Raw genomic sequence first — 54,494 nt, 5'->3', positions numbered from 1 at the left:
GTATACGACACTACAGAAAAGTTCAATTGGAAATAGGGGCAAGATAATGAGTGTAAATTCGAATGAGTTAGTTAAAGCAGCTGTTGATTTCATTAATGAAACTGGTGAACCATTTGTCAATCTTGATACGGAATTGTCCAATGGCGCACTCAGAATTGTTCTTTCAACTTTTTCTGGTAAAGATGAGTTGGAAAATGAACCACATATCGAACCATTAAAGCAGCAAGTAAATGCACTGCTTGCAGGTCTTGTTACATTACAGATGATGCGAACTGAAGATGAAGTATTGGTCGAGATGATTGATGATATTTTGCATGATGTAAAAGTTATTCGGGAAAAGGATAAAGCTGAGCAAGTAAGTGAGGTTGATTAATGACTATTCCAGAAAAGTTGTTAAAAGTTCAAACGGAACTAAAGGCCCCAAAGGGTCAATTTAATACGTTTGGTAAATATAAGTATCGCAGTGCAGAAGATATCCTTGAAGCTGTTAAGCCATTGCTACAAACGAACGAACTGACTATCACGTTATCAGATGAACCAGTTTTAATTGGCAATCGTATCTACATCAAAGCAACCGCAACCGCTGGCATAGGCGAAGAAGGTGCCGTCAGTGTTTCGGCATTCGCTCGTGAGCCAGAAAGCAAAAAGGGTATGGATGAGAGCCAAATAACAGGAACAGCCAGCTCTTACGCTCGAAAGTATGCGTTAAATGGACTGCTCCTGATTGATGATAACAAGGATGCTGATAGCGATGAGTATGCTAAGCAAACTAAGCAGAACAATCAAAACACCAAGCAACCAATGAATCGTAAACCAGCAACTAATGACCCAAACGCAATGATTGCAAAGGTTGGCCAGATGATTGATAAGGCACAAAAGAATTACGGAGCCTCTACTGAACAAGCAGAAAAATGGTCAGCAATGGAGCCTAAAAAGGCCTTTGACGACATTATGCATTATGTCAATGCTGTTGAAGGATCGCAGGCTTAATTATGGAACTCTGGGGGCGTATAACAGCCGTTTCAGGGCATAAAGTAACTTTATCCGTCGAGAACTTAGAAGAGCTAGCAAAGCTTTCATTATTAACGACAGAGGCACAACCAGAGGCAGTAATTCAGGTATCAGATAAACGGCGTATCAGTGCAGTTCAACGCAAGAAAGCTTACGCAATCATGAACGATATAGCATCCTATAGAGGCTTTATCAGTCAGGAAGACAAATACGGCTTAAAGACCTACTTGAAGAAGCAATTCAACCTAGAGACGGGTCATGAATACTTTAGTTTCAAAACTGTTGATATGACTACAGCAAGAAGGTTCATTTCATTTTTATTAGACTTTGTGTTGAAGTTTAATATTCCTTTGAAGAAGCCGATCATGGAATATTCGGATGACTTAGAAGCTTCAGAATATTCAGCACTTAAATATCGCAAGTGCATTATTTGCGGGAAGAAAGCTGATGTACACCATATCGACGCAGTAGGTATGGGGAATGATCGGACACTTGTTGATCATCGAGGCAGATTGCTAATAGCTCTGTGCCGTGAACATCATCAAAAGGCACACAACATGGGGTGGCCAACTTTCAAAGATGAATACCACGTTGAAGGCGTGACTTTGGACGAAGATACCTTAATTCAATTACACATTATGACTAGAAAACGAATGGAGGAAATAGACAATGCTAAATCGAGTAGTGCTAACGGGACGACTGACTAAGGATGTTGAAGTCCGCTACACGCAATCAGGAATAGCCACAGCAAGTGCACATATTGCAGTCGCTAGGAACTACAAGAATTCAAGTGGTGAGACTGAGTCGGACTTTATTAACTTGGTACTGTGGCGCAAGCCAGCAGAGAACTTTGCGAACTTTTTTGATAAAGGTTCACTTGTTGGAGTGGAGGGACGGTTTCAAAGTCGAAGCTATGACGATCAACAAGGCAACAAACGTTATGTCACAGAAGTTGTAGTAGATAACTTTACCTTCTTAGAGAGTCGGGCAGATCGTGAAGCACGCCAAGGGCAACAATTCGATCAGAATAACAACTTCAATCAACAGTCTAACAATGCACCAATGTTTGGCGGAACAGAAGTAGACATCAATAGTGATGATCTCCCTTTCTAGAGAGGTGACTGATGGCGCAACGAAGAATGTTTGATAGAAGTATTACAACAAGTGATAAGTTCCTTGATATGTCTAAGACAGCGCAACTTCTGTATTTTCATTTGGGTATGGAAGCAGACGATGAAGGCTTTATAGGTAACGTGAAGATGTTACTTCGAGCTTATGGTGCAAATGATGATGATGTCCGGTTGCTTATTACTAAGAATTTTGTAATTGAGTTCGAGAGTGGCGTGTTTGTTATTACACATTGGAATGAGAATAATTCGATACGCGCTGATCGAAAAAAATTAACAAAGTTTACTGATGAAAAAGCAAGTTTGGTACTTAATTCTGATGGGCAGTACGTTCAAGGAACCCAGTTAAATCAAGGGGTGCAACCGATTGACGACCAACTGACAACCGAGCGTCAACCAGCTGACAACCAAATGTCCGCACAGGTTAGGTTAGGTAAGGATAGGTTAGGTAAGGATAGTAAATATATAGATCAAACAAGTTTGACCGACAGATTTGAAATTCTTTGGAAAATGTATCCAAGAAAATCTGGAAAGAAACAATCGTTTGAAATATACAAGCGAGCTATTAAGAAAGGTGTAACTGATGATGAGATTAAACGGGGTATTGAGAACTATCTTAAGCAAATCAAAATCAAGGGCACACCTACTCAGTACATCAAGCAAGGTGTTACCTGGTTCAGAAATGAAGGCTGGAATGATGAATATGATTACACGCCTGAAAGACCAGTCAATGGTAAACAACCACGAGTGATTGAACATCGTCCTGTTGAATGGAATAACGTTCCAGAAGACGATGACATAATTCCTGACTTTGAGATTTGAGGTAATTATGGAAATTTCTAAAAATGCTCAGACAAATGAATCGGCTGATTTATTCATCGGGTTTGCCAATGAAGTTGTGATTGGCGGTGCAAATAGAAGTGATTATCAACAATTCCTAACGTGGTTAAAGAACACACCTGACGGAGTTAATAGATCGATCAACGTATTCTGGTTTATCGCTTATCTGACTGGTAAAACACCAGATGAATCACAGAAACAATATTTTAAAAGCACGCCTGAACCAGTTTGGGACAGACGAGCAAAAAATTAGAAAGGGGTAGCATCGTCTGCCCTATGTAGCAGCTAACTGTGAATTAGTTGTTAGGTTCATGCAGTCCAGATAACTAAACACAAAGGAGTTATGTTGGCTGTTACTTAGGGCAGACGATGTACAAAATTATGTATGAAGTACATTTTTATCGGAGATCAAACGGGCGCAAGTATGAAGCGATCCGAAGATTTGGCAAGTTGATGGCTGCCAAAAAATATCGGAATAAAGTTATTTTGAATACACCATATCCGGCGTGGATTGAGGATTTCGAATGACAGAACGAATGATTTTCACGTTTGAATTAATGCACACAAAGGAACAACCACAGTTGTTAAATTCAAATGACAATATGAATTGGCATAAGGCAGCAAAGATTAAAAAGATCCTTCGCAACCTAGGTGCAAGAGAAGCATGGGTGTATTTAGCTAATCACGAGCCGACTGAGCCGTTTTCTCCTAGCAAGAGAGTAAATGTGCTGGTGAGGGTATACAGTCCCACAAAACGCAGATTAGACCCCTTAAACTTATGGCCGACTGTTAAGCCATTAGAAGACGGCATGACGGATGCAGGTCTCTGGATAGATGATAATCACAACGTGATAGAACATCATGATTTCAGTTATGGCGGATTGAGTGGCACAAAGGCCTTCAAGATTGAAATTGAAGTCGTGGAAGTTTAACTGTTTCAGTCATTTATGTAACAGATAGTTAGATTTAAACGTGAAATTCGATTTAATTATTTACTAAAACTATAAAACAGCCAAGGGTGAAAAGACTGTGAAGCCCTTTAGTAAATGACAAAGCATAAATACATCGTCTTTATAGACAACAAAACGGGCGAATATTTTAAACAGAATTACAGCCCCAAGAATAACGACCGTCTGTATTGGTCGCGTACCAAGAAACTTAGTGAAGCTTATCGAGTGCGGTCATTCAGCTACGGAGATTACATGTTCAGAAAGCATGTGATAGACCGGCTAGAAGGATTTGATTACAGAGTGGAGGTACACGATAAAAGTGATTTTTATAGTAGCAAGCCTAATAACGATTTGGCTGATTGAAATAGGTTGGGTGACAGTTGGCTATTGGCGGTTCAGTAGGCAGTGGAATAAGGATAGGAGTAAATCATGAAAGTAGTTATTAATGATTGTTTCGGTGGTTTTGGACTTAGTAAGTTAGCACTCAAATATCTGGGCCTTGAGAATGAAATTTTACCTTTTAACAGCGACAAAGAGAGGACTGATCCTAAACTTGTTGAATGCGTTGAGAACCTAGGAGCAAAAGCGAATATTAGCTATGCGGAATTAATAATCGTTGAAATTCCAGACGGAAGTCATTTTGTAATTAGCGAATATGATGGTCTTGAAACGCTTTATTATTCTGAAAATGAGATACATGAAATTCATGGTAGAGATTAATAGTTATATCCAGTACGCAGGATATTTTTGAAAAGACTTAAGAGGTGGTTGAGTAATCATGAAATTAGTAACTATGCGAGTCGACTTTAACATTGACGGATTGAAGAGTTATGTTGAATTTGAAATCAAGACAAACCTTAGCAAGGGCGACTTGCTAACTAGAGAGTGGTGGGAAGATTGGGATGTGAACCAGAAGTTCACAAATAACCCTCATGATTTACGGTACGACGAAGGGCAAGATGCATTCTTAATTACTTATGACGGAGACAATATTGAGATTGACCCTGATGAGTTTGGCGGCGAAGTAGATGCAATTTCAATTGTAAAAGAGGAGATGGTCTAATGACATTTGACGAGTTTATAGCTGCAATAGATACAGAGAACTTGGTAAAAGGCTCTGCTGCTAGATCATATTTGAATGACCTAATAAAGCAGTTACGTGAGACTTATGCGCCGGTTGTTGAAATGAAAGAGCCACTTGCAGAACACATTTTCCAGCTGATTGATAATCCTAACGTGTTTGTAGCCCTATCCACTAAAGAACGTCCGGTGCTTAGTAACGAAACCGGTTTAGTATCTGCATACTTGCACCCCGAAACAATTAAGGTGATTGAATAATGAAGGTTAAGGCGAAATACAATGCGCTTGTGAAACGTGGAAGCGTTGGAAATGTGGTTGAACTGTTTTTTGTTCAAGATATCAATCTAAAGTTGGCGCTCGTTGATTTTGGAAATATGACAATTTGGATGATGAGACGTGATATTGAGGAGGTTGAGTAATGGCAAAAATGTGGGCAGTTAAAGACTTGAGTACGGGCCTTTATATTTCAGAAGTGAACTTAGATGGTGGCACCTTTGAATTGCATAAGGATTTGGCAAAGCATTTTAGTATGACTGAAGCAAGATTGATTATTGATTGGTTATATAACCATCTGAAAATTGAAGACGATGAGGGCGAGTTCGCAGTTGTTGAGCTGACTGAAAAGGTGGTAGAAGATGACTAGGTTGTATACGATCATGGAGATCAAATCAGGTAAATTTCTAGTGTCGCACTTTGGAGATGGTTTAGACCCAGATTTGGAATTTTTGCCAAAAGACTTTTTTAAAGAGGATAGATTGCATAAAGCCAAAGAAACCATTGATAGGTTGAATGAAAATTTTTGGGAAATGGGTAAAGTATTCAGAGTTGTTGAATTAGTACCAATAGGGGTAGAAGATGACCACGACTAAACAGAAACGAGATATGCTGATTGATTTAGTTTGCAAAAATGCAAGAATAGTTAATTTCGACAAGCAAGTGTTTACACCATACGAGTTAATTGAAGAACTGAAATCAGGGTTAGGAGTTAAGTAATGGAATTTAAAACAGAATCAAATCTAAAGACTTTCATTTTAGGAGCTTTAATTACCTTTGGCGACCCACTAATAATCATGCTTATGTGGAATTGGTTTATAACAAAGTTTGGATTGATTTCAGTTAGTTACTTCTTGGCATTTGGATTTGCTTTGTTCTTTAACTACATGATCTCAAAGCCTAAAGATGCTGATTATGAAGTTACCAACGTAAATGAACATCAGATTAAAGTTTTGGCATCAATGATCATTACATTAGTGATGGGTTTCGTTATCCACTTGTTTGTAGGTTAGGAGTTAAGTAATGGCACAACGAGAGATTAAGTTCAGAGCGTGGTTTGTAAATTATCATGACACAGGATTCATAGATGAGTTTGACGTAAATTAGGATGGCGTTGTATTCATAAATATTTTTGGTAAAGAAGAGATGTACCCGCTTGATTCAGAACATGTGACTTTGGAGCAATACACAGGTCTCAAAGATAAGGATTATGTTGAGATTTATGAAGGTGATATTGTTTCAGCTTCGATTTATGGGGAGCTTGAAAAAGGCGTTGTAGAGTATTCGCCATTCGGTGAATGGGTCATTGGCAACATTAGGCTTAATGAAGTAATTAGCCGTGTAACTGTTATTGGCAATATCCACGAGAACCTTGATTTATTGGAGGCTGAGTAATGAATTTGATGCAGCTTATTGAAACTTTCAACTTCAGAGATTTTTTCGAAGAAGCTAGTAATAGTAAAGATAGATTTGATTCGAAAATAATTCGGGTGTTTAATGATCAGTCGTCAAATCCATTAAAGGATTGGTTTGAAATCGGTCAATATGATTATGGAGAAAATAGTCCGCTACTGAATGTTCTAAACAAGGAATATTTAGAAGCCGAAATTTCGTCCATATCAATTAATAGTGAACTGGATTGTTTAGAAGTATGGATTGAGCCAAAAACACTGATGGATCGAATGTTGGAGGCAGAGTAATGGATAGGTACTTAGAAGCTTTCATTATAACCGTCATCATATTAGCTTTATTATTTGGATTGTTTGTATCACTAAATTGGGCAGTTGAAAATCATCCAATGTTACTAATAGGGTTAGTTGTTCTTGTAGTCGGAATAGGTATATTTAAAAGTGCTTTGGAAAATGTGTAAACAAAAAAGCGCCAACCGAAGTCAGCGCCATGCATAGATGAATTATTAAGCAACAAAATAGCTTTTTACAATTTGGGTAAGAGAGATTATTAATAATGTTGAGAGAACCTTTAAATCGAGTTCCATCGGAGTTAAAAGGTCGACAACCAATATTAATATTAATTCAAATCCTAAAATAACATATTTCATGTCACTACCAGTCCCATGTTGTTAAGTTGAAATAGAAAGCTGCGTTGTCTAAATACATTAACTTTATTTTATCATGGAGGGCGTAGGTTGTGGCTGACAAAGTAGATAAACTGTTGCGAGGGTACTTTAGGGGTGATTTAGATAAGCAGATTGAACTGCGTAAGAAGATGTTAGCTGCTCGCCATGATATCGATGAGAATATTGGTGGAGGTCGAGCACAGAATAAACAATCGAATGCCGTTGAATCAATGATGATCGCTCATGAACTTGACCCTGTAATAATTGCACTGGATCATAAGAAGTTTGTAATTAACACTTGGCTTGAAGGCTTGGATGAAGAACGGATTGATATGTTGCGATTGCATTATGGTGAACGTGAATCATGGACGTACATTGCTAATGAGTTACACGTTAGCGAAGTGACACTTCATAAGTGGAAGAATGAGTTTAAAGATTCCGTGAATGCTTTTGCAGACTTGAAAAGGGTTAATTATTGATTAAGTTTATGCTTAGTTTCAGGACTAAAAAATGGGTTAAATTTGTAGTATCCAATAATTAAAAATGGCGATATAATTACTTCATAATACTTCGGAGGTATATTGCTATGTTTATTAATTTTACGAATGAAGCGCTTGATAAGATTAATCCGATTTTGAAAAAGAGTAATAACCGCAGAGTAATTTTAATGTACGAAGATGGAGTATCTCCTTATTCAGTAACGGCTGAAGGAGCAATGCAAAATTCATTAGTCATTGTTGTTGTTCGAGATGATCAACCACTTTTACCATGGTTTGATGTCGAGATTGATTCTAATATTGGAAAGATACCCGTAAAAGGACATGAAATAGATTATCTTGCCGAGAATATGATTGTCGAACCGGGAAAATTTGGTAGTTTAATCATTTCTAGTGAACAAGGAGTTATTGATGATACTGTAATCATTCGTGATGGGACATCAATGACGGATTAAAAAGTAGGGCTGATAGAAATATCGGCTCTTTTATTTTTTTATGCATCAAATTCTAATTTTTTTGTCTGATGATGTTATTTATTGTAAAATTAAAAACGTTAATTAGATCCACATTAGGAGAAGAAAATATGTCGCAAATTCCATTGATGCAGGGGAAAAATCAACTTCCATTATATGATGATAATCAGCAAATTTCATTTTTAAAAGCGGTAATGCTGATTGTTATTCCGGTGGTTGTATTCTGGGCAGTTCTTTCATTCAGTTCATTGTACGATGCACAAATAAAAAAAAGCATAGATAATAAAGTTATTTTATGGTGGATAGGAGAGTTTACAACCGCTATCATTCCATTTCTATTAATAGTTGGCGGCATTTATTTAACTATTGGTGAAAAAATAGCTACTGTATTATCTAAAACAATCAAAGGTCACTGGAAAAGTGTAATTTACACGATACTTATCATGTTTGTCTATTCAAGCATATCAATATCTGTACTCAAGTCCGTTGGTTATAGCATTGTAGCTGATAAGGCAAATTCAGATGTAACTACAATAGCTGGGTTTACTACAACACTAATTTTTTCCATTATTGAATTATTTAATGAAGAATTAATGGGGATATTCGTTTTACTTGGCGCAGCGATAATTTCACAGAAGTATATTGGTTTATCAAGAAATTTTAGTCTATTTATAGGTGTAATAATTTCCGCTACCTTGTTTGGTGCTCTACATTATGATGCGTATAGTGGTCATTTACTTGAAATGTTTGTGACAATAAGTGGACTACGTATTATTCTTGACATTCTGTATTTACGAACTAAGAGCATCAGAGCGACGTTTGCTGCACATTTTTTGTATGATAATATTGGATTTGGCTTAACATTACTAACAGCGTTAGCAAATAAGCATTAGTTCAAAAAAGGTAGCAATCATTTGATTGTTGCCTTTTTATGTCTATAAATGTATACTGATTTAGTCGAGTTGCAAACGCTTTCATGTCATTATCTCGGCATCCATCGTTTCATTAAGTATGCAAATATGTAGCAACTAAACGTTTTACAATCGTAGAAACGATGGAAGGTTCCTTTAGCTCAATAGGTAGAGCCATAAAATAAAGCGGATGTTGGTTCGAGTCCAACAAGGAACGTTGCCGCTATGATCTATTTATTTTGTTCCCACAGTACACTAATAACTAGGTTCCCCTCATGGTGGCAATACCATTAATTCAATTTCTTATCCTACATGCCAATTTTCTCAATGAAAGACAAATTATGGATTAATGGTATACATAATTTTGTGGATATACCGAACGACCGGTAGTTGCTAATTTGTAGATAATGCCATATCATACCTGAGTTGCTAATCGTAATTGAAAGTTCGAAATACCCCAATATTAAGTTCTTTGATTAGCAACCTTCTATTCCTTTAGCTTATGGTAAAGCGATGTATTATTACCGCATTTATTACATGAAATTGGTTCAAATCCAATAAGGAATATTGCTGCCAAATATCATTCAATTTATCACCACTCCTGATAAGTTTTCTTTTTGCGGCAGCATCCACGTCTCTATAGCTCAGTTGGTAGAGCATCGGACTTTTAATCCGCTGGTCCTCGGTTCGAGCTCGAGTGGAGACATTGTTGCTAATCCTAATTTTCATAATTATATTAATGAATAATATTTACCCACATAGCTATTTACATTCATGGGGTTAGCAACAAGGATTATCCATTAAGGCATCTAATTTAATATTAGGTGCCTTTTTTGTTAAGCCTCATTAAGTGTCAAAGTAATTGGTTTAAGGTATGCTTAATGTGTGTCACTAGTATGGGTAGGTATAAAAGGAGACTAAATTATGAAAGCTTTAGATATAACTGCATTGGTAGTATTGATAATTGGTGGATTAAACTGGCTTCTTGTTGGGCTATTTAAATTTGATTTGGTACAATTCATCTTTATGGCATTTGGTTCGGTTGGCGAAATGTTAGCTAGAATTGTTTACGTTCTTGTTGGGCTGAGCGCATTATATGCAATCAAGTTTATTAAGGACATTGCTTAATTTTTAATTGTAGGTATTATTTCAAAAGATAGTGATACACATATATGAACGTCTGATTAACATCAGGCGTTTTTTCATAACCTTTAGTGTAACTTAAATACGTGATATACTTACTTAAAATTAGTTAAAGGAGTGTGATTAGTTATGACTGTTTTTGAAAAGAAAAATGATGATCGTGGTTTGCCGTTCATCGATTATGGAGATATGTCAATTAGATCTGCTATTTCAATGATAACAGTGGCTATTGTTGTGTTTATAAGCTATATTTATATTTCTGCGCATCCGCAACCATTAACTGATATTTTTGGAAAATCTGAGCTCTCTTTGGTATTTATCTTGATTATCAGCACATTGATTCCATTAGCAATTATGTTGTATTCATTTTATTATTTTTCAAATAAAAATCTTAGACAGTATTTTCAAGGAAATCCATTTAAAGAATGGAAAGCTTTTGTAGCATTTTTTCTGATGAACGCGGCATATGGTATTCTTTCCAGCCAATTTGTATCTTTATTTGCAAGAACTGTAGAAAATAAGGGTATTAGTAACGGAATGAATTTACATATGTATCTTATAAGCGTTATAGAAGACGTTTTCAGTTTGGCAACAGAAGAACTCTACGCTATACCCTTATTTTTTGCTTTCGCAGTTATATTGAGCAAGTATTTCAAGTGGTCAAGGAATGTTATTATATACGTGGCATTATTGATTTCAGCAGTTTTGTTTGGATTGGCGCATTTTGAAACATATAGTTGGAATCTAACACAAATGATTTTTGTAGTTGGTTTATCTCGTTTCTTTATTACAGGCGCCTATATAAGAACCAAAAATATGTGGGTTGCCTACGCAATTCATTTCATGACTGATTTCATCATTACATCTATAGCGTTCTTAGTTTAGGTAGAAAATTAAAATATTAAAATTGTACGTCTGATTAAATTCAGGCGTTTTTATTTTGCAATGAAAGGTGGTGGGAGTTGTGTAGTTATGAAAAGAGATAAAGATTATGGCTTAGTATCTGGTAGCGATGAGTTGCGGATATTAAGACGGCTAGAAGATGAACTTAGTAACGATCAATGGAAGCCTAAGAAGATGAATAGTTACTAAGTCACTGGCATTTGTTAGTGGCTATTTTTGTATAGGGAGGTGGTAGTTATGGAAAAGATGACTTTAAAAGTTGACGTTGATACTGAGATGTTGGAGTTGGTAATGAAGGCGTTCAGACTAGGGATAGATGCAGGGCGCGGTGATGGCAATTATCATCTTGGACTAAGTACTTCAATTGATGGATTCATCAAAGAGAATATTGAATCATTAGTGAAAGTTAAGGATTATCACCCTGTTGATCGGACAGACTTGCCAAAGGATTTGCATGTCACAGCAGCAGGATCTGATTGTGAAGGTGATTCAACTATTGATGAGCTAACCGATGCGACGGGAAATCATTATTTGCGACAAAATGATGATATGAAAATCGAAAATCCAGATAGTAACTAACGGACGTTAATATCTATTTTTGAATAGGGAGGTGGTGAGATGTAGTTATGAAAATGACGGAGAAACAGCAACGATTTGCTGACGCTTATATTGAGCTAGGAAATGCTACTCAAGCAGCAATCGAAGCTGGCTATAGTGAAAAAACGGCAAGGGTGATTGGTCAAGAAAACCTGCTAAAACCTGCCATTAAAAATTACATCGAAGCCGCTATGAACAAGATTAAATCTGACCGTGTTATGAGCGCCACAGAGGCTGTTGAGTTGCTAACTAGTATTGCTAGGGGCGAATTAATTGAAACGGTTGTGGCGGGGGAATATACGGTTGATAAGCCACCCGATGCAAAAACACGAATGGCGGCTGCTAAGGAAATATTGAAGCGTTATCCTGCTAGTGATCGAATGCTGAATGCGCAAATTAGAAAGTTAGAAGCTGATGCCGATATGGCAGAAGCGAAGGCTAAAGTATTTGACGGTGAAGTTGAAAATATCACTCTGAATATTACCCAATTTAAGGAGGAAGAAGATGGCTGAGATAAATTGGAATCTTCCTGAAATGGTTAGTGGAGCCTATGCACCTCTATTTACTGACAAACGAAAGTACATTGTCTATAAAGGCTCTCGTGGTAGTGGTAAAAGTGAAGCGGTGGCTCGCAAAGTAATCTTCGATATCGTCACATTACCTTATGTCAATTGGTTAGTCGTAAGACGCTTTGCTAATACGAACAGACAATCAACATTTACCTTATTGCAGAAGGTTGCAACTAAAATGGGCGTTGGAAATCTCTTCAAGTTTAACAGTTCATTGCCTGAAATTACTTATAAACCTACGGGCCAAAAGATATTGTTTCGTGGTGCTGATAAACCTTTATCAATCACATCAATATCAGTTGAGGTCGGTAACCTTTCGAGATTATGGGTAGAAGAAGCCTATCAATTAGAATTGGAAGAATCGTTCCAGACTATTGATGAATCAATGCGTGGAATAATTGATGATCCAAATGGATTCTATCAGATTGTGATTACGTTCAATCCTTGGAGTGAGCGGCATTGGTTAAAAGGCCGGTTCTTTGATGACCCAGCGAGCAATACTTTATCTCTCACGACTACGTATAAAGATAATCCATTTCTTGATGATGAGTATGTTGATAGCTTAATGGAAATGGTTGAACGTAACCCAAGGCGTGCTCGTGTTGCCGTATTTGGTGATTGGGGTATTGCTGAGGGGCTTGTCTTTGATAACTTTGTTATTGAAGACTTTGAACTAGATAAGATACTCAAAGAAGCGACCTATGTTGTTCGTGGTCTTGATTTTGGTTATTCACACGATCCAACCGCATTTAGCGAAGCAGCAGTAAATATGAAGACAAAAGATATTTATGTATTCACTGAAATGTATCAGGTAGGCATGAAGACGCAACAAATATTCAACTGGCTTGTTGAGCATCGTTATCAAAATAGTGTTATTTCGGCTGAATGGGCTTCAGGGGGCGACAGATTGATTGATGAACTCAGAGAGAAGGGTATCAATAAGATCAAGAGAGCAAGGAAATATGAAGTCTTATATGGAATTAGTTTTATGCAAGACTTTAAAATCCATATTCGATCAAATTTGACACATGCAATTGACGAGTTTAATTCTTATGCTTTTGGGAAAGATACCAACGGCGACTGGTTACCAAAACCAATTGATAAGGATAATCACTTTATTGATTCATTGAGGTATGCACTAGAGCCGATTATGGTATCACAACGTAGTAGCAAGGATAAGATGGAAGCCTTTAAGAAGCTAGGATTAGGGAGGTGATAGCAATTGAATAATACAATTAATAACGTAGCCTTCTTATCTGGAAGTCGCTACAGTCCAAATGCTAATGATGTGTTTATGATGTCTCCAGATACGTTTGGAAATATTGGAGATAATCCAACGTTATTGATGAGTTATGTGCAAGATTACATCAGCGCTTTTAGAAGTCGACAATTGGGACGACTTAATGAACTAAAACGTTATTATAAGGGCGATAATAATATTAAATATCGAAAGAGCGATCGAGACAAGCATAGGGCAGATAATCGAATATCTAGCGATTGGGGCAAGTATGTAGCTACTTTTATGCAAGGATTTATTCTTGGTAACCCAGTGCAATATCAAAATGAAGATGACGCACTTATTGAGAAGATTGAAACATTTGGTTCACAAAATAATGAGGACTATCATAATGGCTTGATTGAAACTGATTTAAGTATTTATGGTAGAGCCTATGAGCTTGTGTACATTGGGCCTGATGGTAAAGAGCATCTAGCAAAATTGCAACCTGAACAGACATTTGTTGTTTATGACGGGACGATTGAAAGTAATTCGTTATTTGGAGTCCGATTCTACCAAGTAGCATATAGTCAAACTAACGTTAAAGGGTTCGTTGAAATATACACTCCCGATAACGTTTTTTATTTTGAGGGTGATGAATCAATCACAAGTATGTCATTCATTCGTGAAGAACCTTTGTTCTTGGGTGCCGTTCCAATCAATGAGTATTCTAATAATGAAGAACGCATGGGTGATTATGAGGCTGTGCTTGATATTATTGATGCCTATGATCTATCTCAATCAGAGTTGGCCAATTTCCAACAAGATATGAATGATGCATATCTAACTATCATCGGTAACCCTATAACGGGAACAAACAAAAGTGAATATCAGACAGATAGTGATGGCAACATTATTCTTGATACTAATGGTGATCCAATACCTACTGATAATTCAGAGGGCGACGTGCTAGAACAAATGCTCAAAGCTAGAATGCTGATCTTAGATAACAATAATGATCCTAATGGACCCAATCCAAACGCGTTCTATTTGAAGAAAGAGTATGATTCTGCTGGTGCTGAGGCATATAAGAAGCGATTAGTTGCTGATATCCTTAGGTTTACATTTACTCCTGATACTAATGATGAAAACTTTGCTGGTACTCAATCCGGTGAAGCGATGAAGTATAAGTTAATGGGTAATGATAACCTAGCAAAGACTAAGCAACGCTTGCTGATTAAGGGATTTATGCGGCGGTTACGATTGCTCGGCAATAGTTGGGGTATTAAGAACAGCGTCTCAACAGCGACTAAGATTGATAGCCTATATGACAAGCTCAACCAAACAACAATCAAGTTCACACCAAATATTCCACAGAATGATGAAGAACGAATTAGCCAATTGAAGCAACTGTTCGGCGTCATCAGTGATGAAACATTATTCACCTTGCTATCTTCCTTTACCGGAGTAGATGCTGATGATGAAATGAAACGTCTACAAGAACAAAAGGAAGCTAACATGATGGCAGTGGCCGATGCTACATATGCTAATAGCGGTATTGATCAAGAAACTCCAGAACAACCTTCTGATGATGAGGAGTAATCTATGGCTAATAGTTATTGGACTAAGCGAGTTGATGATATATTCGCTGTGCTTGATGCACAAGAAGCAGAATTAGTTCCTAAGTTATTGAATTATTATCAAGGGGCTTTGAACGAAATCAACAAGAAACTTTTTGATTTCTATGACAAGTATGCAAAAGATAATCACATTAGCTATGATGATGCTATTCAACGCGTTAGAACGACTGAATTAAATGACTACGTGGAACGTGCCAATGAATATCGTAAGACGCTTGAAAAGGATTCAGAAGCATTGAAACGATTAAATGCACAGTATGTCTCATCGCAAATGAATCGATTAGAATTATTGAAACTCGAAATTCAATTTGAAATGATTCAAGCTACTAATAATCAATACGGCGACTTTACCGAGTATTTGAAACAAGAAAGTAAATATGTTTATGATGCTCTATTAGCTGGTCAAGCGATTGGAAGTATTAACGCTGATGAAATTAAGACAATTCTTAGTATGCAGTGGAGTGGTGCGAATTACTCAACCAGATTATGGCGAATTGCGGACGCAATGGTTAATGCGTTGGTTGATGAATTAACGAGAGCAGCCGTCAATGGTACAAATCCACGCGTAACGGCTCGCAAACTAAGGAATACATTGAAGTCAGGTAAATATGCTACTGAACGATTGGTACGCACAGAATCAACGTACGTAGCTAATTCGAGCATTGCCAAACGATATAGAGATATGGGTGTTGAGCGTTACGAATTCGAAGCAACAATTGATAATCGCACATCAAGTATTTGCAAGGAATTGAACGGTAATGAGTATAAGTTAAGTAACTTCCAACCTGGAACGAATGCACCAGCTATGCATCCTAATTGTCGTAGTCGTATTGTTCCAGCAGATAGTGAATTAACAAAATACAACAAATATTTAGATGATGACACAGTTGATGATTTACCCAAATGGAATAAAAAGAAATAACGTCTGGCTATTTAGTTAGACGTTTTTATTATGTCTTTCTCGCTAGACGTTAAAGAAGCGAAATAACAATCAATTGGAGGATGTTATGGCAACCGAACAAGAACCTGGATCAGGTCAAGATGAGAAAGTCACATTGACGCAAGAAGAGTTGGATCAGAAGATTGCAGACGCTCACGCAGAATGGCAATCAAACGCCGAGGCAGACCTTAATAAGGCCAAAGCAGAATGGGAAACTCAAACGGCTGAGCAAGTTAAGGCAGCGCAGACAAAGGCTGAACAATTGGCGAAGCTAACTCAAAAAGAGCGGGAAGACGCTGAAGCTCAACAGCGTAATGACGAACTCGCTAAGCGTGAGCAAGAATTAAACATGCGTGAGTATCGAATTGAAGCTTCTGCTCAATTGGAAGAGCAGGGGCTATCAACCGATTTTGTGGATATGGTGCTGTCAGATGATGTTGACGTCACAAAAGGTAATATTGCAGCTTTGAAGTCGGCTTTTGATAAAGCGGTTGAAGCAACTGTTACTGAAAAAATGAAGGGCGATAGTATTCGCAAAGGATCGGCAGCTGGAGAAAAGGGTGACTTGGCTTCGGCACTTGGACTAACAGAGGAGAAATAAAACATGGCAGATACAATTAACTACATTACAAAAGACAATGGACTATTTGATCAGAAGATTAATCAAGGCTTGGTGACTTCAATCTTGGGAGTACCGAATGTCGACTTGGTTAATGGCGGAAAGTCTTTCACTATGACAACTCTATCGACATCAGGATTGAAGCCTCATTCACGCAACAAGGGATTTAATGCAGGATCAGCAACGAATGCGAAGGAGGTTTACACTATGGGCCAAGATCGAGATATTGAATTCTATGTTGATACTCAAGATGTGGATGAAACAAATCAAGATTTGGCTGTTGGAAATATCTCAAAGGTATTTATTGAAGAACATGTGCAACCTGAAATCGATGCCTACCGTTTCAGTAAGCTTGCGGTAAAAGCAGGTAAATCAGTTACAGAGACATTGACAGTTGATGACGTCTATTCACGATTGAAGGCTGCAATCTTACCAGTCCGTAAGTATGGAGCTCAAAATATTGTTGGTTTCGTATCAAGTGAAGTAATGGATATGCTTGAGCGTTCAAAGGAATTCACTCGGTCAATTACTAATCAAAATGTTGGACAAACAGCACTAGAATCACGAATCACTTCTCTGGATGGAGTTCAATTAGTTGAAGTTTGGGACGATTCACGTTTCAAGACGGCTTATGACTTTGATGATGGTTATGTTCCAACCGCAGACGCTAATGATATTAACTTTATCTTGGTTGCTAAGCAATCTGTTATCCCTATCGTTAAGGAAAATGCGATCTTCTTGTTTGCACCTGGAACACATACAGAAGGCGACGGTTACTTGTATCAAAACCGCTTGTACCATGATTTATTTGTACTTGAGCAACAAAAGGATGGTGTATCCGTTTCTATTAAGGGGACGGCGAGTAGTAACTAGTCCTCAAATTAAGGCAGTTACAACTACAGGGACCACAGCCACAATTGAAATGGAGGAAGTATAATGCAATTTGATTTGTATAAAGGTGAAACCTTAGTTCAAGGAGCTATCGATTCACCTATTAAGATTACGTCTCTGACGCCTAATACAAAATATTCAGATTATTCAGTCGCTTATGCTGGTAAAACAGAAAAGACGGCTGTTCCTGAATTTACTACCAGTGATGTTGTGCCAACGAAACCTAGCTTAGCAGTCACTGCTGCTGATGGAGCTGTTAGTTACACTATCACGGATGGTACTAATAATGGATCAGCAATTACAGGATACAAGATTTATGTTGATGGAACAGCTCGTGATGTTACAGCAAAGACGGGAACAATTGACAGCCTAACTAATGGTACTGAATACACATTCTCTGCCACTGCTGTCAATAGTGCAGGAGAGAGTGCTAAGTCTGATGAAGTTAAGGCAACACCTACCGCATAAGGAGGTCTTAAATGGACGATTTGGCAAAGGTTAAGTTGTTGCTAGGAATTGGCGATACGCTCCAAGATAAGTTATTGAACTTCCTGATTGATGATAGTAAGGAACGACTTGTTAGTTACATTAATCAAGATGGGGCCTATAATATTTCATTTCCAAATGATCTAGGTTGGATTTTGCGAGAACTAACGGTTCGACGCTTTAACCGCATTGGAGATGAGGGTAAGCAATCATCGAGTGAAAGTGATGTAAGTATTACTTGGCGTGAAGATGATATAGCTGATTATGCACTCTATTTGGATAAGTATCGTCAAAAGAATGGTGGACGTGGAATTGCGAGGTTTATCTAATGAGATATAACCAACGAGCAAAAATTGTTACTCGAACTTATGATGTTGTTGATCCTGATAATGATTACGAGGAGTCGATTTCTGATTGGCTACCCGCAAGAATTACGGGGGTATCGATAGCTATGAGTATGCAAATATTTGGTAAGGCAAACTCAACAGCGTCAGCAGTTCACTTTAAGGGTAATATCTACGGTATTGAGGGCGTTATTGTTGATGGTATCAAGCGTAAGCCGCAAGCTATTTTTAGAGCTCGTAAGAATACGATTGTTATAGTTTCGGAGGCTTAGTCATGAGTAAGAATGGAATGACTGTTACTTTTAAAGGAGCCGATGAGTTAATTGCTAGGTATAAGAAGCAGCCGGCAGCAATAAAGCGTGAGGCTACCGGCATTATCAATAACACAGCATTACGAGTAGAAAAACGGGCTGTTGAAAAGGCACCGTTTGATACTGGATATTTGAGTCAACATATACAAGCTTCGAATAATGGTGAGCTGAGTGCAAAAGTTGTATCAAGCGCTAACTATTCAATTTATCTTGAAAAAGGCACAAGACGAATGGCACCACGTCCATTTATGCAACCGGCAGTTACTGCAGAAGAGACTTTTTTATACCAGAAACTTAGTAATTTACTAAAGAAAGGATTGCTATGACAGCGCCCATGGTTGAATTATTGCGTAGTTTAAAGAAAACACTGGAAGCTGAAACAAGCATTCCGGTGTTTTTTACTTGGCAGGATGAACAAACCCTTGAACCCTTTATTGTTCTGGCAGACGGAAATACTGATGATAGTTTAAGTCCAAAGGCGGGTAGAGCAGTAACAAATTTAGCGTTGCAGGCTCACTTATTCTATCCAGGTGGTAGTCGTATCAAGGTTGAAGATGAACGTTATAAAGTAACAGGTATTTTGTACAAAGCTAGCAACCGTATTGTGAACGTCGCTAGTGAAGTAATGAAAGATAATTCAGTAGGTCGAGAGGTTTATCACGTTGTCATGACACTCTCGGCTTTAATTTAGGAGGAAATTATATGTCAGAATATGTAGATAATGGCGTTGAACAAACCAAGGGGAATCCTTTGCTTGGAAAACACGTTTTGTGGTTCATTCAGTCAACGCTAGATCCAATTGGAAGCAAGGCTATTATGCCTGCTGGCCAAACTGGTGGTGATATGACCATTGGTGGAGACACAATTGATGAACAAACTAAGTCCGGACGAATTGTTATGCCCTCAACAAATGAAGATTCTGTTGATTTGGAAAACTATTATGTACCAGGCGATCGAACTGTCGATGTTATTAAGGATTCTAAACACAACGGTCATCAAGTTAAAACTTGGGGTGTGTATATAGACGAGCGAATGGCAAAGATTGAGAAAGATGATGAGGGAATCGAGCATCAAGTCTTTCCAGCTGTATTCGGTTATGGTGTCGTCGATGAATTAGAGATTGATGATTCCGATGATATGGTTTCAGTAAGTTACACTTTAAATATTCTAGATAAGTTCAAGGACGGAACGTTCCCTTTGACGGATGAACAACTGGCCGTGCTTAAGGAATTGTATGACTTTGAACGTCCAGGAGAAAAGACTGGTGATTTTGGGTCAGTTGAAGATGATGAATCAGGAACTAGTTCACCTAGAGTCGAGTCAGTTAATACGACAGGGACAACTGCAACAGTTGAAGCTGAATAAATTTTAAGGCCGTAGAAATACGGCTTTTTATTATGGCCTGGAAATGGTCGCCAAAATAATTTTAAAAAGAGGTAATTAATTATGATCGAGTTGACAGTTAAGGGTAAGCAAGCAGAATTGAAATTTAACTTTAAGGCATTGGCAGATGCGAATGCTCGATATTCAGACATGAATAACGGAGTTCCTATGGGAAATGGTGCTGCAAATCTATTCTTAGGATTAGCGCAGGATGAAATCGAATCGGTTGCCAAAGTTATTGATGTGGCTGTTCCTGGAAAGTTCACTATGGATGATTTAGGAGCCGCTGTTGAAGAATTAACTGAGGGTGGTGAAAAGATCGATGAAGTAATTGCTGAGTTCAAGGCGGAGATGTTAAAGAGCGGTTTTTTCATGAAGGCAATCAACAATCAGATCAAGCGAACAGAGGAAGCTCTAGTGAAACTCAAGGGAATGGAAAACGAGGAAGGCGCCATTATGAGCTTGGAGAAAGTTTTGAACGTGATGAAAGAGAACATTTAATTGAATTAGGTGCTCGATTTGGTATTACAGATATCGAATATATTTTTAGTCTCTATAAGTGGGAATTTGAGGCGATTATACGCGGATTGAAGTTAAAAGAGATTGATGACGCTGAAAGATATGCGGCTCGATTGTTCAATGAGCGTTACGTTATGAATGCTAAGAAACCTAAGTTCAATAAGATCTTTAATAGAAAAAAGCTAGAGTCAAAAGTTTCAGAAATGTTTACTGAGCAAAAGAAACCTAATCAAAACAGGCGACTTCAACTCATGAAGAATGTTCAAAAGGCTTTTTCTAATCATTGAGGAAAGGAGGAAAATATATGGTTGCAAATGGTGGAGAAGTCACAGCGATAATTGGCGCTGATACCAGTGGTTATGAAGCAGGGATGAATAAAGTATCTAGTTCTTCAAATTCTGCTTTTGGTACCGTTGGTAGTCTTACATCAAGCATAGGAAAAGGCATGGTAGTTGCCGGAGCTGCTACAACAGCAATGGGAGTCACGGCATTAAAGAGCTTTGGGTCTTTTGAACAGTCATTAAATAGTGCAGCAGTTATTGCTGGTGGAACTTCTAAGGACATTCAAGGACTTTCAGATGTTGCAACAGAGATGGGGGCAACATTGCCTTTAAATGCCAACGAAGCCGCAGAAGCAATGGTAGGCATGGCAAGAGATGGTGCATCCATTGCGACAATCAAGGAAGAATTTCCGGCGATAGCACAAGCTGCAACAGCTGCAGGGTCAGATTTGCAACAAACGGCCTCTGTTGTACAACAAGCTATGAACTTATGGGGAGACAGCATCGGATCGTCAGCACAAGCTGCAGCAGTTTTGACAACGACGGCAAACGTTTCTAATGCATCGGTTGAAGAGATGCAACAAGTCTTAGCTGATGTAGGATCATCGGCTACATCTGTTGGATATAGCATGCAAGATGTTTCAACTGCAGTTGGATTGCTTACTAATAAGGGAATACCAGCGGCACAAGCTGCACAAAATCTTAATTTTGCTATTACTAAGATGATTAAACCTTCTGCATCTGCACAAGCGATGATGGATAAACTTGGTGTTAGTTACTATGACGCGCAAGGAAAGATGAAACCTATTAATCAAGTTGCAGGTGAACTTTCAAGCAGTATGTCTGGTTTGTCAGATGAACAAAAACAAAACGCGTTATCAGTTATGTTTGGACAAGCAGGATATAAGGTCATGAACGATCTTATGCAGTCTGTTAGTGATACTACTGGCAGTACAACGACTAGCTGGGAAGGTATGTCAAAGGCTATTAACGATGCATCTTCATCAGCAGATGCCGCAAATAAGGTTCTTAGTGATCAAGCATCCGAAATGCAAAAGAATATGGGTGCTAAAATCGAGCAAGTTGGTGGAAATTGGGACTCTTTGACTAAGAAAGCTTTGGCATCGAAGGGCGGCGTGTCTGGCGCAATCCTAGATATGACTAATGACACTTTGAGCTGGGCCGCTAAATCCAAAAGTCCGTTTGCTGAACTAACACGTGGATTTATTGGATTATCTCCGGTTATAGGACCTGCCACTATGGCTGTAGGTGGATTCCTTACGAGTGCTGGAAAGATAGTAGGTGTATTAAAAGGTGTTGGTGGATTGGCAGCAAGTGCTGGAAAAGGTATTTTTGGATTAGCTGCTAAAATGTTGGGATTAGGCGGCGGAAATACAGCAGTTGCAGCTTCATCAGTTCCCGCAGCAGCAGGAGAGAAAGCTGTTGGCGCAGCGGCTAAAACATCTGCTAAGGATATGATGATGATGGGACTAGCAGTTCTGGAAATAGGTGCAGGCATCGGCCTTGCTACTGCAGGAATGGCACTGTTGGTATTGTCGATTACTCAGCTGGCTAAACAAGGGCCGATGGGTGTCGCTACTCTGGTAGCAGTTACTGGAGCGATTACTTTGCTAGTAGGAGTATTTGCGATTGCTGGTCCGGCTTTGACTGCAGGGGCCGTTGGAATGGTTGCATTTGGAATTGCAGCAGCGGCTGTTGGTGTAGCGGTACTCTTAGTTGGTGCTGGGATCGCACTTGCTAGCGCAGGCTTAGCATTATTGGCAACACAACTTCCGGTTATCTCAAAATACGGATTATCTGCTTCACTGGGAATCGCGGCATTAGGATTGTCTCTTGCTGGATTTGCTGCAGGAGCTTTGCTAGCAGGTGCTGGGCTTGTAGTATTAGGTGCTGGATTGTTAGCTACTTCTGTAGGATTATTGGCACTAGGAGTTGCAGTTGGAATATTGAGTATTGGTGTTCTTGCACTTGGTGCAGGGATATTATTAGCAACTGTTGGGCTGACTTTGTTAGCAACACAGTTGCCAATAATTTCGCAATACGGCTTATCGGCAGCTGTTGGAATTGCAGGTCTTGCCGCTTCGCTAGTTGTATTTGGAGCTGGTTCACTTGTTGCAGCGGTTGGATTAACTGCATTAAGTGTTGGTTTGATTGCTTTAACTGTCGGATTAGCTGCAGGAGCTGTCGGTATGTTAGCGCTAGGAGTTGCAACTGGGGTGTTCTCGGCGGCCTTATTGGTTGCAGGAGCTTCTATTATGATTGCTGCAGCCGGAATAACCTTATTGGCTGCCACGTTACCATTAGTTGCTGCTGGAGCATTGGCTGCTGGTACATCAATGACACTATTAATCGCTAGTCTTACAGCATCTTCGGCCGTAGCTATTCTCGCAACAGCTGGGTTTGTTGCGTTAGGAGTTGGACTAGTGGCGATGACTGCTGGTGTAGTTGCTGGTGGAATAGCTTTTGCGGCTTTCGGAGTGACTTTGGGAGTTGTAGCAGCTGGAACAGTCATATTATTAGCTGGACTAGTCGGAGTTAAAGCAAGTCTATCATCAATCAATGGTAGCGCTACTAGTGCGGCCAATAGTCTAAAACAGATGGTAACAAGTATCAATGTCGTTAATACAGGTTTAACAGGACTAGTATCAAGCGCTCGATCGACAGTTTCATCATTTCTTTCAGTATTTAGTGGAGCTGTTGGTCAAGCACGATCAAACGGTACTAATTTAGGAAATGCAGTGTCTAACGGTGTATCTTCCAGCTTGAATAACAGTACCGGCCAAGCCCGCTCAGCTATGAACTCGATGATGAATGCTATCAAGGATGCTGGTAATGATGGCGTTAGTGCAATGCGCAACGTTGGTAATATGATTGGCCAAGGGTTGGCTGTTGGTATGCGGTCGGCTTTAGGTGAAGTGACCTCTGCAGCAAATGCTCTTGTGGCACAAGCTGAAAAGGCTGCGCAAGCAAAGGCTAAGATTCATTCGCCTTCACGTTTAATGCGTGATGAAGTTGGTTACTATATCGGAGCCGGTATGGCTGTTGGTATGGATGGCACAGCTGGAATGATCGCTAAGAGTTCAGCTGGACTTATCGAAGCAGCTCAACAATCCGTTAGTGATGTTAGAGCAAATGGAAACATTACAGCGGACGCCTCGATTGGTGGGGTAAATGGATTTAATTTGGCTAATGAAGTTGATCCAGATGTACAGAATGCCCCTAATTCAATGATTAACTTAACCGTTGAACAGAATTGGGACGGTAACAGCGTACGTTATGCGATTAAGGCCCAAGATAGCAGAGATGAAGCACGTATCAATCTTATCAATAATGGAAGGAGTTAATAATGGATTTACTTGTAGAAACAGACATGCAAACTTATGTTCTTTCTAATTTAGGAGTGTTTGTGAAAGATGTTAAAACAAGCTCGCCATCTATTGATATATCGAGTACGTCAATTAATTTTAAGAATGGAAAACTTTTCTCTGGAGCTACATATGGAGAAAAGACAATTACTGTCACTGGAAGTTACTACGTTGAAGACGAGTATGCAGATCAAGAAATGCAAGATAAATTGAATTTCTTGTTCGCTAGAGTTGAGCCGTTTTATATTAGTCAAATGTTTAGGAGTGGTGATCAATATGATTATGAGAGACCTGGTGAAAGCACAGGATCAACTCTTGATAATCAGCAAGACCCATTAACGTATCATTATCGGTATAAGGTTTTGATTTCCGACAATATTGATTATGATTTTCAAGGTAAATCCGGAGCTGGATTACTCACTAATATTTCATTGGAGTTTAAGACGGTTGATATTCCTTACGGTATGACATTACCAGAGGATGAGGTTTTAACGGGTGCAAGGGCAATTCCTTACAGTGGGACAGCAGATGTTTCGCAATTGGAGTGGCCTTTTTATTTTGTTCTTATGTCTACTCAATTACAGGGAAATTCATTTACTTTCAAAGTTGGAGATGATGTATTTACTTACACTAGCGATGTTGCGATTAAACAAGGCGATGTTTTTGAGCTAAAAGGAACTTCGTTCTTGCTTAACGGATTAAACGTTAATGATCGAACTAATATTCAATACTTCAAGCTCAGAGCGCAGCAAGAATCGGTTATCGAGACTGATTTCATTGGTGAAGTTGAGTTAAAAAACAAGATTGCTTTTTATGTTTAGGGAGGACTTATGATTAAATTTACAAATGAACGTGGTGAACAATTATTAGCCTTGGCTGAACTGACATATAAAGCAACCGTTAATGGCGAAAAGTCCCTTTCTGGAACGATATACACTAATGATGAGGTTCTGAATAAGATTGATCGTGGCTGGTATCTGGAATTTGATAATGAAAATTATATTATTACTTATGCCAAACCAATTGATCAAGGTGAGAATGTAACCGTGGAATTTGAAGCCGTACATGAGTTCTTTTATAAGATGGGTAAATCTGCCGTTTATTCGCAACTATCCGATGGTTCGCATACGGCAGATGAGTATTTGCATTTTATCTTTGACGGTAGCGAATATTATTTCCAATTGGGATCACCAGTAGCAGCGTTTGAAAAACAAAGCTTTGGACTGAAAAATCGCATGGCATTGTTCAATGATTTTATTGATTCAACGGGACTTGAATTTTATCTATCAGGGCATACTGTGACAATTATTGACAAGGTTGGTAGTGATTTATCAACGATTGTTCGAAAAGGCTTCAATCTACAGGAATTGACCTTAGAACGAAACATTAGCGATTTTGTGACTTATGCAAAGGGTTTCGGTGCCTACTTGGATGATAACAATCATGACGCTGGTCGTGTAACAGCAGAGTACACAAGTCCATTAGCTGATATTTACGGAAAATTAGAAGCCGACCCTGTTAGCGATGAACGATATACAATTGTTGGAAATTTACAGGCTAGATTAAAAGAAGTAGTAGATGGTTCTTATACAATTTCAGTTGGTATGACACTTGAAGATTTACAGAAAGCTGGTTATGAATATTCATTGCCAACGCCTGGTGATTACATTATGGGTGTTGATGAAGAACTTGGCTTTTCTCAGAAGGTCCGGATTGTTAGTACGGAAACTGACTTTGATGTAACTGGAGATAAACAAGGAACCAAAGTAACTCTAAATTCAATTAGCTCAGTCGATTCGAAAATCCAAAGCGATGCAAGCACTTCTCATACAATGAATAATATTATCAATGGTAATGGTTCGATACCAAATTCTTGGTTGGAAGATGCAACCCAGATCGCAACAGAAGCATTGCAAGATACCCAAACAGAATTAAAGTTTACATCTAACGGCATATTAGCGATTGATAAAACAAACGCTAACAATGTCGTTATTTTAAATTCTGCTGGTATTGGTGTTTCAACAGATGGTGGAAAAACGTTTGCCAATGCAATGACTGGTAAGGGGATCAACGCCACAACTATTACCACTGGAATCTTACGAGCAATTGACATCATTGGTGTAACCATTACAGGAAGTAGAATTACCAGTACAAATAGTAATAATCAAGCCTCGGTGAAACTTGAAAATGGACAAATTGAATTTAGAAATGCAAATGGTACAAATGTCGGTCTTATTTTTCCGAGTTATGATGGAAACCATAATGCAAATGGATTAGCTCTTGAGCAAATTCCAGGACAAATATTTTCAATTAACACAAAGAATTCAAGCAATGATACATCAACTGCCGTAATTCAAATTCCGGCGGATTCTAGTACCGACAATGTAAAAGCAAATTTTTATGGAAGCAAAGTCTTTGAAAATGATAATTACTTCAATAACATTCGTGGCAAGGGAGAAAAGTTGTGGATTACAGCTGGAACCGCAATTGTTTTGAACGGAGGAAACGGATCAAGTAATACCTTTAATGTTTACAATGACCATGTTGATGTTTTAGGAAATTTTACGGTCTATAACGGTAGTAAAAACGCAGCACATCCAACACGCGATGGATTTAGAGCAACACCCGCTTATGAAACGGCTGAATCTTATCTTGGCGATATTGGGGAATCCGTAACTGACGATAAGGGCGAGATCGAAATTAATATTGAGACCTTGTTTGGAGACACGATTAATACTGAGTATGCCTATCAGGTATTTTTGTCGCCATATACCGATGCTAAAATCTGGGTTTCAGAACGTAAAAAGACCAGTTTCATAGTTAAGTCTGATCAACCAAATGCTAGCTTCGCATGGGAATTAAAAGGTAAGCGCCGAGGCTACGAGAAAGAACGATTAATGCTGACCGATTTAACATATAAAGAGGCTGAAAAATTATATAAGGAGGCAGAAATAAATGACGAAAATAAAGATGACTCTTGATATCTCTAAAACACCAGTAATTACGCCAGCACTGCGACAACGTCAGAACGATGTAACTGCGTACACGGCGGACGTACAAATTACTAGTAACAGTGAAGCGTTCGATTTAACTGGGTATAAAGTTAGTTTTGAAGGCGTGACTTCAAAAGGAAACAAGGTTATTGATGATATCGGTATAACTGTGACCGACGCAACTAAAGGACAGTTTACCTATGCTTTTCCTAAAGAGGGTCTGCGTGACGTAGGTCAATATCAAAAGGCATATTTTTCTTTGAGCAATGGGACTAAGCGAGAGACAAGTAATGATTTTGGAGTGTTTGTATTAGCTTCTGCTGATTTAACGGAAGACGAAACTGGTGACTATCTTTCAGAGTATGAAAAGATGCTCGAACAATTGCGAGCGTTGTATGCTTCACTCAATATCGATCAAATTAGGGAAGATATGGAAAACTTGCAATCTGAAATGGATGCACTTTCAACAGACGTTAAGCAACAGTTGGCGACCGCTAAAGCTGACATAGAGCAACAATTGGCGAACGCAAAGTCAGAAATGCAATCTATGATCGATGAAATTACAAAGACATTGGCAGATAAGGATGTTGCTATTCGTGGTGAAGATAATGACTTCACTAAAAATAATAAGTTTGAACTGCCAATTGAAGGTAGTTTTAAAACACGAGAAGCAACATTTACTAGTTTTGATGACGTCGCAAAGGATATGACTAAGTTTCCAGGAAATTGGTATGTGGCTGATAAAAATCTAACTAATGCACCATTTTCTAGTTGGTATACGGTCCATATCATTACAGGCACATCATTCACAACCGGAACGATTGTAGCTAACTATTTAGGCGGTGGAACGAAGATAACAGCTGTAAGTGATGGAAAGATTGTTGGTTGGAAACAATTAGCAACTTTAGATGATGTGAAAGTTCTTAATTGGCAACCAAATATGCCAGTAAAGAAGGGGCAACTTATTACATTTAAGTCATTAGGTGCAGCTACAACAGGACTGTTAACCAATCCTGTATTTATGTCATTGGTGGATCAAAATACTGGTACATCATTCCCAGCAGCCGATTCGATTGAGGGTGTAAGTGGTAAATGGAAGCTTATCAATCCAGATTCTTATACAATCTCGTATGTAATAGATAGTTATGCCTTGAAATTCAATTTCAAACGTCGAGGTAATAACGTTTCATTGGTCACTGGATTTTCAACACATGATATATCATCAGGATATGACTTTATGGCTGCTGAAAAATTGTCAAACTTGTCTGATGTATGGCGTCCGCAAGATAATTTCGCCTGGATCAATAACGCCACTTCGATGTTATTAATTTGGGACAGTGGACGAATTACTCTACAAGGAAACAATAGCGCTGGATCAGGCAGTTTATGGACCGGGATGTATATGGCTAAGAACGGTTATCAATGGGTAGTGGGGGCGCCAGCCATACAGTAAGGTGAATATACGAAATGGATAAATTTTTAGATTTAATTGCTGACGGCACGTTGCTTACTTTGCTGACAACTGTACTGACATCGACTGCTGGTATTTTGGGGACTATCTATGCAATTAAGAAATTAAATACTACACATAACGATAATCTTAGTAGTCAAATGGCTGAGATCGCACTTAATTCAAAACGAATAGAGTTGAACCAAGTAATTGACCATGATTATGGTGTTGAGGTTGTTAGTCTCGTTTATTCGCAGTATAAGATGCTAGGCGGGAATAGCTACATGACGGAGAAGGTAAAAAAATATTTTGAAGATAAAACAGAGGAGTGGGAAGAGCATGCATAAATTAAAAACACTGGTCGTTGCGATTGCATCGGCCTTTTTTGTATTCGGCGGTATGACGGTAGTTAGTCAAGCAGCTCACGCCGATACACCACGATACGACATGATTGACGTGTCTAATCATAATGGAACGATGTCAGCTGATGAGTTCCGCTACATGCGTGATAATTATGGCGTTAAGGCAGTTACAACTAAGATTTCAGAAGGAACGACTTTCTCGGATTGGACGGCTGCTGGAAATATTAAAGCTGCCATTGATGCAGGGATTTATGTCAACGGATATCATTTTTTAAGTAGTACAACTATCGATGGAGCTGTAGCGGAAGCCGATTATGCTGTGCAACAAGCACAAGCTGATGGATTACCAGTGGGAGCGGTTCTTGCGGTTGACGTTGAGAATTCTTATCAAATGAATATGGGACGTGCAATGCAACCGGTTGTTCAAGCATTTATTAATGAGGTTCAACGTGCTGGAGGCTATCGCTCAACAACTTACACTATGGGTTCACATCTTGAAGTGTCAGTTGATGGAGATCCATCATGGATTGCGAGCTATCCCTATACGCCAACCAGTGAACAAAGTTGGTATTCAACTGAACATGCTTGGCAATGGACGTCAAAAGCAACGTTTGCAAGTTCATTAGGTGTATTCGATGTTTCGCAATTGTATGATGATTTCTTTACTGCTGGCCAAGACGCAAGTAATAACGTTACGCCACCAGCAGAAAATGATAATACAACTGATGCCGTCTCATTAAATGGTGTCTATGTAATTGATTCATGGAAGATATACGGTTCAGGTTGGTACGCTCGTAATAATGATATGAGTATTCCGGTTGCTGATTACAACAATGATATTCCAGTGCAAAGCGTTACTCTAACAGATCGCTATGGCAATGCTTTGGCTAATCAAGTAGCACAAGGAAACAATGGCGCTATGGAATACTTTACTTTGAACGATAATTACAAGGTATTTAACCGTGTAGGAAGTTCAATCCAAATTGAGATGAATGGCGAATCAGTCTGGTTGAAGGTGGCCTATACTAAATAGTTAAATTAGTCGAATTCGACCAGTTTAAACTTCAATTAAGGGAGTAGATTTATTATTTTACACAAGTAGTAACCCAGCTACTTAATTTTTTAACTCTACTCCTAAGAGAAATGATTTAGGACCCACTAGATCACATATACTTGAAAGCCCCCGCTAGGTAGATTAACTTCTACTTAGCGGGGGCTTTTTTGTTGTGTTTATATAATAGTCGTGTTATAATTATTATATTGATTAAGAAAGGAGTAGATATGAGTAAGCGCAAAAAGAAAAAGCCTCTAAGTGCAGAAGCTAAGATAACTATCACATTCGGAATTATCCAAGTCCTTGAATGGTTAGCGGATAAGCATTGGCACTAGAAAGCTTTTAAACCAGATTAAGGCGACTGAGAGCGCCTTGTTTGGTGTACTCATATCATAACATATAGATGAATAGAATTATTGATTGGGCTGTTGCAACACTATTTATTTTAGGATTGATTCTTACATTATTAGGAATTAATAATACTTGGTTCATGATTGTAGTTGATGTAATTGGGATAGCATGGGTAACTTTCAGATACAGAGAAAGCAGTCGGAGAGGAATTTTACTGACGTTAGGTATTCTATTGGCGCTACAGTTAATTCTCCAAGTTATTGAAGTAGTGGGGTGATTTAGTTATGGATAAAGAAGAGCCTAAGCGAGTTGGGCGACCTAGAAAGTACACGGACGGAACAACTACTGCACAGAATGAAGCTAACAAGCGTTACCGCGAGAAGAATAAGCAACGTACGAGACGCACCAACTATAAAAGCCACGGCAAAACATTCATTACTGAATATGCTAATGTAGATGAATTAACAGAAATTATCGAACTAGCTGAGAAGCGTTTGGATGATTTGAATGAGAAATAAAAAATCCTCGCTGGGTAGATTAATCTCTACTAGCGAGGATTTTTATATATTATATAAGGCACAATTAGGGCACATAAACTAATCAAGACACTGATTTAACAGCATTTCCTCACTCGATTGCAGAGTGAGAAGCTTTTTTATTTATTTTCGCAGGAAACCTGTGAACCATAGAATCAATGTGGTTAGGGCCATCAAAATTAATGTGATAATGATGGTTAAAATCCAACCTGCATCACCGTTGGAATTATACAACGGAATGGGAACGTTTTGTCCGAAGAAACCAGATACAATGGTGGGGACGGTCAAAACGATTGACCAAACCGTTAGAACTTTCATCGTCCAGTTCAAATTAGAATTCGCAACATTCTCATAAGCGTTCGAAACTGAATCGGTTACTTGGCGTGATAGATCCGCAGTGTCGATTGCTTGAGTTAGTTCAATATTAAGATCATCGATTTTTTCAATTTGCCAGGGAGTTAAGTATTTGGCCTCATGTTCCCGCAATGATTTGATCAAATCGAGATCAGTTGTGATTGAATTCGATAGGTAGATCAGGCTGGTCTGCAAGTCCATCAGATTATCAATGATTTTCTTGGTTTGCTTAACTTGACGAATCTCTCGTTGAATTGGATTACGCTGGCGGTTGACCTCTAAAATCGTTGTCATAAATTTTTCAGTGAGCTTTTTGGTAACGTTTAAAATAACATCCAAAGGGTGCAAATCTACTGAGGCATTATTGATTTCTGATTGTTCAGTGATCAGCGGATTAATATATGCCGTTTCGCGGCGGGTAAATGTGTAAAGGCGCTTGCCGTCGTTACTGAATAGAAAGCTGACCGGCTCTGTTGTGGCTCGATTAGAGGTTGGTGTGACAATATCAAAAATCATTAGCGATAAATCGGCGGCCGTAGCATATTCCATGCGCGCGCTTTCGTATGGATCAACCGCATAATTGAGAATTTCATGAGGGATTTCCTGTGACTTGTGCAGCCATTGACGATCAGATTCATCCATTTCATGAACTTGCGACCAAGTGAAATTTGGGAAAATATTATTTGTAGTTATCATAATAGCCTTAGTATAAATAAAGCGAGCTGAACATGCAAAGAAATACATGTGGAACAGCTCGCATGTTTGTTGAAATGTGCTATATTTATAAATAAGTTTTACTAAAAAATATCATTTTTAGTAAAAACAGGTAAAATCATCCGACGATCTTAATGAAAATAATTCCTAAGATGAAAATGATGATGCCAATGATCTTTTGGCGGGTAATTTGATTTTGAACAACTCGTAAGAATCCAAAATGTTCAATGATTGCGGAACTAATCATCGTAGCGATTAATGTCATTGAGACCGTCAGTCCAGGTCCAAGAATGGGGGTCAAGAATGTAATACTGAGTACAAAGGTTGCACCGATTGTTCCGGCAAGCCAACCGATGGGTGAAGTTAGACCGACGATCAGATTTGGAACCGTAAACTGCCGTGTGATAAGTACAACGATCAGCAGCAGCACGGTACCAAAGAGGAAGGCGATAAAAGTTGAACCAATTGTATTATTGAGTTCGACGCCTAGGTTGGCATTGAAGATTCCCTGAAGCGTTGACAAAATTCCGGCTATAAAAGCCCATACAGAGTAAAGTAAATCATTTCGCTGATTAGTTGTTGTTCGTTTTTTCGGGCTGTACGCTGAAAAAATTACACCGGCAATCAACAAAAGTACCCCGATAAACTTGATTAGGTTCATTGTAGATGTTGGCATTTTAAAAAGGCCGAATGAATCGATTAGGATTCCTGAAAGAATTTGACCTAACGTTGGATAAATCACAGCTTTGATTGGTCCGAGTTTTGGGAACAAAATGATGATGCTTGTAATGTAAATTGCGCCCATGAAGCCACCAATCAACCAAGGGAAACCATGACTGAAAGTGGTAGTAATTAAGTTGGGAATATTAACTTGCAAAATAAGCAACAGTACGATGAATTCAAATGAGCCGATGATGTAGGTGATCAGGCTGGACAAAATTGGTGAATGAATCTTTTTACCAAGATTGACTGATAGGGGGCTTTGGATCGCTAGAATTATTCCAGCAAAAAGAGATAGTAGATACAACATATTCTGTGGGGGTCTCCTATGTTACGTATTTGCTTAGTCTGATAAGACTGTTAGGACTTCTGTTGCAGTAGGAATAGCGGGGATTGCTCCGGGGCGGGACACGACGATTGAACTGGCAACACTGGCGCGTTTTAATGTAGTTTCAATATTTGAATAGTCTTTTTCTAAAACGGTTGCAATAGTCCCGATGAAAGTATCGCCAGCGGCAGTCGTATCGACTGCGTTGACTTTACGAGAGGCTATCAGCCCGTGGGTACCGTTGATGGAATAAAATGAGCCATCAGCGCCGAGCGTGATGATAATGTTATTGATACCAAGCTTTTGTTCAAACAGGGGGATACGTTTGACTAATTCGGCGTATTCAACTGTTGCAGGCAATTTGATTAAAGCGGCCGCTTCGGTTTCATTTGGAATTAGTAAGTCAGTATTTGTTAAAATTTGCGGATTGATTTTATCCGTAACGGGGGCAGGGTTTAGAATTGTCATGGCGCCATACTTGTGGGCAAGCTCAAAACCTTTGGCGATTGCTTCAGACGTGACTTCAAGCTGAGCCACGACCACGTCAGCATCGACAAATTGAGCTTCTGCGGAGGCAACGTCATCGGCGGTTAAGGCCATGTTGGCCCCGCCATGAACTAGGATGGTGTTATTACCATCTGCTTCCAGCATGATGTAGGCGGTACCGGTTGAACTGTCCTCCTTACTAGTTAGAGACGCGACATTAATACCTTCTTCCTGTAAGAGTGCTTTGTAACTTGAACCTTCTGCATCAGCACCGACGGCACCTATAAAGCCGACAGATGCACCTTGTCGGGCGGCCGCAACGGCTTGATTGGCGCCTTTGCCACCGAAGTTAGTGGCTTTGCTGATTAGACTGAGAGTTTCGCCCTGTTTGGGTAACCGGGGCATGTTCTGAATAACGTCAATATTTAACGAACCAATGACTAAAATCTTCCTCATAGTGAATCACCTCACGAAAAAAACATGATAAAATATATGCTATAAAACGCTTTCAATGCTATCGTTACTATGATATAGTAGCAAAGTAAAACGTTTTAGTAAAGAAAGGTTTATTTTAGGAGTAATATTATGTTCATTGCAATTAATATTCTTGGTATTTTTGTTTTCTTGGGTATTGCTTATCTCTTCTCAAATGATAAGCGAAATATCAATTGGCGCTCAGTAGGGGTCGTTGTTGCTTTGCAACTAGTCCTTGCTTGGTTCTTCACTCGTTTCTCAGCTGGTCAAGCTGTGGTTAAGGGTGCAGCGGATGGTTTCACTTGGTTAGTATCAGTTGCTAATCAAGGAATCGCCTTTGCACTTCCTGACTGGTTGACAGCTAACCAAGGCGGACCTAATTTCGTTACGTCAGCTTTGTTGCCAATCTTGTTGATTGTTCCATTGTTTGATATTTTGACTTATATCGGAGTATTACCATGGATCATCAAGTGGATTGGTCGCGGGTTGTCATACATTACTGGACAACCAAAGTATGAGTCGTTCTTTGCTATTGAAATGATGTTCTTGGGAAACACTGAAGTTTTGGCTGTTTCTAAGCATCAATTAGATACGATGTCAGATCGTCGTAACTACACATTAGCAATGATGTCGATGAGCTGTGTTACCGCAGCAATCATTGGTGCGTATGTGCAAATGGTTCCAGGTGATTATGTTTTGATGGCTGTGCCACTTAACGTACTAGGAGCTGTTGTTATTACTTCTATCTTGAACCCAGTTAAGGTTGATAAAGACGCAGACGTTATTGCATCAATCGGTGGTGAGTCTGGTGAAAAAGAGCCATTCTTCTCATTCTTGGGTGATTCAATCCTTGGTGGTGGAAAGTTGATCTTGATCATCGCCGCAACCGTTATTTCATTCGTTGCTTTGGCCGCATTGGTTAACCAATTGTTCTCATTAACTGGTCTACACTGGTTGACTTTGCAAAACATCTTCGGTGTAATCATGTTCCCATTTGCTTGGTTGCTTGGTTTCAATGTTCACGATGCATTCCAAATCGCACAATTCATGGGAACAAAGCTTGTTACCAACGAATTCGTTGTTATGGGTGAGATTTCAAAGAACATCATGGCCGGTAAGGGCTTGTTTGCTAACCATCACGCTGCCGCCGTTTTGACAGTCTTCTTGACATCATTCGCAAACTTCTCAACTGTTGGTATGATTATCGGAACCTTCAAGGGACTTGTGACTAAGGAAAAGAGTGACTTTATCTCAAAGCGTGTACCATTCATGCTATTGTCAGGTATTTTAGTATCACTATTGTCAGCCGCAACAGCTGGATTGTTCATCTGGTAAGATTTAGTAGCTAATTGAAGGAGTCTAGAATGAAGTCAGTTATTTTGGATATGGATCCAGGGATTGATGACGCTGCCGCAATAGCTGTGGCCGTTAATAACCCTGACTTAGATGTAAAATTGATTACGACAGTCGCTGGTAATGTTTCAGTTGATAAGACGACCAGTAACACGTTGAAGTTGTTGGAATTCTTTGATAAAGATATTCCGGTTGCAGCGGGTGCAAAAGCCCCTCTAAAGAAACAATTTGAAGATGCATCGTATGTACATGGTGCTTCGGGAATGCCAGGATATGACTTCCCAGCAGTAACGACGAAGCCAATTGAACGTGATGCGGTGGATGCTATTCATGATGTTTTGCAAGCCGCAGATGAGCCGATTACACTCATTGCAACTGGTTCATATACCAATATTGCGTTATTTATTCAAAAGTACCCAACAGACTTTGCTAAAATCGAACAGTTAATTATGATGGGTGGAACGGTTTCTGCTGGAAATACAAGTTCTGTTTCTGAATTTAATGTGTTCACTGATCCTGATGCAGCCAAAATCGTTTTTGAAAGCTCGCTACCTAAGGTCATGATTGGACTCGATGTTACAATGAAGGCGTTGATTACGCCGGCAACGTTGGAAACAATCGCTAAGATGGGACGTTCCGGTGAAATGCTTAAAGCAATTATCGGCGAATATTCTGATCAAGGTGCTGGTGGTAAGCCAATGCACGATGTAAATACGATTTTGTACGCACTGGATCCAACGGCGATTACTACAGAAGCTGGTAATGTAGATGTCGTTGTTGACGGACCTGCAATGGGAGCAACGGTTTGGGATTTTCAAAACCGTTGGCACGATGCAGATACAACAAATGTAGAAATCGGACTCGATATTGATGCCGCAATGTTTAATGACTGGTTTATTAAACAAGTGGGCAACATGCCGGTATAAAAGGAGACAAGATGGCCGTAAAAAAGATGATTTTAGATTTGGATACAGGAGTAGATGACGCCTTGGCCTTGGCCTATGCGCTAGCTACACCAGATTCAGATTTGATTGGAATTGTTTCTTCATATGGTAATACTTTGGTTAATACAGCTGCAGAAAACAGCTTGAGCTTGTTGGAAGTTTTGGGAGCGACTGATGTGCCGGTTTTTGTAGGTGAATCGCACTCCTCGACGACCGAAGACTTTAGTACGATGGAAATTTCGATGGAAATTCATGGTCGTAATGGAGTTGGTGAAGTTGAATTGCCAAAGGCCACCCGTGCTATCGAGAAGCAACATGCCGCTGATTTTATTATCGAAGCAGCTCATCGGTATGGTGAAGATTTGATTATTGTGCCAACTGGTCCGTTGACCAATTTGGCACTTGCAATGCAAAAAGATCCAACGATTGCTGATTTGATTGGTAATATTACCTTGATGGGTGGGGCATTGATTGTACCCGGAAATGTTACGCCATATACAGAGGCAAATATCAACCAAGACCCAGAGGCAGCTGATTATGTCTTCAAACATGCTAAGCACTTAGTGATGGTTGGATTGGATGTAACGCTACAAACACTTCTAACGAAGAAGGAAACACAAGTTTGGCGTGATCTTGGTACAAAGAAGGGGCAAATCTTTGCTGATATCTTTGACTATTATATTGATGCGTATGATCGACTAGATATTAACCACGCAGGAGCGGCATTGCATGATCCGTTGGCGGTTGGTGTTGCGGTGGATCCAAAATTGGTGACCTTACTCGGGGTCAACATGCAGGTGACACATGAAGATGGTCGGACGATTGGTGATCCTGATCGGCTACGTGATCCGCATAAGACTAACTTTGCAGCAGTTGAAGTAGATGTTCCAGGATATCTTGAGCGTTTCATGAATTATATGAATATCGTTTTAGGATAACTTAGAATAGTTTAATAAGGATAGAAGCTGATTGAAATTAATCAGCTTCTTTTTTATAAATTATTGGTAAAACGTTTTATCGTGAAATGAAATCTATGATAGAATTTAAGTAATATCAGCGGGTTTGATCTTAGCTGATTTAATTAAGTGGTAGATTATAAAATTCAACAAATGGAGAGCTAAAAATGGACGTTACAGAGCAGAAGCGACAAGTTGGTAAATACGCGGCAGGGTTAGTCGAAGATCATATGACGGTGGGACTTGGAACTGGCTCAACAGTTAAGTTTTTCGTTGATGCCTTGGCAGAGCGCGTTAATAACGAGGGACTAAATATTATTGGTGTAACAACATCTGTTCGGACAGCTGAGCAAGCTCAAAGTCTAGGAATCAAAATCGTTGATTTGGATGATGTTGATGAAATTGATTTAACGGTTGATGGAGCTGATCGCGTGAATAAGAACCTTGATGGAATCAAGGGTGGCGGTGCAGCTTTGTTATTTGAAAAGATTGTGGCAATCAACTCAAAGAAGAATGTTTGGATCGTTGATGAAACGAAGTTAGCCGACCCACTTGGGGGCTTCCCATTGCCAGTTGAAGTAGTTACATATGGCGTTGGTCATTTGAATACGTTATTTGCTAACGAAGGTTTGAAGCCAGTTTTGCGGACTGATGCTGCTGGTGAAACGGTTGTAACTGATAACGGAAATTATATTATTGATCTACATTTGGACACGATTGAAAAGCCAGTTGAGTTGGCTGATTGGTTGTCAAAGCAGGTTGGTGTGATCGAGCATGGTTTGTTTATTAATATTGCAAACCGAGTGATTGTTGCCGGAGAAGAAATCAAGATTTTGGATCGCGCAAACTAAGCAGAATTTAGTAACCAAATTTGACGGAAGCTAGGATTGCCGGTATACTAGTATGGTTATCGATAACACAATGGAGGAAAATGAATATGGCTATTAAGTCACCATACAATTCATGGTCAAAGAAGCGTCCAGTATCATACGACGCAGCTCGTGCAGCACGTACGGCAGAAGTTGTTAACATTCAACAATGGGCCAAGGGTAAGGCAGAATTGGAAGCTAAGTAAGCTTCTTTAAATGCTTTTTAGAAAGAGCGTCAATATGTAGGCTAAAACCTTATGTATTGGCGTTTTTTTATATAATCTCAATTAAGCTTGATTTCTTCTGGAACGGTTTTAAGCCTATTACATTAGCCGGTAATTTATAAATTATAGATGTAGAAATAGGTTTATTATCAATGAGGTCGTTCAGTGAATTAATATAGATTTAGGCGCTTGCTGAACCATTTTCAGTTGGAAAAAAAGTAGACAAGAGATTTAAAGATTTTTCAATTCAAAAAATTGTAAGGCACACCAGAAATGGTGTTTTTTTGTATTGAAAACTAGCCATATAATGTTCACCTAAATTCAATAATAAATGGTATGTGCATAAATTACCAATGCCTTTTTCGGGGAAAATATTTCAAAATCCGAAAAGATATAAGATTTATCAAAATCATTATATATACATAAATTCGATTATGAATATCCTTAATCAAACATAAAATGACAGAATTAAATATTTATTGGATGTAATGTTATCCGATTATAAAAGACCTTTTATAGATCCTTGAATTATGCGTATTTTGTGAATAAATTGTGTTTTATTTTATTCTGTGATAAGTTTACCTTATTAATTTATGTTTTCTTTAAGGTGTTCTTTTATGACTTTTAAATATGTTTCACAAATAGATGAGAGAGACTGTGGGGTAGCAGCTCTATCGATGATATTGAATAAATATGGCCAGACGAATTCCTTAGCTAGTTTGCGCGCTCTCGCAAAGACAGATTTAGAAGGTACTACGGCATTAGGAATTGTCAGAGCAGCTGAAAAATTGAATTTTGAAACGAAGGCTATTCGAGCTGATACTTCTTTAATGGAGGTTAAAGATTTACCTCTACCATTTATTGTCCATGTAAATAAGGATGGCAAATATCCTCATTACTATGTAATATATGGCGTTCATCGTAATTATCTTAAAATTGCAGATCCAGATCCTTTAATTGGAAAGATCAGAATGAATTATGAACGATTTTCAAAAGAGTGGAGTGGTGTCGCCATTTTTATGGCGCCGATGCCAAATTTTAAACCTGTGAAGGATAAGGAATCTAGTTTTTTTTCTTATGTTCCGTTAATTCTTAGACAGAGAAAGATAATTGCAAATATAATTTTGGCAGCGTTATTGATAACAACTGTCGGTATAGGAAGTTCTTTTTATTTACAGGGTGTTTTGGATACGTACATTCCGAACGGTATGAAAAGCACATTGGACATTGTATCTGTTGGGTTGATAGTTGCGTATATTATTCAGCAAGTTTTAAATTACGCCAAAAGCTATTTACTGCTAGTCTTGGGGCAGAGATTATCGATTGATGTTATTTTGTCGTATATAAAACATTTATTTGTCTTGCCGATGAATTTTTTTGAAACTAGGCGAGTGGGTGAGATAACATCTAGATTTTCTGATGCTAACACCATTATTGATGCAATATCGAATATCATACTATCCATATTCTTGGACTTTGGAATACTACTCATGGTGGGTGTAACATTATTAATTCAAAATAGTAAATTATTTTTATTGTCGTTAGCTGAAATACCTATATATTTGGTAGTATTGTGGATTTTCTCCAACCCCTTTACACAGTTGAGTAAGGAGCAGATGCAAGCAGGATCTATATTGAATTCTACTATTATTGAGTCATTAAATGGGGTTGAGACAATTAAATCGTTAGCTGGAGAACGAGTTACATACTCAAAGGTTGATAGAGAATTTGTTGATGTATTGAAAAAATCTTTTAAATTTCAAAAGGCTGTACAGCTACAAGACTCCATAAAAAATTTCTTCCGTTTAATGTTTAATGTGTTAATTCTTTGGTATGGATCGAGTTTGGTAATAAAAAATATAATAAGTGTTGGTCAATTAATGGCGTTTAATGCACTTCTTGCATATTTCACTGATCCTTTGCAGAATATACTGAATTTACAGAGCAAATTACAGGCAGCGAGAGTAGCAAATCACAGACTGAATGAAGTATATTTAGTTCCTTCCGAATTTGGCATCAATAGTGAGGACTCTATGAGCGTACCAATAAATAATGATATAGAAGTAAAAAACCTCAACTTTAGCTATAACTATGGAATATTAAAGTTGAAGAATGTCAATCTACATGTAAAATTTGGTGAAAAAATTGCATTGGTTGGAGCAAGTGGATCTGGCAAGTCGACATTAGCAAAGTTGTTGGTGAATTTCTTCGATGTAGCTGATAAGGATTCGAAAATTCTCTTGGGGAATATTGATATTCATAAAATGGATAAAACGTTATTGAGGAAGAAAATAACCTATTTACCTCAAGAACCTTATACATTTACAGGGAATATACTTGATAATTTGAGTTTGGGAGCTGCAAATGACATAACAAATAAAGACATACTTTGGGCAACGGAAATTGCAGATATTAGAAAAGATATTGAGGAATTGCCAAATGGTTTCGAAACGGAGATATCAGAAAATACTGGATTCTCTGGTGGGCAACGTCAAAGGTTATCCATTGCAAGAGCATTGCTAACAGGTAGTGATATTTTAATACTGGATGAATCAACCAGTAATTTGGACGTATTGACTGAAAAAAAGGTTATTGATAATTTATTGTCAATAAAAGATAAGACAATTATTTTTGTGGCACATAGATTAAATATTGCTCGAAAATCTGCGAGGGTATTGGTGATGCGGGATGGAGAAATTGTAGAAGAAGGGACACATGAAAAATTGTTATTAAGCGATGGATACTATACGCAATTATTTAATGGATAATTTTGAAGAGGACGTAAGCATGTTTAATGAAAAATATCTGGAAAGTGCAGAGTTTTATAGACGGAGATATTCCACGTATTCGACGATACTTATAACGCCGTTATTTCTATCTGTTGTAATTCTTATATTTTTCTCGATGTTTGGAAAACGAGAAATTACGATAGAAAGTCCGGGGCAGATTACACCTAAGAAGACATTATCCTTAATTCAGTCTACTAGTAATAACAAAATTGATAAAATCAATATTCATGAAAATCAATTTGTAAAAAAGGGTGAAAAATTAATTGAATATAAAAACTCTGATGGTGAGATAACAAATAAACTTTTAGATTTACAAATAATAAACACAAACAATAAAATAACTGCTTTAGATACTTTCAAAAACAGTATTTTGTCAGGGAAAAACTTATTTTCAAAACCTGATAATTTTGGATATATGAACTTATATAATAATTTTTTAAATCAAATAAATGATATGAACGCTGGTTTACAGCAGACTAATTCGGATAGGATAAACGATGGTAATCAGGCAAAAAATCAAGTTAATACACTGGGTGATTCAAAAAAAGGATTAGACGCCCAGATTGAAAAGATTCAAGATGTAATTAAAGCAATACAGAGTGATAGGAAGGTTGACAATTCAAACAACTATAAGTATTTGTTCGATAATTATAATTCTCAAATTAGTGATTTGAGCCCGGACGATAAAAATAAACTTAAACAAGATACGTTAACTGAACTAAATACCCAGATAAATTCTCTAAAGGATAATAAGACTTCAATTGACCAACAAATAGCTGGTATAAAAGTAGAGAATACAGTATCCCCGAACCAAGTTAATGCACAGATTGGTCAATTGAAAGAGAAAACTATAGCCGATATTCAGAATCAACGTCAATCTAGTGAACTCTTAATTGATCAATTTGAAGCAAAACAAAAGGTTCAAAAAATTGATGATGGGGATCTTGTTTTAAAAGCTTCTAATACTGGGATTGTACATTTAGATACAGATTTACCTATGTAAGAAAGAATTCCAAACGGAACAACAATTGGAATGATTTATCCAAGTCTAGAACCGAAAACGCCATTGACGGTAACTTTTTACTTACCATCAAATAAATTGCCTGGAGTTAAAGTGGGTCAAAAAATTCGATATGCAGTTAATCAAGATTTGCCAAAGCCAATGGTTATTAACGGTGAAATCATCAAAATCGATGCTGTGTCAACAGAAATGAAAACGGGGAACTATTTTAAAATAGTTGCAAGTATTCCACGGCAAAATAAAAACACTATAAAAAATATTAGATATGGTAGTCAGGGGAAAGTTATAGTTATAACAGGTAAGAAAACTTGGTTCAATTACTTTAAAGATAAGTTACTTGATAAATGAGACGGTGGTTAAGTTAATCAGTAGAAGTAGAGGTGTATTATGTTTGAAATGTTATCTGATTTTTCAAATCTGAGTAGTAGTGAAATTGCTAATATAATTGGTGGTAATGGGAATAAGTTGGCAGTGAATATCAAGATGTTGAGAATACACAAAGGTATGACACAAGAAGAGTTAGCGGATGAACTGCATATCTCAAGAGTGTCTGTTACATTATATGAGGAGGGGAAGAGAATACCCTCATTAGACATAATCATGGCGCTATCAATTTTTTTTGATAGAACCATAGATGATATTGTTAAAATCGAATGTTACAGTTGGTAACAAATTCGTCTGTAAATTGAGTTTATAATTACTTATTGTAGGATAAATAATTTATAAAGAGGTTTGTGTAATGAGGAATTTGGATAATTTTGAATCTATGGTTGCTGATGATTTGAACACTGTAACAGGTGGGCAAGCAATTTTTAATGGTGCCAATGGATACTTGACACGTGACAAAAATGGACGCTACAAGTATGTAGTAACTAAAGGTGCAGCTGATGCTGTATTTGGAGTAATTAGTAATGGCTGGGGAGGAGCTGGCGCTGGTTTTGGTCGCCAACATTAATATGATATGGGTAAGTTAACTAAAAATGAGACGGTGTTTTTGAATTTACTATATGATTTTATTTTAGATCCATCAATAACGGAACGTGAACGCAAAATTGGCGTATATGCTAAACAGGATATCGAATCGGGGCGGTATCCCGTAGGTGTGATTAATCAAGTGATGGCAACGTTTCAACAAGAATCATTAAAAGTGAATCTTACAGCTAGTGCATCGGAATTCTATGATAAGTTAGGACCGATTTTAAATAAAATTGCCCCGCTTGGAACTAACAGAGGATCAATGTTGGTAAACCGCAGTTATTTAGACTAGACTATGCCGGTTGAAGTTAACTCAATCGCACCGGTAATTAGTTGCTTTTACAGCGATATTTAAAGCACGTTATACTTTGTATTTTTAGTTGGGCTTTTAAAGAAATTATTGTTTCTTACATTATGTACGAGACGATAAATGATTTTGAATTAGAAGGACTACTTATGATAGATGGTCCTTCTTTTTTCTGAAATTATTGGTTGGATCAGTGTTGGATTCAAATATAATTGAAGTACTTGAATCGTAATTTGCTGTTATATTAGCGGCTGAAAACATTACTATTCTAAAAAGGCAATTAAGAATGAACCAAGCAGTAATTTGTTGATTCTCATTATAATTTTCTCTACTACTTACAGCGATAGAAAAAAGTTTGATTTACATCATTGAACTGAACCCGAGCTTTTTTGCTTCGTTTAAAGACGAATGTTTAAATAAAGGCTAATATATGAAGTTTCAAAAGAAACGGATAACTTGGAAGCTAAGTAAGCTTCCTTCGTCGCTATCCGCGAATTTTTCATTAAAAAACCGATCTTGAGCGCTTAGCTTATGGATCGGTTTTTTGTTTGTAATCCGTTTGGGAATACGATAAGTCGAACGATATATTTGTCTTAATATTCTCTAGAAATAGTAGAATAATATTTTGTTTGCTGAAAGAAACCTGATATTATATATATTGACAGGCTTATATTGAGTATAGATAAGCCATTCAAGCGTAATTTCATAGAGTTCAGGGTGAACACTATTTTTATGAAAATTATTTTTAAAATATACATTGAATTAGTATATCTAGGATATTTATTTTGTTCGCCTAGCTTTTTAAAGATTTAAATTAATTAATAACAGAATCAATCGGTCATGATGGTTGCTTGCAAATGTGTAGACGAATTGACAAAGATAGGTTGGTTTAAGGCTATCTTGATTTGATAATTAGTAATGTAATTAATGGGGGGATTAATAAGATGAACTTTGCAGGAATTCTGGCGGGTGGGACTGGAACACGGATGGGTGCCGACAAGCCTAAACAATTTTTGACAGTTAGCGGAACACCGATCTTGATACATACTGTAGCAAAATTTTTAGAGAATAATACTTTTGATAAAATTTTTATCGTAATTACTGGTAATTGGGAAGCTGAGCTGAATGAATTACTGGCTAAATGGTTCTCGGCACAGCAGATTGAACGCTTAGCTGTTATAAAGGGTGGCGCGGATCGGAATGAATCGCTTTTAAATGCAGTTGCGGCTGCTGAAGAGATGTTTGGTTCAGCGTCAGATCATATTATGGTTACACATGACGTTGTAAGACCCTTTCTAACGAATGCGATTATCGCTCAAAATATTGAGCTTGCTAGTGAATATGGTGTCGCGGGAACTGCTTTGTCGGCAATTGATACAATTGGTGTGGGTAATCAACATAGTATTGAGGTAATTCCGCAGCGCGAAACAATGTATCAAGTGCAAACACCGCAGTCTTTTAATATTAATAAGTTTAAATCAGCATATGCAAATTTATCGGACGCTGAAATAGCCGGCTTAACTGAGGCAACTAAAATATTTATTTTGAATGGGGTTAGTGTCCCAATTGTTCGCGGGTTGCAACAAAATTTCAAGATTACGACACCCTTTGATTTGGCAATCGCGGAAGCATTTTATTCTGAGAAAGAAGAGTAGATATGGCAGCCTTTAATAAAAAGTTTAATTGGAATAAGTTCCTAACTGAAAAATATTTTTCTTTTGGACAAGCTGGAATACCCCCATATACAAATGCGTGGTTGTTTAAAGAGAACGGGGAAATCTCTTTTGGTGGTGGCAAGAACTTTAATGAGCGGTTTTGGCGGATTGACGATGACTGTTTGATTATTGAAGACCAAAATCATCAGATAACCACCAAATTCAATTTGCCAGAACGTTTTGTCCGCGGAGAAGCTTTGGTTGGTGATTTTGTGCCAGACGAGCATGTGAAGCATGAACTAAAGTTGGTGCAACGCGAGGCGGCAATTGAGGATTTGATTAATAATGCTAGTAATGACGCAAAGATGGCCATTATTAACGATTTACGGAGTGAATTGCAAGCTCCTGTAATAAAGCATAAACACAAGTTGATTCGAGTGGCTTTTATTCTGAACTCGATTGAAACAATTGATGCACAATTGATTCTGATGCACGCCTTAAAAAATGATGCACGTTTTGAAATGAAGGTGATTACGCTTAATCGGATATTTAGAGATGTTGAAAAAGCGGGTAGTAAGGACCAGTTGGATGAATATCTAAGGGAGGCCGGTTTTAAACCAGTTGTTGGTGATTTTGATGATCAGGCATTGGTAAGTTTAAAAAATTGGCAGCCAGATTTTCTAATTCGACAGTCAGAGTGGGATGCAGATTTTCCTGAGTCAATTGCCGCAAAGCGCTTAAATTGGACAAGGTTGGTCCACATTGCGTATGTTATTACAGAAAATCTACTTAGTAATCCTGGCGATTTGGAGAAGCCGATGTTTGTGTTGGATTATTATGAATACGTTTGGCGTTCCTTTATTGCTGAGCCGCTGACGAAGGCTGAGATTGATTTGCTTGAGGATACATACATTTCAAAAGAGAAGTTTTCAGCGGTTGGCTCGTTGAAGGCCTTACAAATAAGACAAACAAGCCCTAGGTGGCCGGTTGATGATCATGGTCGTAAGAAATTGATTTGGATGCCACATCATTCGATTGATGGATGGTTCTCCTTTGGAACGTTCGTTGAGGTATATCAAGGGATGTATGAATGGACGAAACAACATCCTGATGTGTCAGTGGTTTTTAATCCGCATCCGAGTCTACGCAGTGTTATTGCAAATCCTGCAACTGATTTTGAAGTGGCGGCCTATGATGAATTCGTGAACGCTTGGACTGAATTGCCAAATGCCGAATATTTGATCAATGAGGGTAGCTACCCAGCAGTCGCAGCTAGTGACGTTGTCTTGGCAGATGGCATCAGCATCTTATTTGAGGGTCAAGTCTTGAATAAGCCGATTGTTTTCCTTGAAAAACCGGACCATGTTCCCTTCACTGAGGCCGGTGAAGTAATTATGAGTGGGACGCATCGTGTTGACGGGCTAGAAGCAGCGTTGACAATGGTTGAACATTTATTAGTGGCAAATGACGATTTGGCAGAACAACAAAAACGAAATGTGCAGAATTGGTTAGTTAACGAGCATCCAGAGCATCAGATCATTGAAGAGATGGTCGCTGAATTAGATTAATCCATTGAAACCCCCACGAGAGATTATTACGATCGTGGAGGCTTTTTTATGCTGCATTAAATATTGCAAACATATAATCGACCATAGCCCTAAGTCTTGATGGTATAATACAATTATTCGTGAAAAGTGGGAGGCAATATGCAACGTCAAAGAAGTAAACAAAAAAAGCATGGTAAGAAGCGACTCTGGGTGTCGTTGAGTATCTTTGTTGTAGTCGTCGGGCTAATTGTTTTTGGAGGGGTCCAGTTTGAGCGAAACGTTGTTGCGGGACAAGCAGCAACTATCGTTTCCAAGGCAGCGCCAATTAGTTCGTCGTCGCTTGGGACTAGTTTGGCTGATGTTGAACTGGCACCTCGTTCAGCAAGTGAGATCTCTGATAAGCTAAATGAAAGCAGTAGTACTTTGATTAGTGAAAGTAACGGTCTGTTTGATAGTGCTGAAGCAACGGTGAGTGGTTCAACGGTGACAGAGACACTGACCACTTCGAAGTTGAATAGCCTTTTGGTTAATACAGCGATGACTACGAATGGTGATCAAGTGCAAACAATGGCAAATAAAGTTTTGACATCAATGCAATCAGCCGGTGAAAAGAACCCTAAGTTGATTGTCAATATTACCAATCCAGATGGAAAAGTCATAAAAACTTTGACTTATAGTAAATAATAAATAACCCGCGGAAGGATATCCGCGGGTTATTTATTTATATTACAGCTGTGCTAGGGCTTGCTGCATATCTTCAAGCAAATCATCGATACTCTCAATACCGACGGAAACGCGGACTAGTTCATCACTAATACCATTTTCAAGACGAACTGAGCGTGGGATCGAGGCGTGAGTCATCACAGCGGGAACCTCAATCAAGGACTCAACGCCTCCCAGAGACTCGGCTAGGGTAAACAATCGCATGCTTTCAACAAAGGTTTTAGTATCAAGTCCGGTGACAAGTTCCAATGACAGCATGCCACCGAAACCGTTCATTTGCGCTTGTGCTATTTGATGATCTGGGCTATTGATTAGACCTGGATAATACACTTTGGCAATCTTTTGGTGATTGTTTAGGTATTCTGCCAAGCGATTGGCATTTGAATTATGGCGCTCTACACGTAAAGCAAGCGTTTTTAGTGAACGTTGTAGGAGATAGCTATCTTGGGGTGATAGTACACCACCAATCGACATCTGAATGAATTTGATTTGTTCAGTCAGGCCGGAGTCTTTTGTGACGACAAAACCAGATATAAGATCAGAATGACCACCTAAATATTTGGTGCCAGAGTGCAAAACTATATCGGCACCTAGATCTAAGGGAGTCTGATTAATAGGACTGGCGAAGGTATTATCAACTGCCACAATCATTTGTGCTTGATGGGCAATCTTAGCGGCTTGAGGGATGTCGGTAACGTGGAGAAGGGGATTTGATGGCGTTTCCAAATACAACATTTTAGTGTTGGGTTGAATGGCTTCTTGAACGGCATGGGGATTATTTGTGTCAACAGCTGTGGCTGTGATGCCCAGATTACTTAATATGCGATTAACTAGACGGAAGGTGCCGCCATAGACGTCGGTCCCTATAATCAGATGGTCACCACTATGGAGTAGCGTCAGAACGGCATGAATCGCAGTCATACCTGATGAGAAAGCAAAGCCAGCTGTCCCGTGTTCAAGGGTGGCCATAACAGCTTCAACCGCGAAACGGGTTGGGTTTTCGCCGCGCGTGTATTCATACTTAACATGTCCGCCTAGTTCGGCTTGGTGATAGGTTGATGTCTGATAAATGGGGGGAATGACGGCGCCTGTTAATGGATCTTCTTGGATGCCGGCATGGATGACAGCTGTTTCGATTTGCATGGTTAAATACCTACTTACTTTTATTTATTGAACTACATTGTAAGGGTTTACAAACAAAGGTTCAAGCACTGATGTAAAATGGACGTGCTATAATTTTGCTAACACCTTGTAGGAGGGAAAGCTACGATGGCTGACAAGTATCCGACGGCTGAATTAATTGGGGTCGTGGTTCAACAGAACAATGATGGTGGTTACAAACCACAGAAAGGGCCGTTAACTTTGAGTGATTTTCACAGTTGGCGGATTGGTAAACACACAAAGGGGAAGCTCGCAGATGCCGGACAACTTTTCTTGACTGAAAATGGTTTGACTGTGATGCTGGTAGCCATTAATGAGTTAGCTTTTAAGAAGCGGCACACAATCACACCAATGGGACGCTTTCTGACGGTTAAAATTGATGCAGCAGTTTTGGCAGATGTTATTGCGGTATATACGCAATTGCAAAGCAATTAATACGAACACTTATTTGAATTCTAAAAACAATCTTCGTGAAAAATTGAAAAGCGCTTGTAAATGTGTAAATAATATGATAAATTCTAATCATGTTATAATTTTACACGGGAAAAGGAGAACGATTATGATTTATATTTATGTAACTTCAATTGATGATAATAATGATGATCGTTCATACTCATTCACAAGTTAGTGATTGGGCGTTTTCGTGTAACGCTTATCAGAGTTGGTTCTTAACCACCCTAATCGCTAACCGCGGCTTAGGGTGGTTTTTTATTTAGAAAGACGAAAGTAGGAGTGGGTTATGCAAGAACAGATAGAGTTAAAGCGTTCGATGGGAATTTGGTCAGGGTTAGCCCTGGTGATTGGGACTGTGATTGGTTCAGGGATCTTCTTTAAACAAGCGGGTGTCCTGCAGGATGCAGGTTCCTCGACGATGGCATTATTAGCTTGGTTAACAGGCGGAGTGATTACTTTGGCGGCAGCATTATCGATTGCTGAAGTAGGAGCTCGTTTGCCAAAGACAGGAGGCCTTTATTCATATATCGAATCATTATATGGTCCAACTGCTGGTTTTCTGACAGGTTGGATGCAAGTGATTGTTTATGCGCCAGCTGTGATTGCGGCAATCGCTGGTTATGCAGCATTCCTGACAGCTAATTTCTTGGGTTTGGCGCCTCGTGATGCTAGTTGGATTGCGGTGATTTATATTTTGTTTGTAGTGACGATCAATTTATTGGAGAATCGGGTGGCCGCTGGCTTTCAGGTGCTTACAACTTCGATTAAGTTGATCCCAATTGCAGTTTTGATTGGGTATGGTTTGTTCTTTGGTAAGGTTGATGCATTAGGGCAGACGGTGCATCAAGTGGCAACTGCGCAGAACGGTGGTTTTGGTGTTGCAATTTTAGCAACATTATTCGCTTATGATGGTTGGATCTTGCTGGCAAATATTGCCGGTGAAATGAAGAACCCTCGTCGCGATCTACCACGCTCATTGATCTTTGGAGTTTCAATCGTTGTGTTTGCCTATGTTGGTGTAACTTATGGTGTCTTTCATGCCTTACCAGTTGAACAAATCGTCAAGTTGCAAAATAACGCAACCTTTGCTGTGGCACAAACTGCCTTTGGTGATTTTGGTGGTCGAGCTTTGAGTTTGGGAATTATTATCTCAATGCTTGGAACGTTAAATGGTAAAATGTTGGCATTCCCGCGCATGGCTTACGCAATGGCACAGGATGGTCTCTTTCCAAAGTATCTGAGTAAGCTGACTAAAAAGACACAAGTTCCGACGAATGCGATTGCTTCAGTAGGAATTTTGGCGATCTTATTGGCAATTTTCTATACTGACGGTGTGGATCGTTTGTCTGATTTGGCAATTTTTGCAATTTGGATTTTTTATACAGCGGCTTTCTTCGGCGTATTCATTTTACGCAGAAAGGCTAAGATTGACGGAACAGATAAGTTAGATACATTATTCAAATCACCGCTTTACCCGTTGATGCCATTAGTTGCAATTTTCGGAGCAATCTTCGTACTATATTCTACGATTGTTAGTGATATTTATGGGGTCTCAATTTCTTTGATTATGGTTTTGCTTGGTTTACCAGTCTTCTTTTATTATAGGAAGAAAAATAATGTACTTCGTTAAAGTAATAACGTTCGGTTTTGTCAAAGCGGTAAAGGTCGGTTATATTTCGGGTTATGCTTAAAAAAGCGTAATTAATTGAACGTTTGTGCTATAATGTTCACAATATTATAAAAAATTACGAACGTTCGAGGATTAAAAGTATGAAAACACGTCGAAGCGATCGCTTAGTTGATATGACGCGCTATTTATTGGAGCGTCCACGGACTTTGGTTTCACTGACTCAATTCGCTGAACTTTATGAGAGTGCAAAATCATCGATCTCTGAAGATTTAACGATCCTAAAGCGCACTTTTCAAGAGCGGGGAATTGGACTACTGGAGACAATTCCAGGAGCAACTGGGGGAACGCGCTTTACACCATACATGACCGAGGAACATGCAGCTGAATTTGTAGCTTCTTTGGTAAATGCGATTGATGACGAAACGCGCGTTTTGCCAGGTGGTTATGTTTATTTGTCGGACCTACTTGGACAGCCTTGGTTTCTACAACGAATCGGTCGGTTGATTGCAACGCAATATTTGCATGAACCAATTGATGCAGTAATGACGGCTGCAACCAAAGGTGTACCAGTCGCGCAGGCCGTAGCTGAACAGTTAAACGTACCTTTTGTGATTGTCCGTAATGATACCAAGGTAACAGAAGGTCCAACGATGTCAGTTAATTATGTAACAGGACAATCACAGCGCTTAGAAAAGATGGAGTTGTCGCGTCGTTCCCTCCCAATGGGATCACGCGTATTAATTGTGGATGACTTCATGAAAGCCGGTGGTACGATCCGCGGTATGGCTTCTTTGGTTAAAGAGTTTGAGGGTACGACAGTTGGAGTGGCAGTAGTAGCTGAAGGACGCGTTGAACATCGCGTGATTGATAAGTACACATCATTGATTCATGTTGATACAAATAAGGATGACGGTGTTATCAAAGTTAAGCCGGGAAATTACAGTCACGAGATTTATCAAACTCAAACAGTAGACTAAGGAATTAAAGGAGTTATTGCGATAATGCAAAGAAATGTCATTATTTTAGCGGCGGGTAAAGGGACGCGAATGCACTCCGATTTACCCAAGGTATTACATGAAGTTGCTGGTAAGGCAATGGTTGAACTTGTCTTAGATACATCAAAGGCAGCTGGTGCACAAAAAATCGTGACGGTGATTGGTCACGGCGCGCAAGCAGTTCGTGATCGTTTAGGTGATCAAACAGAATTTGCGGAACAAAAGGAACAACTTGGTACGGCGCATGCCATCCAAATGACGGAGCCACTTTTGGGTGATGTTGAAGGCACAACAATTATTATGTCTGGGGATGCACCTTTATTTACGGTTGAGACGATTAATGGCTTGTTTGATTTTCATGCGCAAAGTGGTAATGCTGTGACGGTTTTGACAGCAACAGCGCCAGATCCAACTGGGTATGGTCGAATTGTCCGAGATGAAAATAATAATGTAACTAAAATTGTTGAGCAAAAAGACGCAAATGAGTTGGAGCAAGCGATTAAAGAGGTTAATACTGGCGTATACGCTTTTGATAACCAATTACTCTTCGCAGCGTTGAAGAAAGTAAAAAACGATAATGCGCAAGGCGAATATTATTTGCCAGATACACTTGAAATTTTGCGTGAGGATAATCATACGGTTGGTGCCTTTGTAATGGCGGATTTTGACGAGTCAATGGGTGTTAATGACCGCGTCGCTTTGGCACGAGCAAATGCTGTTTTACGGCAAAGAATTAATGAGGGTCATTTGCGTAATGGTGTGACAATGATTGATCCAATGAATACTTACATTGATGTAGATGTAAAGATTGGTTACGATACATTGATTGAGCCTAATGTCTACATTAAGGGGCAGTCTACGATTGGTAATCATGTGACGATCACATCGGGTTCACGGATTGAAAACTCGGTAATTGGAGACTCAGTAAAGATTGACACGAGTCACTTGGAGCAGGCGGAAATTCAAATGGGTGCAGATGCCGGCCCTTATGCTCACTTGCGTCCGAAGACGGTACTTGGTCAGGATGCCCATGTAGGTAACTTTGTTGAGTTGAAGAATGCAAAGTTAGGCAAGCATTCAAAAATGGGACATTTGTCTTATGCTGGTGAGGCGGAAATTGGTCAGGACGTAAATATTGGTGCTGGTACAATCTTCGTTAACTATGATGGCATGCATAAGCACACGACGGTTGTCGGTGATCGCGCCTTTATTGGTTCAAACACTAAATTGATTGCTCCGTTGGTCTTGGCTGATGAGACAATTACGGCAGCCGGATCAACGATTACTGATGATTTACCAATTCATGCGATGGGAATTGCTCGATCACGACAGGTGACTAAGGCGGATTTCTGGCATCGGACACCGTTATTTGGAAAGTTTGGTGCAGAAGAAGATTAAATTTTGTTGATAAGAAAGGTCAGATAGGTTTTGCTATCTGACCTTTTTATTTAATTAAAAAAGCTACCTAAAACTGAAATGTTTTAGATAGCTGAGAGCCGATTCAAACTTTGAGTTTGATCCAGTTCGTGACTCAAACTCGGGAAAGTAAGAGTCATTAGGAGTAGGTTATGGGTTGGTTAAACCCGATAAATGGTTGGTTAGGCCACTTATCATAGAAGATTAAGGTTGTAAAATGCGATCTTAATCAGTTAAAGGTCGGTTATTACCTTAACATGTACTACAATAGGGATTATATCATAAAAATAAAGACGTTAAGGGGAAAAAATCCGATGAACCGGACAAATGATGATTTCTATCAAGCAATCAATGCAGAGTGGGCAGATAGCGCTGTTATTCCAGAAGATAAGCCACGAACAGGTGGATTTTCGGACTTAGCGGATGAAATTGAAGCATTAATGTTAAAGACAACCGCGGGTTGGCGAGATGGGACGATCACGAACGACGACCCATATATTGCTAATTTTATTAAGTTACATCAATTGACAAGTGATTATGCGGAACGTGATCGTTTGGGTGTAGCACCGGTATTGCCTTTGGTCGAACGTTATCAAAATTACCAAAGTTTTGCAGATTTTGCGAAAGATTTAATTGAACTTGAACAGGCAGGATTACCAAATGCGTTACCACTTGGAATTGCACCTGATTTCAAGGATGCACGGGTAAATGTTTTGTGGGCGGATGCTCTGGGCACAATTCTGCCGGATACGACCTACTATGGAACGGATGAGGGACGTGACTTGCTTGCCAAGTGGCGACAGACTCAAGCAGAGATCCTGGCTTACTATGATTTATCTACAATAGAAATTGACGATCTTTTGGATAAAGCATTGGCCTTTGATGCGCGGATTGCAAAAGTAGTCTTGAGCAATGAAGAGGGCGCTGAGTATGCAAAATTGTATCATCCTTATAAATGGAATGAATTTACGACCTTAGCACCAAACTTGCCATGGCAAGAACTGGTAACAAAGCTATTACCAAATGAGCCGGATATGATTGTTGTTCCTGAAGAACGTTTCTGGCAGGCAGCGGATCAATTCTATTCGGAGGAGGCTTGGCCACTCTTGAAGGCGTATTTGCTTGTTGCTGTTATGACTGGCTATACAGGGGTTTTGTCAAATGAATTACGCGTTCTTGGCGGGGCC

At 38.9% G+C, this 54,494-nt stretch carries 69 protein-coding genes and 2 tRNA genes (2 of these 71 cut by a window edge); 67 read left to right on the top strand and 4 right to left on the bottom strand.

The window, feature by feature from the left end; genetic code table 11:
* From ESZ50_RS05720 to ESZ50_RS05495, 48 genes are all read left to right on the top strand, one after another.
* Positions 1-36: the 3' portion of a hypothetical protein gene (locus tag ESZ50_RS05720; protein WP_148622631.1), read on the top strand. 363 nt of this gene lie to the left of the window's left edge; the window shows 36 of its 399 coding nt (coding positions 364-399); its start codon lies off the left edge, out of view; it ends in the stop codon at positions 34-36.
* A 10-nt stretch (positions 37-46) separates the two neighbouring features.
* Positions 47-373, top strand: a complete 327-nt coding sequence (locus ESZ50_RS05715) for a hypothetical protein (protein WP_148622630.1) — start codon at positions 47-49, stop codon at positions 371-373.
* Positions 373-990, top strand: coding sequence for an ERF family protein (locus tag ESZ50_RS05710; protein ID WP_148622629.1), 618 nt, complete (start codon positions 373-375; stop codon positions 988-990). Before ESZ50_RS05715 ends, ESZ50_RS05710 begins: the two co-directional genes overlap by 1 nt.
* 2 nt (positions 991-992) lie before the next feature.
* Positions 993-1,718, top strand: coding sequence for a putative HNHc nuclease (locus tag ESZ50_RS05705; protein ID WP_148622628.1), 726 nt, complete (start codon positions 993-995; stop codon positions 1,716-1,718).
* Entirely contained in the window at positions 1,681-2,124 is a 444-nt protein-coding gene (gene ssb, locus ESZ50_RS05700) for a single-stranded DNA-binding protein (protein ID WP_148622627.1), read from the top strand. Before ESZ50_RS05705 ends, ssb begins: the two co-directional genes overlap by 38 nt.
* Before the next feature lie 11 nt (positions 2,125-2,135).
* Entirely contained in the window at positions 2,136-2,960 is an 825-nt protein-coding gene (locus ESZ50_RS05695; protein WP_148622626.1) for a DNA replication protein, read from the top strand.
* A gap of 7 nt (positions 2,961-2,967) precedes the next feature.
* Complete coding sequence (locus tag ESZ50_RS05690; RefSeq protein WP_148622625.1) at positions 2,968-3,231, top strand: hypothetical protein; 264 nt, start codon at positions 2,968-2,970, stop codon at positions 3,229-3,231.
* Positions 3,232-3,347: 116 nt separating this feature from the next.
* Positions 3,348-3,506 (top strand): hypothetical protein, encoded by a 159-nt coding sequence (locus tag ESZ50_RS11690; RefSeq protein WP_222860793.1) that lies wholly within the window; start codon positions 3,348-3,350, stop codon positions 3,504-3,506.
* Complete coding sequence (locus tag ESZ50_RS05685; protein WP_246111519.1) at positions 3,503-3,910, top strand: RusA family crossover junction endodeoxyribonuclease; 408 nt, start codon at positions 3,503-3,505, stop codon at positions 3,908-3,910. The genes ESZ50_RS11690 and ESZ50_RS05685 overlap by 4 nt, the downstream gene beginning before the upstream one ends.
* 447 nt (positions 3,911-4,357) lie before the next feature.
* The gene (locus ESZ50_RS05680; protein ID WP_148622624.1) at positions 4,358-4,648 is read left to right on the top strand and encodes a hypothetical protein; all 291 of its coding nucleotides are present in this window, start codon (positions 4,358-4,360) and stop codon (positions 4,646-4,648) included.
* 58 nt (positions 4,649-4,706) lie between these two features.
* The gene (locus tag ESZ50_RS05675) at positions 4,707-4,991 is read left to right on the top strand and encodes a hypothetical protein (protein ID WP_148622623.1); all 285 of its coding nucleotides are present in this window, start codon (positions 4,707-4,709) and stop codon (positions 4,989-4,991) included.
* Entirely contained in the window at positions 4,991-5,266 is a 276-nt protein-coding gene (locus tag ESZ50_RS05670; protein ID WP_148622622.1) for a hypothetical protein, read from the top strand. Before ESZ50_RS05675 ends, ESZ50_RS05670 begins: the two co-directional genes overlap by 1 nt.
* Positions 5,266-5,427: a hypothetical protein gene (locus ESZ50_RS11685; RefSeq protein WP_187387564.1), complete on the top strand. Its 162-nt coding sequence runs from the start codon at positions 5,266-5,268 to the stop codon at positions 5,425-5,427. The genes ESZ50_RS05670 and ESZ50_RS11685 overlap by 1 nt, the downstream gene beginning before the upstream one ends.
* Complete coding sequence (locus ESZ50_RS05665; protein WP_148622621.1) at positions 5,427-5,651, top strand: hypothetical protein; 225 nt, start codon at positions 5,427-5,429, stop codon at positions 5,649-5,651. The genes ESZ50_RS11685 and ESZ50_RS05665 overlap by 1 nt, the downstream gene beginning before the upstream one ends.
* Positions 5,644-5,877 carry a hypothetical protein gene (locus tag ESZ50_RS05660; RefSeq protein WP_222860792.1) on the top strand — a complete coding sequence of 78 codons (234 nt, stop codon included), beginning with the start codon at positions 5,644-5,646 and terminating at the stop codon, positions 5,875-5,877. Before ESZ50_RS05665 ends, ESZ50_RS05660 begins: the two co-directional genes overlap by 8 nt.
* Before the next feature lie 123 nt (positions 5,878-6,000).
* Entirely contained in the window at positions 6,001-6,294 is a 294-nt protein-coding gene (locus ESZ50_RS05655; RefSeq protein WP_148622619.1) for a hypothetical protein, read from the top strand.
* Positions 6,295-6,427: 133 nt separating this feature from the next.
* Positions 6,428-6,676, top strand: coding sequence for a YopX family protein (locus ESZ50_RS05650; protein ID WP_148622618.1), 249 nt, complete (start codon positions 6,428-6,430; stop codon positions 6,674-6,676).
* Positions 6,676-6,981 carry a hypothetical protein gene (locus ESZ50_RS05645; protein WP_148622617.1) on the top strand — a complete coding sequence of 102 codons (306 nt, stop codon included), beginning with the start codon at positions 6,676-6,678 and terminating at the stop codon, positions 6,979-6,981. The genes ESZ50_RS05650 and ESZ50_RS05645 overlap by 1 nt, the downstream gene beginning before the upstream one ends.
* Entirely contained in the window at positions 6,981-7,151 is a 171-nt protein-coding gene (locus tag ESZ50_RS11680; protein WP_187387563.1) for a hypothetical protein, read from the top strand. The genes ESZ50_RS05645 and ESZ50_RS11680 overlap by 1 nt, the downstream gene beginning before the upstream one ends.
* 278 nt (positions 7,152-7,429) lie before the next feature.
* The gene (locus ESZ50_RS05640) at positions 7,430-7,837 is read left to right on the top strand and encodes a DUF722 domain-containing protein (RefSeq protein ID WP_148622616.1); all 408 of its coding nucleotides are present in this window, start codon (positions 7,430-7,432) and stop codon (positions 7,835-7,837) included.
* A gap of 107 nt (positions 7,838-7,944) precedes the next feature.
* Positions 7,945-8,310, top strand: a complete 366-nt coding sequence (locus ESZ50_RS05635; RefSeq protein WP_148622615.1) for an iron-sulfur cluster biosynthesis family protein — start codon at positions 7,945-7,947, stop codon at positions 8,308-8,310.
* Between the two features lie 128 nt (positions 8,311-8,438).
* Positions 8,439-9,221: a CPBP family intramembrane glutamic endopeptidase gene (locus ESZ50_RS05630; protein ID WP_148622614.1), complete on the top strand. Its 783-nt coding sequence runs from the start codon at positions 8,439-8,441 to the stop codon at positions 9,219-9,221.
* Positions 9,222-9,389: 168 nt separating this feature from the next.
* Positions 9,390-9,456 (top strand) — tRNA-OTHER (locus ESZ50_RS05625).
* A 416-nt stretch (positions 9,457-9,872) separates the two neighbouring features.
* Positions 9,873-9,945, top strand: a tRNA-Lys gene (locus tag ESZ50_RS05620).
* Between the two features lie 218 nt (positions 9,946-10,163).
* On the top strand, positions 10,164-10,367 hold the full coding sequence (locus ESZ50_RS05615; protein ID WP_148622613.1) for a DUF378 domain-containing protein: 204 nt from the start codon (positions 10,164-10,166) through the stop codon (positions 10,365-10,367).
* A 144-nt stretch (positions 10,368-10,511) separates the two neighbouring features.
* Positions 10,512-11,267 (top strand): CPBP family intramembrane glutamic endopeptidase, encoded by a 756-nt coding sequence (locus ESZ50_RS05610; protein ID WP_148622612.1) that lies wholly within the window; start codon positions 10,512-10,514, stop codon positions 11,265-11,267.
* 255 nt (positions 11,268-11,522) lie between these two features.
* Positions 11,523-11,864: a hypothetical protein gene (locus ESZ50_RS05605; protein WP_148622611.1), complete on the top strand. Its 342-nt coding sequence runs from the start codon at positions 11,523-11,525 to the stop codon at positions 11,862-11,864.
* Positions 11,865-11,911: 47 nt separating this feature from the next.
* Entirely contained in the window at positions 11,912-12,394 is a 483-nt protein-coding gene (locus ESZ50_RS05600) for a terminase small subunit (protein WP_148622610.1), read from the top strand.
* Entirely contained in the window at positions 12,387-13,667 is a 1,281-nt protein-coding gene (locus tag ESZ50_RS05595; protein ID WP_148622609.1) for a PBSX family phage terminase large subunit, read from the top strand. Before ESZ50_RS05600 ends, ESZ50_RS05595 begins: the two co-directional genes overlap by 8 nt.
* An 81-nt stretch (positions 13,668-13,748) precedes the next feature.
* A complete protein-coding gene (locus ESZ50_RS05590; protein ID WP_425473113.1) occupies positions 13,749-15,269 on the top strand; it encodes a phage portal protein in 1,521 nt (506 codons plus the stop codon).
* Positions 15,270-15,272: 3 nt separating this feature from the next.
* On the top strand, positions 15,273-16,229 hold the full coding sequence (locus ESZ50_RS05585) for a minor capsid protein (protein WP_148622608.1): 957 nt from the start codon (positions 15,273-15,275) through the stop codon (positions 16,227-16,229).
* A gap of 85 nt (positions 16,230-16,314) precedes the next feature.
* Positions 16,315-16,848, top strand: coding sequence for a DUF4355 domain-containing protein (locus tag ESZ50_RS05580; RefSeq protein ID WP_148622607.1), 534 nt, complete (start codon positions 16,315-16,317; stop codon positions 16,846-16,848).
* 3 nt (positions 16,849-16,851) lie between these two features.
* On the top strand, positions 16,852-17,739 hold the full coding sequence (locus ESZ50_RS05575) for a hypothetical protein (RefSeq protein WP_148622606.1): 888 nt from the start codon (positions 16,852-16,854) through the stop codon (positions 17,737-17,739).
* 63 nt (positions 17,740-17,802) lie between these two features.
* A complete protein-coding gene (locus ESZ50_RS05570) occupies positions 17,803-18,225 on the top strand; it encodes a fibronectin type III domain-containing protein (protein ID WP_148622605.1) in 423 nt (140 codons plus the stop codon).
* An 11-nt stretch (positions 18,226-18,236) separates the two neighbouring features.
* Positions 18,237-18,572 carry a phage head-tail connector protein gene (locus ESZ50_RS05565; RefSeq protein ID WP_148622604.1) on the top strand — a complete coding sequence of 112 codons (336 nt, stop codon included), beginning with the start codon at positions 18,237-18,239 and terminating at the stop codon, positions 18,570-18,572.
* Positions 18,572-18,859: a hypothetical protein gene (locus ESZ50_RS05560; protein ID WP_148622603.1), complete on the top strand. Its 288-nt coding sequence runs from the start codon at positions 18,572-18,574 to the stop codon at positions 18,857-18,859. The genes ESZ50_RS05565 and ESZ50_RS05560 overlap by 1 nt, the downstream gene beginning before the upstream one ends.
* Before the next feature lie 2 nt (positions 18,860-18,861).
* Entirely contained in the window at positions 18,862-19,224 is a 363-nt protein-coding gene (locus tag ESZ50_RS05555) for an HK97-gp10 family putative phage morphogenesis protein (protein ID WP_148622602.1), read from the top strand.
* Complete coding sequence (locus tag ESZ50_RS05550) at positions 19,221-19,589, top strand: hypothetical protein (protein ID WP_222860791.1); 369 nt, start codon at positions 19,221-19,223, stop codon at positions 19,587-19,589. The genes ESZ50_RS05555 and ESZ50_RS05550 overlap by 4 nt, the downstream gene beginning before the upstream one ends.
* 11 nt (positions 19,590-19,600) lie before the next feature.
* Positions 19,601-20,263 carry a phage major tail protein, TP901-1 family gene (locus tag ESZ50_RS05545; RefSeq protein WP_148622600.1) on the top strand — a complete coding sequence of 221 codons (663 nt, stop codon included), beginning with the start codon at positions 19,601-19,603 and terminating at the stop codon, positions 20,261-20,263.
* A gap of 81 nt (positions 20,264-20,344) precedes the next feature.
* Entirely contained in the window at positions 20,345-20,782 is a 438-nt protein-coding gene (locus ESZ50_RS05540) for a tail assembly chaperone (RefSeq protein ID WP_148622599.1), read from the top strand.
* Between the two features lie 86 nt (positions 20,783-20,868).
* Positions 20,869-21,087: a hypothetical protein gene (locus ESZ50_RS05535; RefSeq protein WP_246111517.1), complete on the top strand. Its 219-nt coding sequence runs from the start codon at positions 20,869-20,871 to the stop codon at positions 21,085-21,087.
* 17 nt (positions 21,088-21,104) lie between these two features.
* Positions 21,105-24,446 (top strand): phage tail tape measure protein, encoded by a 3,342-nt coding sequence (locus ESZ50_RS05530; protein ID WP_148622597.1) that lies wholly within the window; start codon positions 21,105-21,107, stop codon positions 24,444-24,446.
* A gap of 2 nt (positions 24,447-24,448) precedes the next feature.
* Positions 24,449-25,288, top strand: a complete 840-nt coding sequence (locus ESZ50_RS05525; protein ID WP_148622596.1) for a phage tail domain-containing protein — start codon at positions 24,449-24,451, stop codon at positions 25,286-25,288.
* 9 nt (positions 25,289-25,297) lie between these two features.
* Complete coding sequence (locus ESZ50_RS05520) at positions 25,298-27,448, top strand: phage tail protein (RefSeq protein WP_148622595.1); 2,151 nt, start codon at positions 25,298-25,300, stop codon at positions 27,446-27,448.
* Positions 27,423-28,913 carry a BppU family phage baseplate upper protein gene (locus ESZ50_RS05515; RefSeq protein WP_148622594.1) on the top strand — a complete coding sequence of 497 codons (1,491 nt, stop codon included), beginning with the start codon at positions 27,423-27,425 and terminating at the stop codon, positions 28,911-28,913. Before ESZ50_RS05520 ends, ESZ50_RS05515 begins: the two co-directional genes overlap by 26 nt.
* A 14-nt stretch (positions 28,914-28,927) precedes the next feature.
* Positions 28,928-29,257 carry a hypothetical protein gene (locus ESZ50_RS05510; RefSeq protein WP_148622593.1) on the top strand — a complete coding sequence of 110 codons (330 nt, stop codon included), beginning with the start codon at positions 28,928-28,930 and terminating at the stop codon, positions 29,255-29,257.
* A complete protein-coding gene (locus tag ESZ50_RS05505; RefSeq protein WP_148622592.1) occupies positions 29,250-30,305 on the top strand; it encodes a GH25 family lysozyme in 1,056 nt (351 codons plus the stop codon). Before ESZ50_RS05510 ends, ESZ50_RS05505 begins: the two co-directional genes overlap by 8 nt.
* Positions 30,306-30,961: 656 nt before the next feature.
* A complete protein-coding gene (locus ESZ50_RS05495; protein ID WP_148622590.1) occupies positions 30,962-31,195 on the top strand; it encodes a hypothetical protein in 234 nt (77 codons plus the stop codon).
* Between the two features lie 141 nt (positions 31,196-31,336).
* On the opposite strand, the gene ESZ50_RS05490 is transcribed toward ESZ50_RS05495, so the two are convergent.
* From ESZ50_RS05490 to rbsK, 3 genes are all read right to left on the bottom strand, one after another.
* Positions 31,337-32,263, bottom strand: a complete 927-nt coding sequence (locus ESZ50_RS05490) for a magnesium transporter CorA family protein (protein ID WP_148622589.1) — start codon at positions 32,261-32,263, stop codon at positions 31,337-31,339.
* A gap of 136 nt (positions 32,264-32,399) precedes the next feature.
* A complete protein-coding gene (locus ESZ50_RS05485; protein WP_148622588.1) occupies positions 32,400-33,311 on the bottom strand; it encodes a DMT family transporter in 912 nt (303 codons plus the stop codon).
* Between the two features lie 33 nt (positions 33,312-33,344).
* Positions 33,345-34,271: a ribokinase gene (gene rbsK / locus ESZ50_RS05480; protein ID WP_148622587.1), complete on the bottom strand. Its 927-nt coding sequence runs from the start codon at positions 34,269-34,271 to the stop codon at positions 33,345-33,347.
* Positions 34,272-34,400: 129 nt separating this feature from the next.
* On the opposite strand from rbsK, the gene ESZ50_RS05475 reads away from it, so the two are divergent.
* The 14 genes from ESZ50_RS05475 (at position 34,401) to ESZ50_RS05415 (ending at position 47,613) form a co-directional block, all read left to right on the top strand.
* A complete protein-coding gene (locus ESZ50_RS05475) occupies positions 34,401-35,624 on the top strand; it encodes a NupC/NupG family nucleoside CNT transporter (RefSeq protein WP_148622586.1) in 1,224 nt (407 codons plus the stop codon).
* Positions 35,625-35,653: 29 nt separating this feature from the next.
* On the top strand, positions 35,654-36,568 hold the full coding sequence (gene rihC, locus ESZ50_RS05470) for a ribonucleoside hydrolase RihC (protein ID WP_148622585.1): 915 nt from the start codon (positions 35,654-35,656) through the stop codon (positions 36,566-36,568).
* An 11-nt stretch (positions 36,569-36,579) separates the two neighbouring features.
* Entirely contained in the window at positions 36,580-37,524 is a 945-nt protein-coding gene (locus tag ESZ50_RS05465) for a nucleoside hydrolase (protein WP_148622584.1), read from the top strand.
* A 185-nt stretch (positions 37,525-37,709) separates the two neighbouring features.
* A complete protein-coding gene (rpiA, locus tag ESZ50_RS05460; RefSeq protein ID WP_148622583.1) occupies positions 37,710-38,393 on the top strand; it encodes a ribose-5-phosphate isomerase RpiA in 684 nt (227 codons plus the stop codon).
* 86 nt (positions 38,394-38,479) lie between these two features.
* Positions 38,480-38,617, top strand: a complete 138-nt coding sequence (locus tag ESZ50_RS11675; RefSeq protein ID WP_187387562.1) for a hypothetical protein — start codon at positions 38,480-38,482, stop codon at positions 38,615-38,617.
* A gap of 635 nt (positions 38,618-39,252) precedes the next feature.
* Complete coding sequence (locus tag ESZ50_RS05455; RefSeq protein ID WP_148622582.1) at positions 39,253-41,403, top strand: peptide cleavage/export ABC transporter; 2,151 nt, start codon at positions 39,253-39,255, stop codon at positions 41,401-41,403.
* Positions 41,404-41,422: 19 nt separating this feature from the next.
* Positions 41,423-42,427 (top strand): bacteriocin secretion accessory protein, encoded by a 1,005-nt coding sequence (locus tag ESZ50_RS05450; RefSeq protein WP_187387561.1) that lies wholly within the window; start codon positions 41,423-41,425, stop codon positions 42,425-42,427.
* Positions 42,428-42,457: 30 nt separating this feature from the next.
* On the top strand, positions 42,458-42,793 hold the full coding sequence (locus ESZ50_RS05445; protein WP_148622580.1) for an HlyD family efflux transporter periplasmic adaptor subunit: 336 nt from the start codon (positions 42,458-42,460) through the stop codon (positions 42,791-42,793).
* Between the two features lie 39 nt (positions 42,794-42,832).
* On the top strand, positions 42,833-43,114 hold the full coding sequence (locus tag ESZ50_RS05440) for a helix-turn-helix transcriptional regulator (RefSeq protein ID WP_148622579.1): 282 nt from the start codon (positions 42,833-42,835) through the stop codon (positions 43,112-43,114).
* 70 nt (positions 43,115-43,184) lie between these two features.
* Positions 43,185-43,400: a garvicin Q family class II bacteriocin gene (locus tag ESZ50_RS05435; RefSeq protein WP_148622578.1), complete on the top strand. Its 216-nt coding sequence runs from the start codon at positions 43,185-43,187 to the stop codon at positions 43,398-43,400.
* A 6-nt stretch (positions 43,401-43,406) separates the two neighbouring features.
* Positions 43,407-43,712: a bacteriocin immunity family protein gene (locus tag ESZ50_RS05430; RefSeq protein ID WP_148622577.1), complete on the top strand. Its 306-nt coding sequence runs from the start codon at positions 43,407-43,409 to the stop codon at positions 43,710-43,712.
* A gap of 959 nt (positions 43,713-44,671) precedes the next feature.
* The gene (locus tag ESZ50_RS05425; protein WP_148622576.1) at positions 44,672-45,382 is read left to right on the top strand and encodes an IspD/TarI family cytidylyltransferase; all 711 of its coding nucleotides are present in this window, start codon (positions 44,672-44,674) and stop codon (positions 45,380-45,382) included.
* A 2-nt stretch (positions 45,383-45,384) separates the two neighbouring features.
* Positions 45,385-46,950 (top strand): hypothetical protein, encoded by a 1,566-nt coding sequence (locus ESZ50_RS05420; protein WP_148622575.1) that lies wholly within the window; start codon positions 45,385-45,387, stop codon positions 46,948-46,950.
* A 138-nt stretch (positions 46,951-47,088) separates the two neighbouring features.
* Complete coding sequence (locus ESZ50_RS05415; protein ID WP_148622574.1) at positions 47,089-47,613, top strand: hypothetical protein; 525 nt, start codon at positions 47,089-47,091, stop codon at positions 47,611-47,613.
* Between the two features lie 42 nt (positions 47,614-47,655).
* Here ESZ50_RS05415 and ESZ50_RS05410 read toward each other — a convergent pair whose 3' ends face one another.
* A complete protein-coding gene (locus ESZ50_RS05410; protein ID WP_148622573.1) occupies positions 47,656-48,795 on the bottom strand; it encodes a trans-sulfuration enzyme family protein in 1,140 nt (379 codons plus the stop codon).
* A 126-nt stretch (positions 48,796-48,921) separates the two neighbouring features.
* Here ESZ50_RS05410 and ESZ50_RS05405 point away from each other — a divergent pair, with 126 nt between their 5' ends.
* The 5 genes from ESZ50_RS05405 to ESZ50_RS05385 all read left to right on the top strand — a co-directional run.
* Positions 48,922-49,248, top strand: coding sequence for a DUF7671 family protein (locus ESZ50_RS05405; protein ID WP_148622572.1), 327 nt, complete (start codon positions 48,922-48,924; stop codon positions 49,246-49,248).
* A 304-nt stretch (positions 49,249-49,552) separates the two neighbouring features.
* Positions 49,553-50,896 (top strand): APC family permease, encoded by a 1,344-nt coding sequence (locus tag ESZ50_RS05400; protein WP_148622571.1) that lies wholly within the window; start codon positions 49,553-49,555, stop codon positions 50,894-50,896.
* A gap of 140 nt (positions 50,897-51,036) precedes the next feature.
* A complete protein-coding gene (gene purR / locus ESZ50_RS05395) occupies positions 51,037-51,873 on the top strand; it encodes a pur operon repressor (RefSeq protein WP_148622570.1) in 837 nt (278 codons plus the stop codon).
* A 24-nt stretch (positions 51,874-51,897) separates the two neighbouring features.
* Positions 51,898-53,289 (top strand): bifunctional UDP-N-acetylglucosamine diphosphorylase/glucosamine-1-phosphate N-acetyltransferase GlmU, encoded by a 1,392-nt coding sequence (glmU, locus tag ESZ50_RS05390; protein WP_148622569.1) that lies wholly within the window; start codon positions 51,898-51,900, stop codon positions 53,287-53,289.
* A gap of 332 nt (positions 53,290-53,621) precedes the next feature.
* Positions 53,622-54,494, top strand: partial view of a M13-type metalloendopeptidase gene (locus tag ESZ50_RS05385; protein WP_148622568.1) — the 5' portion only. 1,014 nt of this gene lie beyond the right edge of the window; 873 of the gene's 1,887 nt are visible here — the first part of the coding sequence; its start codon is at positions 53,622-53,624; its stop codon lies beyond the right edge, outside the window.

It is taken from the genome of Weissella muntiaci, assembly GCF_008107635.1.
Classification (GTDB): domain Bacteria; phylum Bacillota; class Bacilli; order Lactobacillales; family Lactobacillaceae; genus Weissella; species Weissella muntiaci.
Note: the sequence above shows the minus strand (reverse complement) of the source record. Positions and strands in the feature narration are given on the sequence as shown.

Bases quoted from the DNA above. Each gene is read 5' to 3' on its own strand.
- ESZ50_RS05520 (WP_148622595.1), top strand. From the start codon at position 25,298: ATGATTAAATTTACAAATGAACGTGGTGAACAATTATTAGCCTTGGCT.
- ESZ50_RS05570 (WP_148622605.1), top strand. From the start codon at position 17,803: ATGCAATTTGATTTGTATAAAGGTGAAACCTTAGTTCAAGGAGCTATC.
- ESZ50_RS05425 (WP_148622576.1), top strand. From the start codon at position 44,672: ATGAACTTTGCAGGAATTCTGGCGGGTGGGACTGGAACACGGATGGGT.
- ESZ50_RS05400 (WP_148622571.1), top strand. From the start codon at position 49,553: ATGCAAGAACAGATAGAGTTAAAGCGTTCGATGGGAATTTGGTCAGGG.
- ESZ50_RS05420 (WP_148622575.1), top strand. From the start codon at position 45,385: ATGGCAGCCTTTAATAAAAAGTTTAATTGGAATAAGTTCCTAACTGAA.
- ESZ50_RS05590 (WP_425473113.1), top strand. From the start codon at position 13,749: ATGTCTCCAGATACGTTTGGAAATATTGGAGATAATCCAACGTTATTG.
- ESZ50_RS05715 (WP_148622630.1), top strand. From the start codon at position 47: ATGAGTGTAAATTCGAATGAGTTAGTTAAAGCAGCTGTTGATTTCATT.
- ESZ50_RS05405 (WP_148622572.1), top strand. From the start codon at position 48,922: ATGGCTGACAAGTATCCGACGGCTGAATTAATTGGGGTCGTGGTTCAA.
- ESZ50_RS05515 (WP_148622594.1), top strand. From the start codon at position 27,423: ATGACGAAAATAAAGATGACTCTTGATATCTCTAAAACACCAGTAATT.
- ESZ50_RS05415 (WP_148622574.1), top strand. From the start codon at position 47,089: ATGCAACGTCAAAGAAGTAAACAAAAAAAGCATGGTAAGAAGCGACTC.
- ESZ50_RS11685 (WP_187387564.1), top strand. From the start codon at position 5,266: ATGAAGGTTAAGGCGAAATACAATGCGCTTGTGAAACGTGGAAGCGTT.
- ESZ50_RS11675 (WP_187387562.1), top strand. From the start codon at position 38,480: ATGGCTATTAAGTCACCATACAATTCATGGTCAAAGAAGCGTCCAGTA.
- purR (WP_148622570.1), top strand. From the start codon at position 51,037: ATGAAAACACGTCGAAGCGATCGCTTAGTTGATATGACGCGCTATTTA.
- ESZ50_RS05545 (WP_148622600.1), top strand. From the start codon at position 19,601: ATGTCAGAATATGTAGATAATGGCGTTGAACAAACCAAGGGGAATCCT.
- ESZ50_RS05705 (WP_148622628.1), top strand. From the start codon at position 993: ATGGAACTCTGGGGGCGTATAACAGCCGTTTCAGGGCATAAAGTAACT.
- ESZ50_RS05530 (WP_148622597.1), top strand. From the start codon at position 21,105: ATGGTTGCAAATGGTGGAGAAGTCACAGCGATAATTGGCGCTGATACC.
- ESZ50_RS05435 (WP_148622578.1), top strand. From the start codon at position 43,185: ATGAGGAATTTGGATAATTTTGAATCTATGGTTGCTGATGATTTGAAC.
- ESZ50_RS05510 (WP_148622593.1), top strand. From the start codon at position 28,928: ATGGATAAATTTTTAGATTTAATTGCTGACGGCACGTTGCTTACTTTG.
- ESZ50_RS05605 (WP_148622611.1), top strand. From the start codon at position 11,523: ATGGAAAAGATGACTTTAAAAGTTGACGTTGATACTGAGATGTTGGAG.
- ESZ50_RS05650 (WP_148622618.1), top strand. From the start codon at position 6,428: ATGTACCCGCTTGATTCAGAACATGTGACTTTGGAGCAATACACAGGT.
- ESZ50_RS05585 (WP_148622608.1), top strand. From the start codon at position 15,273: ATGGCTAATAGTTATTGGACTAAGCGAGTTGATGATATATTCGCTGTG.
- ESZ50_RS05600 (WP_148622610.1), top strand. From the start codon at position 11,912: ATGAAAATGACGGAGAAACAGCAACGATTTGCTGACGCTTATATTGAG.
- ESZ50_RS11680 (WP_187387563.1), top strand. From the start codon at position 6,981: ATGGATAGGTACTTAGAAGCTTTCATTATAACCGTCATCATATTAGCT.
- rbsK (WP_148622587.1), bottom strand. From the start codon at position 34,271: ATGAGGAAGATTTTAGTCATTGGTTCGTTAAATATTGACGTTATTCAG.
- ESZ50_RS05665 (WP_148622621.1), top strand. From the start codon at position 5,427: ATGGCAAAAATGTGGGCAGTTAAAGACTTGAGTACGGGCCTTTATATT.
- ESZ50_RS05550 (WP_222860791.1), top strand. From the start codon at position 19,221: ATGACAGCGCCCATGGTTGAATTATTGCGTAGTTTAAAGAAAACACTG.
- ssb (WP_148622627.1), top strand. From the start codon at position 1,681: ATGCTAAATCGAGTAGTGCTAACGGGACGACTGACTAAGGATGTTGAA.
- ESZ50_RS05710 (WP_148622629.1), top strand. From the start codon at position 373: ATGACTATTCCAGAAAAGTTGTTAAAAGTTCAAACGGAACTAAAGGCC.
- ESZ50_RS05505 (WP_148622592.1), top strand. From the start codon at position 29,250: ATGCATAAATTAAAAACACTGGTCGTTGCGATTGCATCGGCCTTTTTT.
- ESZ50_RS05615 (WP_148622613.1), top strand. From the start codon at position 10,164: ATGAAAGCTTTAGATATAACTGCATTGGTAGTATTGATAATTGGTGGA.
- ESZ50_RS11690 (WP_222860793.1), top strand. From the start codon at position 3,348: ATGTACAAAATTATGTATGAAGTACATTTTTATCGGAGATCAAACGGG.
- ESZ50_RS05465 (WP_148622584.1), top strand. From the start codon at position 36,580: ATGGCCGTAAAAAAGATGATTTTAGATTTGGATACAGGAGTAGATGAC.
- ESZ50_RS05560 (WP_148622603.1), top strand. From the start codon at position 18,572: ATGAGATATAACCAACGAGCAAAAATTGTTACTCGAACTTATGATGTT.
- ESZ50_RS05675 (WP_148622623.1), top strand. From the start codon at position 4,707: ATGAAATTAGTAACTATGCGAGTCGACTTTAACATTGACGGATTGAAG.
- ESZ50_RS05695 (WP_148622626.1), top strand. From the start codon at position 2,136: ATGGCGCAACGAAGAATGTTTGATAGAAGTATTACAACAAGTGATAAG.
- rpiA (WP_148622583.1), top strand. From the start codon at position 37,710: ATGGACGTTACAGAGCAGAAGCGACAAGTTGGTAAATACGCGGCAGGG.
- ESZ50_RS05670 (WP_148622622.1), top strand. From the start codon at position 4,991: ATGACATTTGACGAGTTTATAGCTGCAATAGATACAGAGAACTTGGTA.
- ESZ50_RS05475 (WP_148622586.1), top strand. From the start codon at position 34,401: ATGTTCATTGCAATTAATATTCTTGGTATTTTTGTTTTCTTGGGTATT.
- rihC (WP_148622585.1), top strand. From the start codon at position 35,654: ATGAAGTCAGTTATTTTGGATATGGATCCAGGGATTGATGACGCTGCC.
- ESZ50_RS05445 (WP_148622580.1), top strand. From the start codon at position 42,458: ATGATTTATCCAAGTCTAGAACCGAAAACGCCATTGACGGTAACTTTT.
- ESZ50_RS05495 (WP_148622590.1), top strand. From the start codon at position 30,962: ATGGATAAAGAAGAGCCTAAGCGAGTTGGGCGACCTAGAAAGTACACG.
- ESZ50_RS05685 (WP_246111519.1), top strand. From the start codon at position 3,503: ATGACAGAACGAATGATTTTCACGTTTGAATTAATGCACACAAAGGAA.
- ESZ50_RS05645 (WP_148622617.1), top strand. From the start codon at position 6,676: ATGAATTTGATGCAGCTTATTGAAACTTTCAACTTCAGAGATTTTTTC.
- ESZ50_RS05610 (WP_148622612.1), top strand. From the start codon at position 10,512: ATGACTGTTTTTGAAAAGAAAAATGATGATCGTGGTTTGCCGTTCATC.
- ESZ50_RS05635 (WP_148622615.1), top strand. From the start codon at position 7,945: ATGTTTATTAATTTTACGAATGAAGCGCTTGATAAGATTAATCCGATT.
- ESZ50_RS05690 (WP_148622625.1), top strand. From the start codon at position 2,968: ATGGAAATTTCTAAAAATGCTCAGACAAATGAATCGGCTGATTTATTC.
- ESZ50_RS05410 (WP_148622573.1), bottom strand. From the start codon at position 48,795: ATGCAAATCGAAACAGCTGTCATCCATGCCGGCATCCAAGAAGATCCA.
- ESZ50_RS05660 (WP_222860792.1), top strand. From the start codon at position 5,644: ATGACTAGGTTGTATACGATCATGGAGATCAAATCAGGTAAATTTCTA.
- ESZ50_RS05490 (WP_148622589.1), bottom strand. From the start codon at position 32,263: ATGATAACTACAAATAATATTTTCCCAAATTTCACTTGGTCGCAAGTT.
- ESZ50_RS05455 (WP_148622582.1), top strand. From the start codon at position 39,253: ATGACTTTTAAATATGTTTCACAAATAGATGAGAGAGACTGTGGGGTA.
- ESZ50_RS05555 (WP_148622602.1), top strand. From the start codon at position 18,862: ATGAGTAAGAATGGAATGACTGTTACTTTTAAAGGAGCCGATGAGTTA.
- ESZ50_RS05525 (WP_148622596.1), top strand. From the start codon at position 24,449: ATGGATTTACTTGTAGAAACAGACATGCAAACTTATGTTCTTTCTAAT.
- ESZ50_RS05430 (WP_148622577.1), top strand. From the start codon at position 43,407: ATGGGTAAGTTAACTAAAAATGAGACGGTGTTTTTGAATTTACTATAT.
- ESZ50_RS05575 (WP_148622606.1), top strand. From the start codon at position 16,852: ATGGCAGATACAATTAACTACATTACAAAAGACAATGGACTATTTGAT.
- ESZ50_RS05565 (WP_148622604.1), top strand. From the start codon at position 18,237: ATGGACGATTTGGCAAAGGTTAAGTTGTTGCTAGGAATTGGCGATACG.
- ESZ50_RS05485 (WP_148622588.1), bottom strand. From the start codon at position 33,311: ATGTTGTATCTACTATCTCTTTTTGCTGGAATAATTCTAGCGATCCAA.
- glmU (WP_148622569.1), top strand. From the start codon at position 51,898: ATGCAAAGAAATGTCATTATTTTAGCGGCGGGTAAAGGGACGCGAATG.
- ESZ50_RS05680 (WP_148622624.1), top strand. From the start codon at position 4,358: ATGAAAGTAGTTATTAATGATTGTTTCGGTGGTTTTGGACTTAGTAAG.
- ESZ50_RS05595 (WP_148622609.1), top strand. From the start codon at position 12,387: ATGGCTGAGATAAATTGGAATCTTCCTGAAATGGTTAGTGGAGCCTAT.
- ESZ50_RS05440 (WP_148622579.1), top strand. From the start codon at position 42,833: ATGTTTGAAATGTTATCTGATTTTTCAAATCTGAGTAGTAGTGAAATT.
- ESZ50_RS05450 (WP_187387561.1), top strand. From the start codon at position 41,423: ATGTTTAATGAAAAATATCTGGAAAGTGCAGAGTTTTATAGACGGAGA.
- ESZ50_RS05580 (WP_148622607.1), top strand. From the start codon at position 16,315: ATGGCAACCGAACAAGAACCTGGATCAGGTCAAGATGAGAAAGTCACA.
- ESZ50_RS05655 (WP_148622619.1), top strand. From the start codon at position 6,001: ATGGAATTTAAAACAGAATCAAATCTAAAGACTTTCATTTTAGGAGCT.
- ESZ50_RS05630 (WP_148622614.1), top strand. From the start codon at position 8,439: ATGTCGCAAATTCCATTGATGCAGGGGAAAAATCAACTTCCATTATAT.
- ESZ50_RS05540 (WP_148622599.1), top strand. From the start codon at position 20,345: ATGATCGAGTTGACAGTTAAGGGTAAGCAAGCAGAATTGAAATTTAAC.